44 protein-coding genes and 4 pseudogenes (1 of these 48 running past the window's edge) are annotated in these 57,671 nt (G+C 62.5%); 24 read left to right on the top strand and 24 right to left on the bottom strand.

The genetic code is table 11. The features are described from left to right. Nucleotides 1–89, top strand: partial view of a DUF6708 domain-containing protein gene (locus KY379_RS16415; RefSeq protein WP_261240871.1) — the 3' portion only. The gene continues 775 nt to the left of window position 1, outside the view; the window shows 89 of its 864 coding nt (coding positions 776–864); its start codon lies off the left edge, out of view; its stop codon occupies nt 87–89. A 95-nt stretch (nt 90–184) separates the two neighbouring features. Here KY379_RS16415 and KY379_RS16410 read toward each other — a convergent pair whose 3' ends face one another. Next, complete coding sequence (locus KY379_RS16410; RefSeq protein ID WP_261240872.1) at nt 185–7,969, bottom strand: retention module-containing protein; 7,785 nt, start codon at nt 7,967–7,969, stop codon at nt 185–187. A gap of 480 nt (nt 7,970–8,449) precedes the next feature. Between KY379_RS16410 and KY379_RS16405 the strand changes: the two genes are divergently transcribed. The 3 genes from KY379_RS16405 (at nt 8,450) to KY379_RS16395 (ending at nt 13,437) form a co-directional block, all read left to right on the top strand. Further along, nucleotides 8,450–9,823: a TolC family outer membrane protein gene (locus tag KY379_RS16405; protein ID WP_133328164.1), complete on the top strand. Its 1,374-nt coding sequence runs from the start codon at nt 8,450–8,452 to the stop codon at nt 9,821–9,823. A gap of 64 nt (nt 9,824–9,887) precedes the next feature. Next, complete coding sequence (locus tag KY379_RS16400) at nt 9,888–12,023, top strand: type I secretion system permease/ATPase (RefSeq protein WP_261240908.1); 2,136 nt, start codon at nt 9,888–9,890, stop codon at nt 12,021–12,023. Nucleotides 12,024–12,084: 61 nt separating this feature from the next. Beyond that, nucleotides 12,085–13,437 (top strand): HlyD family type I secretion periplasmic adaptor subunit, encoded by a 1,353-nt coding sequence (locus KY379_RS16395; RefSeq protein ID WP_261240877.1) that lies wholly within the window; start codon nt 12,085–12,087, stop codon nt 13,435–13,437. Between the two features lie 37 nt (nt 13,438–13,474). Here KY379_RS16395 and KY379_RS16390 read toward each other — a convergent pair whose 3' ends face one another. The 4 genes and pseudogenes from KY379_RS16390 to KY379_RS16380 form a co-directional block, all read right to left on the bottom strand. Continuing rightward, the gene (locus KY379_RS16390) at nt 13,475–14,074 is read right to left on the bottom strand and encodes a tRNA-uridine aminocarboxypropyltransferase (RefSeq protein WP_261240879.1); all 600 of its coding nucleotides are present in this window, start codon (nt 14,072–14,074) and stop codon (nt 13,475–13,477) included. A 57-nt stretch (nt 14,075–14,131) separates the two neighbouring features. Continuing rightward, complete coding sequence (locus KY379_RS16385) at nt 14,132–15,163, bottom strand: methyl-accepting chemotaxis protein (RefSeq protein WP_409977280.1); 1,032 nt, start codon at nt 15,161–15,163, stop codon at nt 14,132–14,134. Nucleotides 15,164–15,415: 252 nt separating this feature from the next. Beyond that, nucleotides 15,416–15,691, bottom strand: a pseudogene (locus tag KY379_RS27425) (PAS domain-containing protein); the annotation flags it as partial. A 145-nt stretch (nt 15,692–15,836) separates the two neighbouring features. Beyond that, nucleotides 15,837–16,730 (bottom strand): LysR family transcriptional regulator, encoded by an 894-nt coding sequence (locus KY379_RS16380; RefSeq protein WP_133328156.1) that lies wholly within the window; start codon nt 16,728–16,730, stop codon nt 15,837–15,839. Between the two features lie 223 nt (nt 16,731–16,953). Here KY379_RS16380 and speB point away from each other — a divergent pair, with 223 nt between their 5' ends. Continuing rightward, nucleotides 16,954–17,904 carry an agmatinase gene (gene speB, locus KY379_RS16375; protein ID WP_261240883.1) on the top strand — a complete coding sequence of 317 codons (951 nt, stop codon included), beginning with the start codon at nt 16,954–16,956 and terminating at the stop codon, nt 17,902–17,904. A 108-nt stretch (nt 17,905–18,012) separates the two neighbouring features. Then, the gene (locus KY379_RS16370) at nt 18,013–19,392 is read left to right on the top strand and encodes a sodium:solute symporter (RefSeq protein WP_133328152.1); all 1,380 of its coding nucleotides are present in this window, start codon (nt 18,013–18,015) and stop codon (nt 19,390–19,392) included. Nucleotides 19,393–19,455: 63 nt separating this feature from the next. Here the strand turns inward: KY379_RS16370 and KY379_RS27275 are convergent, their stop codons facing one another. Both KY379_RS27275 and ptrR read right to left on the bottom strand, forming a co-directional pair. Then, nucleotides 19,456–19,584 (bottom strand): PA1414 family protein, encoded by a 129-nt coding sequence (locus KY379_RS27275; protein WP_306466571.1) that lies wholly within the window; start codon nt 19,582–19,584, stop codon nt 19,456–19,458. Between the two features lie 124 nt (nt 19,585–19,708). Continuing rightward, nucleotides 19,709–20,602 carry a putrescine utilization regulator PtrR gene (ptrR, locus tag KY379_RS16365; RefSeq protein WP_133328150.1) on the bottom strand — a complete coding sequence of 298 codons (894 nt, stop codon included), beginning with the start codon at nt 20,600–20,602 and terminating at the stop codon, nt 19,709–19,711. Nucleotides 20,603–20,707: 105 nt separating this feature from the next. Between ptrR and KY379_RS16360 the strand changes: the two genes are divergently transcribed. After that, nucleotides 20,708–21,871 carry an MFS transporter gene (locus KY379_RS16360; protein WP_261240887.1) on the top strand — a complete coding sequence of 388 codons (1,164 nt, stop codon included), beginning with the start codon at nt 20,708–20,710 and terminating at the stop codon, nt 21,869–21,871. 51 nt (nt 21,872–21,922) lie between these two features. Here KY379_RS16360 and KY379_RS16355 read toward each other — a convergent pair whose 3' ends face one another. Both KY379_RS16355 and KY379_RS16350 read right to left on the bottom strand, forming a co-directional pair. After that, complete coding sequence (locus KY379_RS16355; protein ID WP_261240888.1) at nt 21,923–22,849, bottom strand: DMT family transporter; 927 nt, start codon at nt 22,847–22,849, stop codon at nt 21,923–21,925. A gap of 95 nt (nt 22,850–22,944) precedes the next feature. Then, entirely contained in the window at nt 22,945–23,352 is a 408-nt protein-coding gene (locus tag KY379_RS16350) for a transcriptional regulator (RefSeq protein WP_133328144.1), read from the bottom strand. A 151-nt stretch (nt 23,353–23,503) separates the two neighbouring features. Between KY379_RS16350 and KY379_RS16345 the strand changes: the two genes are divergently transcribed. From KY379_RS16345 to KY379_RS16335, 3 genes are all read left to right on the top strand, one after another. Beyond that, the gene (locus KY379_RS16345; RefSeq protein WP_261240889.1) at nt 23,504–23,776 is read left to right on the top strand and encodes a hypothetical protein; all 273 of its coding nucleotides are present in this window, start codon (nt 23,504–23,506) and stop codon (nt 23,774–23,776) included. A gap of 122 nt (nt 23,777–23,898) precedes the next feature. After that, nucleotides 23,899–24,069, top strand: a complete 171-nt coding sequence (locus tag KY379_RS16340; protein ID WP_261240890.1) for a YhfG family protein — start codon at nt 23,899–23,901, stop codon at nt 24,067–24,069. Continuing rightward, nucleotides 24,066–24,680 carry a Fic/DOC family protein gene (locus tag KY379_RS16335; protein ID WP_261240891.1) on the top strand — a complete coding sequence of 205 codons (615 nt, stop codon included), beginning with the start codon at nt 24,066–24,068 and terminating at the stop codon, nt 24,678–24,680. Before KY379_RS16340 ends, KY379_RS16335 begins: the two co-directional genes overlap by 4 nt. A 53-nt stretch (nt 24,681–24,733) precedes the next feature. Here the strand turns inward: KY379_RS16335 and KY379_RS16330 are convergent, their stop codons facing one another. Beyond that, nucleotides 24,734–26,056, bottom strand: a complete 1,323-nt coding sequence (locus KY379_RS16330; RefSeq protein WP_133328140.1) for a DEAD/DEAH box helicase — start codon at nt 26,054–26,056, stop codon at nt 24,734–24,736. Between the two features lie 142 nt (nt 26,057–26,198). Between KY379_RS16330 and KY379_RS16325 the strand changes: the two genes are divergently transcribed. The 3 genes from KY379_RS16325 to KY379_RS16315 all read left to right on the top strand — a co-directional run bounded on the left by KY379_RS16325 (nt 26,199) and on the right by KY379_RS16315 (nt 29,496). Further along, complete coding sequence (locus KY379_RS16325; RefSeq protein WP_196171839.1) at nt 26,199–27,500, top strand: mechanosensitive ion channel family protein; 1,302 nt, start codon at nt 26,199–26,201, stop codon at nt 27,498–27,500. Nucleotides 27,501–28,782: 1,282 nt separating this feature from the next. Continuing rightward, a complete protein-coding gene (locus KY379_RS16320; protein ID WP_261240892.1) occupies nt 28,783–29,064 on the top strand; it encodes a DUF3077 domain-containing protein in 282 nt (93 codons plus the stop codon). Between the two features lie 117 nt (nt 29,065–29,181). Next, on the top strand, nt 29,182–29,496 hold the full coding sequence (locus KY379_RS16315; RefSeq protein ID WP_261240893.1) for a DUF3077 domain-containing protein: 315 nt from the start codon (nt 29,182–29,184) through the stop codon (nt 29,494–29,496). Nucleotides 29,497–29,557: 61 nt separating this feature from the next. Here KY379_RS16315 and KY379_RS16310 read toward each other — a convergent pair. From KY379_RS16310 to KY379_RS16295, 4 genes and pseudogenes are all read right to left on the bottom strand, one after another. After that, a pseudogene (locus tag KY379_RS16310) lies at nt 29,558–30,496 on the bottom strand (AEC family transporter). A gap of 1 nt (nt 30,497) precedes the next feature. Then, a complete protein-coding gene (locus tag KY379_RS16305; protein ID WP_133328132.1) occupies nt 30,498–31,373 on the bottom strand; it encodes a carboxylate/amino acid/amine transporter in 876 nt (291 codons plus the stop codon). Between the two features lie 162 nt (nt 31,374–31,535). Next, complete coding sequence (locus KY379_RS16300) at nt 31,536–32,135, bottom strand: FMN-dependent NADH-azoreductase (RefSeq protein ID WP_133328130.1); 600 nt, start codon at nt 32,133–32,135, stop codon at nt 31,536–31,538. Nucleotides 32,136–32,244: 109 nt separating this feature from the next. Next, on the bottom strand, nt 32,245–32,559 hold the full coding sequence (locus tag KY379_RS16295; RefSeq protein WP_133328128.1) for a 3-phosphoglycerate kinase: 315 nt from the start codon (nt 32,557–32,559) through the stop codon (nt 32,245–32,247). A gap of 48 nt (nt 32,560–32,607) precedes the next feature. On the opposite strand from KY379_RS16295, the gene KY379_RS16290 reads away from it, so the two are divergent. The 6 genes and pseudogenes from KY379_RS16290 to KY379_RS27415 all read left to right on the top strand — a co-directional run. Further along, nucleotides 32,608–33,531: a LysR family transcriptional regulator gene (locus tag KY379_RS16290; RefSeq protein ID WP_133328126.1), complete on the top strand. Its 924-nt coding sequence runs from the start codon at nt 32,608–32,610 to the stop codon at nt 33,529–33,531. 12 nt (nt 33,532–33,543) lie between these two features. Further along, complete coding sequence (locus KY379_RS16285; RefSeq protein WP_133328124.1) at nt 33,544–34,356, top strand: alpha/beta fold hydrolase; 813 nt, start codon at nt 33,544–33,546, stop codon at nt 34,354–34,356. Then, on the top strand, nt 34,350–34,907 hold the full coding sequence (locus tag KY379_RS16280) for a peptidylprolyl isomerase (protein WP_133328122.1): 558 nt from the start codon (nt 34,350–34,352) through the stop codon (nt 34,905–34,907). Before KY379_RS16285 ends, KY379_RS16280 begins: the two co-directional genes overlap by 7 nt. Before the next feature lie 62 nt (nt 34,908–34,969). Beyond that, nucleotides 34,970–36,802: an ABC transporter ATP-binding protein gene (locus tag KY379_RS16275; RefSeq protein WP_133328120.1), complete on the top strand. Its 1,833-nt coding sequence runs from the start codon at nt 34,970–34,972 to the stop codon at nt 36,800–36,802. Beyond that, a pseudogene (locus KY379_RS27420) lies at nt 36,723–37,394 on the top strand (MCP four helix bundle domain-containing protein); the annotation flags it as partial. The gene KY379_RS16275 and the pseudogene KY379_RS27420, both read left to right, overlap by 80 nt. Before the next feature lie 138 nt (nt 37,395–37,532). Beyond that, nucleotides 37,533–37,901: pseudogene (locus KY379_RS27415) on the top strand (methyl-accepting chemotaxis protein); the annotation flags it as partial. Nucleotides 37,902–38,130: 229 nt separating this feature from the next. Here KY379_RS27415 and KY379_RS16260 read toward each other — a convergent pair. Continuing rightward, nucleotides 38,131–39,258 carry a GNAT family N-acetyltransferase gene (locus tag KY379_RS16260; RefSeq protein WP_261240896.1) on the bottom strand — a complete coding sequence of 376 codons (1,128 nt, stop codon included), beginning with the start codon at nt 39,256–39,258 and terminating at the stop codon, nt 38,131–38,133. Between the two features lie 264 nt (nt 39,259–39,522). Here KY379_RS16260 and KY379_RS16255 point away from each other — a divergent pair, with 264 nt between their 5' ends. Next, nucleotides 39,523–40,767, top strand: coding sequence for a putative porin (locus tag KY379_RS16255; protein WP_133328114.1), 1,245 nt, complete (start codon nt 39,523–39,525; stop codon nt 40,765–40,767). Nucleotides 40,768–41,011: 244 nt separating this feature from the next. On the opposite strand, the gene KY379_RS16250 is transcribed toward KY379_RS16255, so the two are convergent. After that, nucleotides 41,012–42,133 carry a beta-ketoacyl-ACP synthase III gene (locus KY379_RS16250; RefSeq protein ID WP_261240897.1) on the bottom strand — a complete coding sequence of 374 codons (1,122 nt, stop codon included), beginning with the start codon at nt 42,131–42,133 and terminating at the stop codon, nt 41,012–41,014. A 185-nt stretch (nt 42,134–42,318) separates the two neighbouring features. After that, nucleotides 42,319–46,224 carry an ATP-dependent RNA helicase HrpA gene (hrpA, locus tag KY379_RS16245; protein ID WP_261240898.1) on the bottom strand — a complete coding sequence of 1,302 codons (3,906 nt, stop codon included), beginning with the start codon at nt 46,222–46,224 and terminating at the stop codon, nt 42,319–42,321. 502 nt (nt 46,225–46,726) lie between these two features. Between hrpA and KY379_RS16240 the strand changes: the two genes are divergently transcribed. Together KY379_RS16240 and KY379_RS16235 are read left to right on the top strand one after the other, a co-directional pair. Continuing rightward, nucleotides 46,727–48,091, top strand: a complete 1,365-nt coding sequence (locus tag KY379_RS16240; protein ID WP_261240899.1) for a glutamine synthetase family protein — start codon at nt 46,727–46,729, stop codon at nt 48,089–48,091. Between the two features lie 30 nt (nt 48,092–48,121). Next, the gene (locus KY379_RS16235) at nt 48,122–49,429 is read left to right on the top strand and encodes an NAD(P)/FAD-dependent oxidoreductase (protein ID WP_133328106.1); all 1,308 of its coding nucleotides are present in this window, start codon (nt 48,122–48,124) and stop codon (nt 49,427–49,429) included. Between the two features lie 47 nt (nt 49,430–49,476). Here KY379_RS16235 and fadD1 read toward each other — a convergent pair whose 3' ends face one another. Both fadD1 and fadD2 read right to left on the bottom strand, forming a co-directional pair. Next, nucleotides 49,477–51,174: a long-chain-fatty-acid--CoA ligase FadD1 gene (gene fadD1, locus KY379_RS16230; RefSeq protein ID WP_133328104.1), complete on the bottom strand. Its 1,698-nt coding sequence runs from the start codon at nt 51,172–51,174 to the stop codon at nt 49,477–49,479. Nucleotides 51,175–51,441: 267 nt separating this feature from the next. After that, nucleotides 51,442–53,130, bottom strand: coding sequence for a long-chain-fatty-acid--CoA ligase FadD2 (gene fadD2 / locus KY379_RS16225; RefSeq protein ID WP_261240900.1), 1,689 nt, complete (start codon nt 53,128–53,130; stop codon nt 51,442–51,444). Between the two features lie 205 nt (nt 53,131–53,335). Between fadD2 and KY379_RS16220 the strand changes: the two genes are divergently transcribed. After that, on the top strand, nt 53,336–54,280 hold the full coding sequence (locus KY379_RS16220; protein ID WP_133328100.1) for an alpha/beta hydrolase: 945 nt from the start codon (nt 53,336–53,338) through the stop codon (nt 54,278–54,280). 33 nt (nt 54,281–54,313) lie between these two features. Further along, nucleotides 54,314–54,784 carry a MaoC family dehydratase gene (locus KY379_RS16215; protein WP_133328098.1) on the top strand — a complete coding sequence of 157 codons (471 nt, stop codon included), beginning with the start codon at nt 54,314–54,316 and terminating at the stop codon, nt 54,782–54,784. 48 nt (nt 54,785–54,832) lie between these two features. Here the strand turns inward: KY379_RS16215 and KY379_RS16210 are convergent, their stop codons facing one another. The 5 genes from KY379_RS16210 to KY379_RS16190 form a co-directional block, all read right to left on the bottom strand. Beyond that, nucleotides 54,833–56,080 carry an RNA polymerase sigma factor gene (locus KY379_RS16210; RefSeq protein ID WP_261240902.1) on the bottom strand — a complete coding sequence of 416 codons (1,248 nt, stop codon included), beginning with the start codon at nt 56,078–56,080 and terminating at the stop codon, nt 54,833–54,835. After that, nucleotides 56,080–56,562 (bottom strand): SRPBCC family protein, encoded by a 483-nt coding sequence (locus tag KY379_RS16205; protein WP_261240904.1) that lies wholly within the window; start codon nt 56,560–56,562, stop codon nt 56,080–56,082. The genes KY379_RS16210 and KY379_RS16205 overlap by 1 nt, the downstream gene beginning before the upstream one ends. Nucleotides 56,563–56,583: 21 nt before the next feature. Further along, a complete protein-coding gene (locus KY379_RS16200) occupies nt 56,584–56,928 on the bottom strand; it encodes a YciI family protein (protein WP_261240905.1) in 345 nt (114 codons plus the stop codon). Between the two features lie 44 nt (nt 56,929–56,972). Then, nucleotides 56,973–57,398, bottom strand: a complete 426-nt coding sequence (locus KY379_RS16195; protein ID WP_133328090.1) for a YybH family protein — start codon at nt 57,396–57,398, stop codon at nt 56,973–56,975. A 52-nt stretch (nt 57,399–57,450) separates the two neighbouring features. Further along, nucleotides 57,451–57,671, bottom strand: a 221-nt coding sequence (locus KY379_RS16190; protein WP_261240907.1) for a hypothetical protein, incomplete at its 5' end; no start/stop codon positions are given.

Genomic DNA, 57,671 nt, shown 5'->3' with positions numbered 1-57,671 from the left:
TCCCCGTCTCTGTCTGTTGGTACATCATCTGTAAAGTGTTCAATGTCAAAGCTGCACCGGTCCCACCTGAAGCGTTTGCATTGAAATGAGCGGTTCGGGCTCGAGCCTCGGGAGCAACCGTGCAGCCAGTCGCGGTACAAGGCCGCTCCAGAAGCGGCCTATGTGACAATCCGAGGACAGAGCCTTACACCGTATCCACCTTCAACGAATGATCATTAAGCATCCCCGTAATGATCGTCGCCGTATCCTGCCCCGCCGATATCACCCCTCCTGCCCCCGCCGTCACCCCATAATGCTGAGCAAGGTCGACACCCGCCAGATCGATCGTCTGCGTCGCATTCGCGCCCGCCACGCTGCTGACCTCGATGGTCGAGACCGCCTGGGTACCGGTGCCGCTGACCTTGAAGTGCAGGTAGTCATCCAGCGATGCCGATGTGGCATTCTCGCCCTGCAACAGTTGCGACAGGTCAAGGTGGTCGTTGCCCAGGCTGAAGTCGGTGATGGTGTCGTGTCCGGTATCGCCCTTGTGCCAGATGAATGTATCGTTGCCCCCTCCCCCGGTCAGCATGTCGTTACCCAGACCACCGGTAAGCTGATTGTCAGCCCCGTTTCCGATCAACGTGTCGTTGTAGTCCGAGCCGATCAGGTTCTCGATGCCGGACAATGTATCGAGCCCAGCGCCTACCGTGTTCTGTTGCGCTCCCACACCCAGGTTGACGGTAACCGCCGAAGTGGCCGAGGCGTAGCTGGCGGTGTCGTTGCCAGGGCCACCGTCGAGCAGATCGTTGCCAGGGCCGCCGATCAACAGATCGTCGCCAGCGCCGCCGTAGAGCTTGTCGTTGCCCTCGCCGCCGACCAGCACATCGTGCCCATTGCCGCCATGGAGCGTGTCATCGCCATTGCCGGCGAGCAGCACATCGTCATTGTCGGTGCCGGTAAGGGTCGTGCCCGCTTGGTACGTGATGTCCACCGCACCCGTGGCGCTGCTACCGTGACCATCGCTGAGCGTGTAGGTATCGTGGTGCACCTCGTTCTCGGCCTGGGCGTAGTTGACCAGCAAACTCAGCTTGTAGTCCTCGGAGCCTGACTTGCTGCTGCCGCCAGGGTTGATCTCGTTGATCACATGGATGCTGTACGTGCCGTCATGGCTGGCAGTAAAGCTTTGGCCACTGGCGATCGTCTGGTAGCTGCCGTTTTCATCCCTCCACTCCAAAGTGATGTTGCCGGCGGGGCGATCGTGGTCGAGTTGCAAGGATTCGCCCTTGCGCAGTTGCACCGTGATCACGTCTTCATCATTCGTCCCGCTGCTACCACTCACCGAGCCCAGGTAGCCAAGCACGACCAGGGCCGCGGTCATGTCGCTGGCATTGAGCGCGAATGCACTGCGGTCCAGCGCCTTGAACTGGTTCTCGGTCTTGTTGCCATGGTCGTTGAAGGAAAGGGTCTTGATCGGTCCCGTGCCGAAGCCTGCCCCCTTGTCGGCGAACCCAGTGGCGAAGGTGTTCGGCGACGCGCTCAGCCGATCGCTATCGGCATCGCTGTCATTGTGCAGCAGCGCCTCGGCTGGCACCGTGATGGTCGCCCCGGTGATGTTGGTGATGATGTGGTCGGCACCCGCTACCGGAGCGCTGTTGCCGTTGACCCGCACCGTCAGGATCGCGCTGCTGGTGTCGCCGTCGTTGTCGCTGGCGGTGAAGCCGAAGCGTTCCACGGCATTGCCGCCACTGCCCTTGGCCGAGGTGTAGGTGTAATCACCGGTGTCCATGTCCACCACCAGCGTGCCACCCAGGGCCGTCTTGATGCTGAGCGAGTGGGTCTGCGCGTCGAAAGCGGCCTTGTCCACCCCGCCGGCGACTGTGTAACCACCTTGGCCGTTGGCGGCTTTGGGGTCGAAGGTATAGGTGACGCCATCCACCAACAGGGCCTTGATGAATCCACCGTCGGCACCAAAGCCGCCGCCGCTCATCAGGCTGCCAGTGATCGGGAAGCCTTGCACGGTCCCCGACAGTACCGAACCCAGTTGATTGAGATCGGTGACCACCACCGAGTTGGTGTCGGTATGGCTGTCGCCATCGTAGGCCAATGGGTCGAGCTTGCTGGCGTTGGCGCCATCTCCCATACCGATGGCGTAGGACTTGACCCCGTTACTGTCGAGGAAGGACTCCCAGTTGCCCTCGCGGCTGGCGTCGATGGCATGACCTGAAGTCGGCGCACCGTCCGAGAAGAAATAGCTGACGTTTTGCGCCCCGACCAGCTTGCCAGTCTTGTCGAAGGCGATCTGCGCGGAGTCGACGGCGTCATCGTAGTAGGTAGAGCCGCCTGCCTTTAGATTGGCGACCAGTGCCTTGGCTTGATCGATGCTTACCCACTGGTCGGCCAACACCTTGGCACCCGTGCCGAAGGTGACGATCTGCACTTTGATGTCACCCATGTCGTCGTACTTGTCGAGCAGTGCACTGATCGCTTGCTTGGTCAGCTCCAGGCGGCTCAGACCCGAGACGCCCGAGCTCTGGGCCATGCTGCTGGATACATCGATCACCAGCAGGATATTGGAGTCGATCTGGCTTGGCGTGACCGAACGCTCGGCACATGCAACGCTGGGCACATCATCCACGACGTTGACGGTGATCTTGCTAGTGATGCTGTTACCCAACGAGTCGGTCGCTTTGTAGAGGAATTGGTCCGATGCCGAATTGGCCCCCGGCGTATTGGCCGGAGCGGTCAGCGTGTAGGTGTAGGAGCCATCAGGGTTGATCTGAACCTGGCCATACTGCCCTGTGGCATTTCCGAGCAAGGTGTAGGTAATCGGGCCGATGCCACCGTTGACAGAGCCGGCCAGGCTTCCGGAGGCGGTCTCAGCAGTCGAGGACGGATCGCTACCGATAACGGTGCCAGGCGCCAGATCCTTGCCATCCTGGTTCAGGTCCAGCGCCTTTTCGTACACCTTGACGCTGGCATCGTCGCACACCGACATCGAGACGTCGTGCACCTTGATGGCGATCGTGGTGGTGCTCTCATCCCCGTCAGCATCGCGGATGGTGTAAACGAAGGTGTCGGTAGCCCCCGCCGGCGCGACACTGTTCGGGTTGGCGTGGTACACCGCGTTACCTTGAGCATCGAGGGTCAGGTAACCGTACTGGCCCTGGACGTTGGTATCGAGCTGGCCAATGGCGGAGGACGCGGTATTGCTACCGGCGCGCACCCCCACCACGTAGGCGCCATCGGCGCGCACATCGGCACCGATCACATCATTGACCAGCACGTTGCCGCCGACCGTACCGCCTTCGTAAACATTGACCAAGTCGCTGTCCGCCTTGGGCACATCGTCGACGATGCTGATCACGATAGTGCTGGTGGTGCTGTTGCCGAGGGAGTCCTTCACCTCGTAGGTGAAGGTTTCCGTCACACTGTTCGCGCCGTCGTTCTGATGCACAGGCGAGTCGGCGGGCGACGTCAGCGTGTAGGTGTACGTGCCATTGGAATTCAGCTGGAGCTGGCCGTATTTCCCCACCGCGTCGTCGATCAAGGTGAAGGTCAGCGCGCCTATACCACCATTGACCGAGCCGGCCAGAGCTCCGGAAGCCGTCTCGCCGGTCGAACCCGGCTGACTACCCACCACGGTGCCGGGTGCCAGGTCCTGGCCATCCTGATTCAAATCGAGGGCTTTTTCGTACACCGTCACGCCCGTGTTATCACATACCGACAGCGAGATGTCGTGCACCTTCAGGGTGATGGTCGTGGTGCTTTCATCGCCATCGGCATCACGGATGGTGTACACGAATGTGTCGGTGGCACCAGCCGGCGCCACACTGTTCGGGTTGGCGTGGTACACCGCGTTGCCTTGGGCATCCAGAGTCAGGTAGCCGTACTGGCCTTGCACTTGGGTGTTCAGTTGGCCGATCGCCGAGGTGGAAGTGTTCGAGCCTGCACGCACCCCCACTACATAGGCGCCATCGCCGCGCACGTCGGCACCGGTCACGTCATTGACCAAAACGTTGTCGCTAACCGTACCGCCTTCGTAGACATTGGCGAAGTCGCTGTAGGCCTTGGGCACATCGTCGACGATGGTGATCACGATGGTGCTGGTGGTGCTGTTGCCGAGCGAGTCCTTCACCTCGTAGGTGAAGGATTCCGTCACGCTGTTCGCGCCGTCGTTCTGATGCACGGGCGAATCGGCGGGCGACGTCAGGGTGTAGGTGTAGGTGCCATTGGAATTCAGCTGGAGCTGACCATACTTGCCGAGCGCATTGTCGACGAGGGTGTAGGTCAAGGCTCCTACACCACCGCTGACAGATCCCACCAAGGAGCCGGAAGCCGTCTCGCCGGTCGAACCTGGTTGGCTACCGATCACCGTACCAGGTGCCAGGTCATTGCCATCCTGGTTCAGGTCCAGAGCCTTCTCATACACCGTCACCTCGGTGTCGTCGCAAGCGACCATCGACGAATCATGTACCTTGATGGTGATGGTGGTGGTGCTTTCATCCCCATCGGCATCACGGATGGTGTAGACGAACGTGTCGGTCGCCCCGGCCGGGGCCACGCTGTTCGGGTTGGCGTGATAGACCGCATTGCCCTGGGCATCGAGGGTCAGGTAGCCGTACTGGCCTTGCACTTGGGTGTTCAACTGGCCGATGGCGGAAGATGCGGTATTGCTACCAGCGCGCACACCCACCACATAGGCGCCGTCGGCGCGCACATCGGCGCCGATCACATCATTGACCAGCACATTGCCGCTGACCGTACCGCCTTCGTACACATTGACGAAATCGCTGTCTGCCTTTGGCACGTCATCGACGATGGTGATCACGATAGTGCTGGTAGTGCTGTTGCCGAGCGAGTCCTTCACCTCGTAGGTGAAGGTTTCCGTCACGCTGTTCGCGCCATCGTTCTGGTGCACAGGCGAATCGGCTGGCGAGGTCAGCGTGTAGGTGTAGGAACCATCCGGGTTGAGCTTGATCTGGCCATACTGGCCTTCGGCATTGCCGACCAAGGTGAAGGTCAATCCACCGACACCCCCGCTGACACCTCCGGCCAGATTGCCAGAGGCCGTTTCACCGGTGGCGTTCGGTTGACTGCCATTCACCTGGCCGGGGGCCAGGTCATTGCCATCCTGGAGCATGTCCAGTGCTTTTTCGTACACCGTCACGCCACTTGGCCCTGCTACCGTTAGCGAGCAATCCGTGACGTTGATGGTGATGGTCGTGGTGCTTTCATCGCCATCCGTGTCACGAATGGTGTAGACGAAGACATCCGTCGCACCGGCGGGCGCCACGCTGTCCGGGTTGGCGTGGTAAACCGCGTTACCCGCGGCATCGATGGTCAAAGTGCCGTACTGGCCGATGATCTGGGTATTGAGGTTACCGATGGCCGAGGTCGAGGTGTCCGACCCGGCTCGCGCGCCGACCACGACATTGCTCAAGCCTGCCTGGTCCGCACCCATCTTGTCGTTGAGCAAGACATTGCCCGATACCGTACCGCCCTCCACCACGCTGGCGGAGTCCGGCGCGGCCTGAGGCACATCATCGACGATAGTGACGTCCAGGCTGCCGGTGCTGGTGTCGCCATCCACATCCTTGGCGATGACCGTGAACTGCTCGCTGATGCTGTTGGCCCCGCCACCGTTGGGGTGACTTTCGTTGTCCAGCAAGGTGTAGCTGTAGCTGACCACCCCGGTGCTCGAGTTATAGCCGGTCACCGTCAGGGTATTGCCTTCGGGCGTGGTGATCGACTGCGGGAAACCTGCCGCCACGCCATTGCTGACCACCGTGATGCCTCCGACACTCAGGCTCTGCAGCCCATCCGGAGCACTGACCTTGAACGTGCCTTGCTGGGTCAGGGCCGCTTCGTTCGGGGCGCTGCCGTCGGCGAGGTTCTGTTCGTACACGGTCAGCTCGCCGCCCTGCACGTTCAGGCCGTCGAGGGTCACCGGGTCGTCGAGGTTGGTCACGTTCAAGGTCAGCGTCGCGCTGCTGGTGTCGCCGTCGGCGTCCTTGATGGTGTAGGTGAAGGTCTCGACACCGTTGCCGCCGCCACCGAGATTCTTGAAGTCAGGGTCGCTGGTGTTGAGGGTGTAGGTGTAGGAACCGTCGGCTGCCAGCACCAGGGTGCCGTAGGTGCCGGTGAAGGTACCGGCGACCACCGGCCCGCCCGCCACGCGGTCGGCGCCCTGGATATCGTTGGTCAGGACGTTGCCGGTCAGCTCGGTGTGCTGCTCGGTGGCGGTCACGGCATTGGTGTCGTTCAGCGCCTTGGGCTGGTCGTCGACGATATTGACGTCCAGCGTGCCGGTGCTGGTGTCGCCATCCGCATCCTTGGCGATGACCGTGAACTGCTCGCTGATGCTGTTGGCCCCGCCACCGTTGGGGTGACTTTCGTTGTCCAGCAAGGTGTAGCTGTAGCTGACCACCCCGGTGCTCGGGTTGTAGCCGGTCACCGTCAGGGTATTGCCCTCGGGCGTGGTGATCGACTGCGGAAAACCTGCCGCCACGCCATTGCTGACCACCGTGATGCCTCCGACACTCAGGCTCTGCAGCCCATCCGGGGCGCTGACCTTGAACGTGCCCTGCTGGGTCAGGGCCGCTTCGTTCGGGGCGCTGCCGTCGGCGAGGTGCTTCTCATACACCGTCAGCTCGCCGCCCTGCACGTTCAGGCCATTGAGGGTCACCGGGTCGTCGAGGTTGGTCACATTCAAGGTCAGCGTTGCGCTACTGGTGTCGCCGTCGGCGTCCTGGATGGTGTAGGTGAAGGTCTCGACACCGTTGCCGCCGCCACCGAGATTCTTGAAGTCAGGGTCGCTGGTGTTGAGGGTGTAGGTGTAGGAACCGTCGGCTGCCAGCACCAGGGTGCCGTAGGTGCCGGTGAAGGTACCGGCGACCACCGGCCCGCCCGCCACGCGGTCGGCGCCCTGGATATCGTTGGTCAGAACGTTGCCGGTCAGCTCGGTGTGCTGCTCGGTGGCGGTCACGGCATTGGTGTCGTTCAGCGCTTTGGGCACGTCGTCTCGGATGTTCACATCCAGCGAGCCTTGGGCAACGTCACCATCGCGGTCGCTGACCAGCACCGGGAAATGCTCACCCAGCGTATTGGCGCCGCCCCCGTTGGCATGCTGCTCGGCACCATTGAGGGTATAGCTGTAGCTCACCACGCCCGTGGCCGGGTTGTAGCCGGTGATGGTCAGGGTATTGCCCAGTGCCGTGGTGATGGACTGGCCGACACCGGTCACCACGCCTGCAGTGACCACGTTGATGCCACCCACGTTGAGATTGAACACCCCGTCCTCGGCCACCACGGTGAAACTGCCTTGTTGGGTGAGCGCCGCCGGGCTACTGGCCGAACCCTGCGGCAGGTTGGCCTCGTCGAGGGTCAGTTCGCTCGGACTCAGGTCCAGCCCTAGCAATGTCACAGGATGATCGGTGCCGGGTTCAGGAGGGGTGGGTGGTTGCACCTCGTCGTCATTGCTGGGGTCCAGTCCACCGATTTCGCGACTGGCGAGCTCCGGGAGGCCATTGAAGCCGGCGGTGGGGAAGCCCACTTCCGGGTCCACGCGACCGCCCACCTCGCTCAGCAACACGAAGCTGTGGCCACCGCCCTGGGCACCCGGAGCGCTGTTGCCGGTCGGGCCGGCGGCAGTGGCCTCGGCGACCTCAGTGGGGTCCTGGCCCGCCGCGATGGCCTGCTGGATTCGCTCGACATCGCTGAGCTGCGCGTCGGTAGGCGTCAGATCGGGCGTTTGTACATGGGGTGCCTGGTTGGCCAATAGGTCGCTGCTCATCTCCAGGCGGCTGTCGCGACCCAGTGTCAGCTCGGCGCCATTGTCCAAGTGGACAGCAATGGCCCCGGCAGCACCGGTCTCGACCTGCTCGCCGGCATACAGCCGGTCACCTTCCATCAGGGGGCGACGGCTGCCATCGCGGCCGACTGCGAACACCTCACCTATCACCTTGCCAACCACACCGATCAGTTTAGCCATGACTTGACGCCTCCCCTTGCCAATGGGTTCTTCACAGCGCTGACAGGGGCGGAAATGGAGGCGTGGCGCGGTATGCAAGGGTCTCGCAAACGAAACACCGACAGACCGAAATATCTACCTTGGCAATAGAGAGCGGCGATGTCTACCGCTCGTCACTGCCAATTTTTTGTCGCCAAAAACCGCTTTTGACTGCCTATCCCTGTCCCTAGCTGTAAAGATTCTGGAACTTTCCAAGATCCTTGCAACACGCCTGCTGCAGCGGGTTTTCACATTACTTGTGAGAAACAATGTCCTGCTTTCCATAGTCCGCATAAGTTTTTTTTCGCATAACTTTTATGAAAAACTCTTCTTAGCTCGCGCCAGAAATGTTCTTAGCTCCTTGTTACAAACCTGAAACGGTTTTGATGATAAATATCGCCAATTTTTTGGCGAAACAAGGCGGAACGCTGACACTTTTTGCTGATCAGGGAGATGTACCCCATGCGCGCGCTAACCCCTCTCACCCTTGCGATTCTGGCCGCGGCGCTTTGCGCCAACGCCCAGGCCATGTCGATCACCGAGGCGGTGCAGAGCGCCGTGGACTATCACCCCCAGGTCAGTTCCAACCGCAACAGCACCCTGTCGGCCAATGAGGATGTGAAATTCGCCCGCGGCGGCTACTACCCCACCGTCGATCTGGTCGCAGGTTATGGCCGCCAGCGTTCGGACAACCTCAACACCCGGGGCCTGAACGCCGATGGCACGCGCAATCACAACAAGGAAACTCTCAATTACACCCAATCCGAGCTGCGCTTGCGGCAGATGATCTTCGATGGTTTCAACACTGCCAACGAAGTCGGCCGCACCGAAGCGGTGGCCACCTCTCGCGCCTATTACACCCAGGCCATCGCCCAGGACGTGGCCCTGCGCGCCGTTGAGGTGTACCTGGAGGTGCTCAAGCGCCGCGAGCTGGTGACCCTGGCCAAGAACAACCTGCAGGCACACCTGCGGGTCAACGACCAGATCGGCCTGCGCAGCGAGCGCGGGGTGGGCAGCACCGCCGACCTCGACCAATCCACCGCCCGCCGGGCGTTGGCAGAAAACAACCTGGACACCGCAGAAGTCGACCTGGCCGATGCCGAAGCCAACTTCTACAGCGTGATCGGCCGGGTTCCGGACGAGCTGGAAACGCCGCAGTCGATCCAGCCGCAGATGCCCGCCACCCTGGATGAAGCACGCCAGGGCATGCGCGAGAACAACCCCTATCTGAAGTCGGCCCAGGCCGACGTCAATGCGGCCGAGCAGCAGTACGAAGTGGCCAAGTCCCCCTTCTACCCGCGTCTGGATGCGGTGCTGGCGACCGGCGCCAACAACAACATCGGCGGCGAGCGCGGACATGCCAACAACGATTGGCAGGCGGGCGTCGAACTCAGCTACAACCTGTTCCGCGGCGGCAGCGACAAGGCGCGCCTGCAGTCCGATGCGCACAAGATCAACCAGGCCATGGACATCCGTAACAACGCCCTGCGCGAGCTGACCGAAAACCTCAGCCTGGCTTGGAACGCCATGAACAATGCGCGTAAGCAAACACCCACCGCCCGGGAGTACGCCGAGACCACCCTGCGGGTGCGTGGCGCCTACCAGGACCAGTTCGGCCTGGGCCAACGCACCCTGCTCGATGTGCTCGACAGCGAGAACGAGCTGTACAACGCCAACCGTCGCTATACCGAAGTGCGCTACACCGAAGAGTTTTCGATGTACCGGGTACTGGCCACCATGGGCGAGCTGCTGAGCAAGCAGCGGATTTCCCTGCCGCCCGAAGCCATCGCCAAGACGGATGTGCGAACCGAGGCGCAGTTGCCCGAGATGCGCTGAAGCGCTGCCCCTGGCACCCCTAGCAGTCCTCCTCAACGTGGCGGAGTAGGCCATCGTGACCAGTATGCAAAGCGGGCAATTGCGCCCGGATGTCGACGACCCGTTGCTCGATGGCTTGCTGATCCTGTGTCACCTGCATGGCCGTCCGGCCAGCAGGGCAGGCCTGTGCAGCGGCCTGCCACTGGCCCAGCAGCGTCTGGGAGCCGACCTGCTGCCGCGGGCTGCGGCCCGTGCAGGTTTACAGGGCCGGGTGCTACAAAGGGCGCTGAGTGACATTTCGCCGCTCAATCTACCCGTACTGCTGTTGCTCAACGATGGCCGCAGCGCCGTGCTGCAGCGCTGGGGAGAAGACGGCCGGGCGCAGATCCTGCCGTGCGAGGCCGATGGTGGCGAGCAATGGGTCGAGCGCGACACGCTGGAGCAAGCCTACACCGGCCGGGCGTTGTTCGCCCGGCCCCGGCATACCCTGGAAGACCTGCGCTCGCCACTGGTGCCCCGGGTCGAGGCCTGGTTCCGCGACACCTTGCGCCATTCGCGCTGGCTGTATGGCGACGCCCTGCTGGCCAGCTTGCTGATCAACCTGTTGGGCCTGATGGTGCCACTGTTCGTGATGCAGACCTACGACCGCGTCGTGCCCAACCAGGCGTTGTCGACGCTGTGGGTGCTGGTGGCTGGGTTGTTCATCGGTACCGCCTTCGAACTGGTGCTGCGCATGGTCCGAGCGCACCTGTTGGACCAGGCCGGCAAGAAAACCGATCTGATTCTGTCGGCGACCCTGTTCGAACGCATCACCGGCATGTCGATGAAAGCCCGCCCCGCCACCGTCGGCGGCTTCGCCCAAAGCATCCACGACTTCCAAGGCCTGCGTGAATTTCTCACCGCAGTGACCCTCACCAGCATCATCGACCTGCCGTTCGTCGCGCTCATGCTGCTGGTGATCGGTCTGCTGGGCGGCTGGCTGGTGCTGATACCGCTGATCGCCTTCCCCTTGGCAGTGGGTTTCGCGTTGTTCATCCAGGCCCGCCTGCGCGATACCGTGCAGAAGAGCCTGAGCCTGGGCGCGGTGCGCCAGGCGCTGCTGATAGAGACCCTCGGAGGCCTGGAAACCCTCAAGGCCTGCGGCGCCGAAAGCGAACGCCAATACCAGTGGGAGCACACCAACGGCGCCATCGCCCGCCTCGATGCCCATGCCCGCAATCTGTCGTCACTGGCCAGCAACGGCACGCTGTTCATCCAGCAGTTCTGCGGCATGGCCACCATCGTCGCCGGGGTATACAGCATCATCGCCGGCAACCTCAGTGTCGGCGCCCTGGTCGCCAGCTACATGCTCGGCAGCCGGGTGCTGGCCCCGCTGGGCCAGATCGCCGGGTTGATCACCCGCTATCAACAAGCCCAGTTGACCATGCACAGCACCGATGCGCTGATGGCTTTGCCACAAGAGCGTCTGGCCGAGCAGCAAGCCTTGGAGCACACCACGCTCAAGGGTGGCCTGGCCTTGAGCCACGTGACCTTCCGCTACCCTGGTCAGGCGTCGGCTGCGTTGCAGGATATCAACCTGTCGATCCAGCCTGGCGAACGCATCGGCATCATTGGCCGCAGTGGCTCGGGCAAGAGCACCCTGGCGCGCATGCTGATGGGGTTCCACCATCCCGATGAAGGCCAGGTGCTGCTGGACAACCTCGACTTACGTCAATTGGACATCGCCGACCTGCGCAGTCAGATCGGTTATGTCGCCCACGACCTGCCACTGCTGGCCGGCAGCCTGCGCGACAACCTCACCCTCGGCGCTCGGCACGTCAGCGATGCGCGCATGCTCGAAGTGGCCGAGCTGACCGGCGTCACCGAACTGGCCCGGCAACACCCGAACGGCTTCGACCGCCCGGTGGGCGAGCGCGGCCAGCTGTTGTCGGGCGGCCAACGCCAGGCCGTGCTGCTGGCGCGCGCCTTGCTGCTCGAGCCGACCCTTCTGATTCTCGACGAACCCACCAGCCACATGGACAACAGCGGCGAGGAACAACTGCGCCAACGCCTGTTGGCCTGGGTGCCGGGCAAGACCCTGTTACTGGTGACTCACCGCACCTCGATGCTCAGCCTGGTGGATCGGCTGTTGGTGCTGGACAACGGCAAGATCGTCGCCGATGGACCGAAGGATGCGGTCATCGATGCCTTGCGCAAAGGCCGCGTTGGCGCAGCGCTGTAGACGCGTGCCTAAGCGCGATGAAAGCAACGCGACTCACGCCCCGCGGCAAGAGAGGTAGTCCATGACAATCGGCCACAGCGTTCGCAGCTCCCACAGCGCCGACAAGAACGCCGAGCGCGACTACATGCCGGAGCTGGCCGGCGCCACGTTGCAGGATTCCCCGCGCCTGTCGCGCCTGACCGTGTGGCTGGCGGCGTTACTGCTGCTGGTTGCGCTGGTCTGGGCCAGCCTGGCGGTGCTCGATGAAGTGACCGTGGGCGAAGGCAAGGCGATCCCGTCGAGCAAAATACAGGTGGTACAGAATCTCGAGGGCGGAATCGTCACCGAACTGTTCGTGCGCGAAGGGCAAATGGTCGAAAAAGGCGCGACGCTGTTGCGTCTGGACGACACCCGTTTCCGCTCGAACAAGGGTGAGAGCGAGGCCGATCGCTACGCACTCATGGCCCAGGTCGAACGTTTATCAGCCGAGTCCGAAGGCCGACCTTTCGTGTTGTCGGAGGAAGTTCGCGCCAAGGCACCCCAGGTCGCCGAGGACGAGCAAGCCTTGTACGACTCGCGTCAGCTGCGTCTGGCCAGCGAAAAACAGACCCTCGCCGAGCAATTGCGGCAAAAGACCCAGGAACTGGCCGAGTTCCGCTCCAAGGTCGATCAATACCGCTCGGCCTTGGGCCTGTTGCAGCAAGAGTTGAACATGTCGACACCACTGGTGGGCACCGGCGCCATCTCGCCCGTGGAAATCCTGCGCCTCAAGCAACGCACGGTCGAAGCCCGCGGACAGCTCAACGCCACCAGCCTGGCCATCCCACGTGCCGAAGCGGCGGTGGCGGAGATCAAGAGCAAGGTGCAGGAGTCCGATGCGACGTTCCGCTCCGAGGCGGCCAAGGAGCTCAATGACAAGCGCACCGAGTTGTCGAAGATCACCGCCACCAGCATCGCCATCGATGACCGGGTCAAACGCACCACGGTGGTGTCGCCGGTACGTGGCATCATCAAGCTGCTCAAGGTCAACACCATCGGCGGGGTGGTGCAGCCCGGCAGCGATTTGGTGGAAATCGTGCCGATCGAAGACAACCTGCTGATCGAGGCCAAGGTCCGGCCACAGGACGTTGCTTTCCTGCATCCCGGTCAACAGGCGATGGTCAAGTTCAGTGCCTACGATTACACCATCTATGGCGGGTTGAAGGCCAAGCTGGAGATGATCAGCGCCGACACCGTCACCGACGACAAGGGCAATGCGTTCTATCTGATCCAGGTGCGGACCGACAAGAACCACCTGGGTGGCGATAACAAGCCGCTGCTGATCATTCCGGGGATGATTGCCACGGTGGATATCATCACCGGGCAGAAAAGCGTGCTGGATTATCTGCTCAAGCCGGTGCTCAAGGCGCGGACCGAGGCGTTACGCGAGCATTGATGTTCTCACCAACACCGAAAACCTCACGACAAGCGCTTCAATCCCCCCCATGATTACGCGCAAACACCTCGGCCCCCATCGCTTCGATCTGCCCCTCGATCAACGCCTCGAACGGCCTTAGCAACTCATCGAAACTCGCCGGTTGCTCCAGCACGTTCAGCGCCTGCACCACCGCCTCGATGGTCGAAACCGCCCCGGGCTCCGGTGCCTTGCGCAGGCGATATCGCGACGGTGCCACCTGAGACAGCGTGACCCTGGGCAGCGCGTCGAGCAGCGGGTTCAGGTACAGCAGCTTGCGCGCCTTGCGCCAGGTACCGTCGGGGACCACCAACAACAGCGGCGTATCGTCGGCCTCGGCACAAGCCTCCAGCACCTGGGCCTCGTCACCAGGAAACAGCAGCACTGGCCGGTAACCCGGCGTCGACAACAGCTGGTCGAGGTCGTCGAACACCTCACCGACGCGCAGTTCGGCATTGACCAGGCCAAGCGCCGCGAAGCGCGCAGTGTTGAGCGCGTGGTCGGTTTCACTGGGATGCTGCAGCAGGACCACACGGGTGCGGCTGGCAAGCGACGGGATCAACGCACAGAGGCAGTGATCGAGCGGGCGCTGGCAGCGCCCGCAACGGGGTCTGGGCATGGGGTTCTCCTTACCCGGCACAGTGTGCCACAGGAGCGCCGGCCACGCCCTCGATCATCAGCGGTTGAAGCGCTCCGCCAGATCATGCAGGTACTCGGCCATGCGCTCCAGGTCCTGGCTGATCTCGGCGCCCTGCTTGGCCTGCCCCGCCGTCTCGTCGCACAGATGGCTGATGCGCACGATCTGTTGGTTGATGTCTTCGGCAACGTGGCTCTGCTGCTCCGAAGCTGTCGCCATTTGCTGGCTCATCCCGGTAATCCGACTGACCGCCTGGGCGATACCGGTCAGCGCTGCCTGCACAGCTTCGACGCTCTGTACGCTGTCGCGGGAAATCTGCTCGCCACGGCTGGCGGTGCTCACGGCCCGTTCGGCACTGGCGCGCAAGCTGGCGATGATCTGGTGGATTTCCTCGGTGGACGAGCGGGTACGACGGGCCAGCGATCGTACTTCATCGGCAACCACCGCAAATCCACGCCCCTGCTCACCGGCCCGCGCCGCCTCGATCGCGGCATTGAGCGCCAGCAGGTTGGTCTGCTCGGCAATCGAGGTGATCACATCGACCACGCTACCGATCGACTGGGTCTGCTCGGCCAGGGCATTGACCGCCTGGCCGATGTCATCGACCGCATCGCTCATGCTGCCCATCGCCTTCAGGCTCTGCTGCGCCAGCTCACTGCCCTGCTGAGCCAGTTGGTCGGCATCACCGGCAGCATGGGCGGTACTCTGCACGTTGTGCGCGACCTCCTGGATGGTCGCCGCCATCTGCGAGATCGCCGTCGCCGACTGATCGGTTTCGCTGCGCTGGCGGTCGAGCATCTGCGCCTGGGCCTCGGACAGGTCGGCAGATTGCGCCGCGCGCGCCTTGACCCCGACCCCAGCATCCACCAAACGGGTCAACGCGGTCTGCAGGCGGGCCTCCTCGCTGAACATCGCCAGGTCCAGCTGCGCTTGCAGTCCAGGGTTGTCACTGTAGGTCAGGGCCACCAACGGGCTGGTGAACGCCTTGGGATGCTCGCCCAAGGTGCGGCGTATCGCTCGGTTGTGCTGATGCTCGAGCAGTACCCAGCTCCCCAGCAGGCTGGCCGCCAAAACCCCTAGTGCCACAGGTGTCGGCAACCACAGGAAACCGGCAGCTGACGCCAAACCGGCACCGAGCAAGGGCCAGCCACGCACCAAAACCTGCCCCAGGCGGGCGATCGCCGGCACCGGTGAGCGCCCAGCGCGCAGACGTGCATAGAGCGCCTCGGCCCGACGGATCTGATCCCGCGTGGGCACCGAGCGCACCGATTCATAGCCGCTGATGCGGCCGTTCTCGTAGATGGCCGTCACATAGGCACTCACCCAGTAATAGTCGCCGTTCTTAGCGCGGTTCTTGACCACCCCCATCCACGGCTTGCCTTGCTTGATGGTCTCCCACATGTGACCGAACACCGCTGCCGGCATGTCCGGATGGCGCACCAGATTGTGCGGCTGACCGACCAGCTCATCGTAGGTAAAGCCGCTGATCGCTACGAACGCATCGTTGCAGTAGGTGATCCGGCTATCGAGGTCGGTCGTGGAAATCAGCCGTTGCTCGCCGGAGAAGGTTCTTTCGTGCTCGGTCAAAGGCAAGTTCATGCGCATCTTTGGTTGGTCCTTCTAGGTAATACAATGGAGACACCAACAACGCATATTGATGTTTAGCAGAAAGCTAGAGAGGTTAGCGGTCAGTTTCTGTAGGACATTAGGACGATCCAACAAAAAACTTACCCACAGCATTCCATCAGCCGACGTTGAGCTGACTCTTGAGCAGATCGCGGAAGGTCTGGATCAAAGGTTCGCGACTGCGGCCACGACGGATGATCAGCGAGAAAGGCGCCTGATAGCCAAAAGTGGCCGGCGACAGGACCCGCAAATCCCCTTTGTCGACCCACGCCTGGGCATAGTGCTCCGGTAGGTAGCCGATATAGGCTCCAGACAGGATCAGGATCAACTGCGCTTCCATGCTGTCGACGGTTGCCGCACTGTGCTTGAAGCCATGACGGGCCAACTCGGCCTGGCTCCAGTAGCCACGGCCGACCATGCGTTGCTGGGTCACGACCTGCTCGGGAATGCGCCGCTCGGCATACAGCGGGTGACGACTGCTGCAGTACAGCCAGTGCTGCTCGCGGTACAACGGCTGGTAGACCAGCCCACTCATGCGCGAGGAGAAGGCGCCGATGGCCAGGTCCAGGCGGTTGTCCTGCACACCGAGCTGCAGCTCGTAGGGGCTGGACACCGACAGGTGCAAGTGCACCGCCGGATGCTCCTGGCTGTAGGCGCCGATGGCCTCGGCCAGCGGCAGTGCGCGGTCACCGACAGTGGAGTCGATCACGCCCAGGTTGAGAGTGCCACGCAGTTCGCCCTTGAGCGCTGCCGCGTACTGCTCGAAACCGTCCAGTTCGGCCAGCAGGCGCAGGGTTTCCTGGTGGAACAGCTCACCCTTGCTGGTCAGGCTGAAACCACCACGGCCACGGTGGCAGAGCACGATACCGAGGGCGCCCTCCAGCTGGCTCATGTAGGTGCTGATGGCCGACGTCGACAGGTTGAGCTCGCGCTGGGCGTTGGCGAAGCCTTGGTGGCGCACCACGCTGACGAAGATACGCAGCAGTTTCAGATCGGGCAGTGTCGAGGCCATGGTGCAGAGGTTCGGCGGCGTGTATTGCAGGCAGTCTACCCCCTCTCACCGCCTTTAGTTCAGAAAAATCTGAAGTAAGTTTTTGCCGGTAGCGATTCTTCCGAGCCACTACCTTGCGCAGACTGCGCCGAAACATCCCTACCCGCCGGGCTTCTTCCGATCGAGACGCGCGGCGGTACAGGTTCGAACAAACAGAACAATCGACCGACTGATGAGGCCCACCGTGGACAAGATTCTCCACCAACCACTGGGCGGCAACGAAATGCCGCGTTTCGGCGGCATCGCCACCATGCTGCGTCTTCCCCACCTGCGAAGCGCCGCCGGCCTCGATGCCGCGTTCATCGGCGTACCGCTGGACATCGGCACCTCGCTGCGCTCGGGCACCCGCTTCGGACCGCGGCAAATTCGCGCCGAGTCGGTGATGATCCGCCCTTACAACATGGCGACTGGCGCCGCGCCGTTCGACTCGCTGTCGGTGGCCGACATCGGCGATGTGGCGATCAACACCTTCAACCTGCTCGACGCCGTACGCATCATCGAGGAGGCCTATGACGAAATCCTCGAGCACGACATCATCCCGTTGACCCTTGGCGGCGACCACACCATCACCCTGCCGATCCTGCGCGCCCTGCACAAGAAACACGGCAAGATCGGCCTGGTGCACATCGACGCTCACGCCGACGTCAACGACCATATGTTCGGTGAGAAGATCGCCCACGGCACCACCTTCCGTCGCGCCGTCGAAGAAGGCCTGCTCGACTGCGACCGCGTGGTCCAGATCGGCCTGCGCGCCCAGGGCTACACCGCCGACGACTTCAACTGGAGCCGCCGCCAGGGCTTTCGCGTGGTGCAGGCCGAAGAGTGCTGGCACAAGTCGCTGCAACCGCTGATGGCCGAAGTCCGCGAAAAAGTCGGCGGTGGCCCGGTGTACCTGTCGTTCGACATCGACGGCATCGACCCGGCCTGGGCTCCAGGCACCGGCACCCCGGAAATCGGCGGCTTGACCACCATCCAGGCGATGGAGATCATTCGTGGCTGCCAAGGCCTGGACCTGATCGGCTGCGACCTGGTGGAAGTTTCTCCGCCCTACGACACCACCGGCAACACCTCGTTGCTGGGTGCCAACCTGCTGTTCGAGATGCTCTGCGTACTGCCGGGCGTCGTCCACCGCTGATCCGGCCCAGGCGGCCCTGATGGCCGCCGATACCCCACGAGAACGCCGGGCGCCGTCGCCGCCCGCGTGCTCGACCGCGCCATAATAAAGACAATCGGGAGACCCCCAATGGCCTTGGACATCATCGTTGTAATGCTCTACGCCGCCGCCATGCTCGGACTTGGCTGGTACGGCATGCGCCGGGCAAAGAGCCACGAGGACTATCTGGTGGCAGGACGCAACCTGGGCCCGACGCTGTACATGGGCACCATGGCCACCACCGTACTCGGCGGCGCATCCACCGTCGGTACCGTACGCCTGGGCTACGTCCATGGCATCTCCGGCTTCTGGCTCTGCGCCGCGCTAGGCATGGGCATCATCGCCATCAACCTGTTCCTCGCCAAACCTCTGCTGCGCCTGCGCATCTTCACCGTCACCCAGGTGCTGGAGCGACGCTACAACCCCCTCGCCCGCCAGGCCAGTGCCGCCATCATGCTCGCCTACGCGCTGATGCTCGGGGTGACTTCCGTACTGGCGATGACCACCGTGCTGCAGGTGCTGCTCGATCTGCCATTCTGGGCGTCGCTGCTGCTGGGCGGCGGAGTCGTGGTGATCTACTCGACCATCGGCGGCATGTGGTCGCTGACCCTGACCGACATCGTGCAGTTCGTGATCAAGACCGTGGGCCTGATGTTCATCCTGCTGCCGGTATGCCTGTACAAGGCCGGTGGCTGGGACGAGCTGGTGGCCAAACTGCCGGCTGCCAGCTTCCAGTTGACCACCATCGGCTGGGACACCATCGTCACTTACTTCCTGATCTACTTCTTCGGCATCCTCATCGGCCAGGACATCTGGCAGCGGGTGTTCACCGCCCGTGACGAGAAGGTCTGCCAGCGGGCCGGTACCGCCGCCGGGATCTACTGCGTGCTCTACGGCCTGGCCTGCGCCCTGATCGGCATGGCCGCCCATGTGCTGCTGCCGGATCTGGCCAACCCCAACAATGCCTTCGCCGAAATGATCAAGAGTGCACTGCCCGACGGCATTCGCGGGCTGCTGCTGGCCGCTGCCCTGGCCGCCATGATGTCCACGGCCAGCGCCGCACTGCTGGCGGCCTCCACCACCCTGACCGAAGACATGCTGCCCAAGCTGCGCGGCGGCAAGCAGTCGAGCCTGGGTATCAACCGCCTGTTCACCCTCCTCACGGGACTGGTGGTACTGGGCATCGCCTTGGTGGTAAGCGATGTGATCAGTGCCCTGACACTGGCCTACAACCTGCTGGTCGGTGGCATGCTGGTGCCACTGATCGGGGCGATCTTCTGGAAACGTGCCACCACCGCAGGGGCGATCACCAGCATGTCGCTGGGCTTCGTCACCGCGTTGGTATTCATGTTCAAGGATGGGCTCGATGCCAATACGCCGATCTACTACAGCCTGGCAGCCGGCCTGGTGAGCTTCGTGGTGGTCAGCCTCGTGTCGCCCAAGGCGGTGGCTGACGTGAAACTGGCCTGACAGACGACAAAAAGGCCGCTGCATCCCCCGGACGCAGCGGCCTTGTCGTGTCTGATCAGCTGGTCAGCGACGGCGTGGTTGGCGCTTGCGCTGCTCTTCATCAGTCGGGATCGGTACCGGCTGCAAGGGTGGTGGAATCAGCCCGAGCGCGACACCCAGGTCGTGGAGCCAGTTGAACATTTGGTTTTTCATAGTGCCCCCTTGACGGGTCAGCCTCACGGCAAATCAATCCTGCGATGTTTCATACAGATCATAGTCCCATGTGCTGTATTACGCATGCCCTTATGCTTACAGATATGGTCGAATTTGATACAAATCAAGCGGAAACGGCTGCTTCCGACGGTTGGTTATTCGTTTCGGTTTGTTGCAGATCGATCCAGGCCTGCAAATTCGCCCCGCACATGCCCTGACGCCACATCAGCCAAGTGACGGCGTGATCGAAGGGCGCCTGCAGGCGGTGCGCCCGAACCTGATCACGCCCAGGCAGGCTGTCGAGCATCGATTCAGCCATCAGCGCCACCCCCGCCCCAGCAATCACGCAGGCCAGCATGCTCTGGTACGACTCGATCTCCATCACCCTGCCCATCGGGGTGTGGGCATCGGCATACCAGGCCTCCAGGCGCATTCGGTACGAGCAGCCCTGACGGAAGGTGAACACCGCCTTGCCCGCCACATCCCGCGCACTGCGTACCGGCGGATGCTGCGCACAGGTGATGAGCAGCAAGGTCTCGTCACACAGCGGCACGCCGTCGAGCCCGGCCAGACTGGGCGGGCCATCCACCAAGGCAGCATCGAGCCGATGGTTGAGCAGGCCTTCGAGGAGTTCGCCGCTGGGCGCGGCCTGCACCTGCAGGTTCACCTGGGGGTAAGCCTGGTGATACCGCGCCAGCAGTCCAGGGAGGTGAATGGCCGCCGTGCTGTACATGGTCCCCAGCACGAAGTCACCGGCCGGTTCTCCCCCTTGCACCGCCGCGACTGCTTGGTCATGCAGGGCCGACAGACGGTGGGCGTAGTCGAGCAGCACCTTCCCAGCGGGGGACAACTGCATCCGCTGGCGCTCACGCAGGAACAACTCGACACCCAGTTGCTCCTCCAGCTGGCGCAGCCGCGTCGACAGGTTCGACGGCACCCGATGCAGGCGCTCGGCAGCGCGGGTCACAGAACCTTCCTCGGCCACGGCCTGGAAGATGCGCAGTTGGCTGAACTCCATTGCGTTCTCCAAAAAAGAACAACTTGATCATCATTATTCAATTTAACTGAAAGTACAGGCGCCGTAACCTGCCATGCATCGTTTACTTGTCTGAGGGTTCAGCCAATGTCGCCATTCGTACAACTGCTGGCCAGCGCCGTGGCCCTGATGATGGCCATGGGCATCGGCCGCTTCGCCTTGACCCCGCAGATGCCCCAGTTGATCGCTGAGGGGCAACTTGACCTCACCGCGGCGGGTCTGGTGGCGGCAGCCAATTACCTGGGCTACTTCCTCGGCGCGGTGGATGCCATGTTCGCCCGCAAGCCCACCCAGGTCCGCCTGCGCTTGCTGGGCGGCCTGTGGTTGTGCGTGCTGCTGACCCTTGCCTCCTGGGCCGCCCACGGCTTCTGGAGCCATGCGCTGCTGCGTTTCGGCACCGGCGTTGCCAGCGCCTGGGTGCTGGTGATGATCACCAGCCTCAGCCAGCAGGTGGCCAATGCCAGTGGACGTCAGCGCCTGGGGGCGCTGGTTTTTGCCGGCCCTGGACTTGGGATCGCCCTGACCGGCCTGCTGGCACTGGGCGGGCATTTGCTGGGGATCGACTCGGCTGGTCTGTGGCTGGTGTACGCGATGGCGGCGCTGATCATGCTGGTGGCCGTACAAACGGCCTTGCCCCGCGCTTTGGAACCTGGCCCTAGCAACACCCGCCAAGGTTCGAGCCGTAGCCCAGGGATAGTACGACTGGGGCTGGTTTACGCTTTGTACGGCGTCGGCTACATCCTGCCAGCCACGTTCCTGTCGCAAATGGCCAATCAACAATTTCGCGGCAGCTGGATGGCCGACCTGTTCTGGCCAGCCTTCGGCATAGCGGCGGCACTGGGGGTGGTGCTGGTCAGCGCACGCCGACCGGGCCGCACATCGGTCTGGTTGAGCGCTACCTTGTGGCTGCAAGGCTTGGGAGTGCTGGCTTGCCTGCTAGGCGGCGGCTTCGGCCTATCGCTTGGGGTGGTGCTGTGCGGCACACCGTTCCTGGCCTGCATGCAGTTGGTCATGCAGCGCTCGCGGGAACTGGCCCCCCACGCCACACAGCGTAATGCCGGTCTGCTGACCGCCTGCTTCGCCCTTGGCCAACTGAGCGGGCCGTTGCTGGCGGCGCTGAGCAACCATTACAGCGGGGACCTGCAGCCTGCGCTATTGCTGGCGGCAAGCGGTTTGGGAATCGCGGGTGTGCTGGTGCAAGTCAGTGGGCGTGGGCTGCAGGGATGCCCGAATCCCGGCAGGATAGCCTGACAGTTCGGCAATGTCCGTACTGACCCGTGAAGGGGCCGGGATGCGCGACTGTCAACCCACCAACTTGCGCAGTTGCTGCTTCACCCACGGTTCGGCACTGACCAGCAGCACTCCGGCCAACACCATCATGGCACCCAGTACGAAATTCACGCTCAGGGGCTCATCGAGCAACAGCACGCCAAAGGTCACTCCGAACAACGGCGTGATGAACGAGAACACCGCCAGGTTCGAAGCCAGGTACTTGCGCAGCAACCAGAACCAGGTGAGGTAGCTGATGAACGAGACCACGACCGCCTGAAACAACACACTGCCCACCGCCAGAGGCGTCAGCGCTACTGCGCCAATCTGCCCGCTCAGCAAGGCGATCAGCAGCAAGCCGGCAAAGCCGATCGCCAGCTGGTAGAACAAGGTCAGGCTCGCCGGCGCTTCGGATAGACGGGAGCAACGAATCACCACGGTTGTCGCTCCCCACGCCAAGCCCGCCAGCACGCCCAGGGCATCGCCCAACAGCATGCGATGATCGATCTGCTCGAACGACATGCCCCCGGCGAAGGCCACGACGATTCCGCCGAAGGCCAACAGGATGCCAAACCATTGCAGCAAGCGCAGGCGCTCGCTGGGCAGGATGAAATGCAGACCGAGCGCGGTGAACATGGGGGCGGTGTAGAGGAACACCGACATGTGCGCCGCCGAGGTCAGTTTCAGCCCTTCGGCGATGAACAGAAACTCCAGACCGAACAGACCGCCAGCCAGCAGACCCGCTTTCCACGTATGGCCGGCTTGCTTGAAGTCGCCTCGCCACACCACCAAGCTGCCGACCAGCAGGGCGGCGATGCAGTTGCGCAGTGCCGCCTGCATCACCGGGGCGATATCGACGGCAGCCCATTTGATCAGCACCTGCTGGCAGCCCCAGATCAGGCACAGCCCCAGCATGATCTGGAAAGCGAAGGCGTCGGGGCTCTTGCGGGCCCCGTTCATGGACGGACCACTTGGAGGGATAAAGACATGGGACAGACTCGGCAGTCGATAAGGGATGACCGATTATCGGGTTTCCGGGGCCGCCCTCGCCACCCTCAAATTGCGCCACCGGCGATCTCAGCTTTTTTTGAAACCTGTTCGAATGTGCTCTCGTCCAAGGCATCCTCTTGTTCGTCGAGCACCTGGCGTGGATGCTCGGGGTCCGGAATACTGCTGTCGATCAGGCTCAACAGGCGTGAGCCTCGCTCGGTCAACACGAAGTTCTCACCGTTGCCGCCCTCCTCCTCAGGCCGGCTTTCGATGAACCCGCGCTCGAACAACAACTTTTCATACTCGCAGGCGCGGGTTTTCAGGTGATCCAGATCACCCACGGGTTGGCCTTTGGCGGCCAGGTCGGCTGCGTGCTGCTCGGCATAAGGGCGTGGGGTGAAACTGTGATCGGCACCGTTCTGCACCTCGTGCAGCAAGCGTTCGATCAGGTCCCAATCGTAGGATTTGCGCATGGCCATGGCCTCCAGTTGTAGGTGAAGGGGTACATAGCGTGGGACCGATGACCGACAGCGGGCGTTCAGAAAGTATCGGCGCTCGGAAATTTTCTGAACTTCCCCGCCCTGAAAAGCTCCACCGCGTACACCACTGATGGAGGTGATCAGGATGAAACTGCTGCCAAGCCTGGCCTGCGCGGTCGGTTTGCTGTGCACCGTGCCGGCCTGGGCGTGCACGCCCGAAGAGGCCACTCAGAAGCGTGAGGAATTGGCCGGACTGGTGACCCAGTTGACCGAGCAGAATCCGCAGAAGGCCAAGGAGATCAATGACGAACTCCAGGGGATGGAGCTGGGGACTGCCAGCAAGGACCTGCCGGACAAGTGTCAGTTGATCGACAAGCGGATCAGTGAACTCAAGACCGCAGAGCGCAAAGCCGATTAGTTGTAGGCCGAATCCAGACTCGCCTTTGGGATTGCGCGGATTGCTCTGGGGGCACAGACGGTATCCCGGTAGTGCGATCAGATCAGCTACAATCCCTGTACACGCATCCTAAAGGTATAGACATGGAAAAGCTCAGTTTGGAAGCCAAGAAAGCGTGGTTCGCCAAGCACCGCAACGCCAACTATGCGGCGAGCCTGCGCCTTGAGGGTATATGGGTGCAGAGAGGCGAGGACGGAATCAAGCTGCCAACCCGTGCCGCAGCTCTCAAGGCTGTGCGGCTGATCAAGGCTTGAGGCGGGACAAGTACGGTTCTGGTCAAGATGCGGACTGCTATCCGGGCACGGATGTTCTCATCAACTTGCTCGATTTGCGCAACGCCGATGACCTCGAAGACGCCGAGCGCTACCTCAGCGCGGTCGCGGCGTCTCGCCTGGAGTTCACGCCCCCACCCTATAATCTGGACTCCCTCAAACGGATACACCGCGCTCTGTTTTCCAACGTCTATAGCTGGGCCGGTGAAGTCCGTTTCAGTGCGATCAGCAAAGACAAAACCCGCTTCTGTAGCCCTGAGCGTATAGAACCAGAAGCGGCAAGGGAGTTCGGGAAGATGGCCGAGGCGGGGTGGTTTGAAGGCTACTCGCGAGACCAATTGGTAGTTGCGGTAGCGGAGTCGTTTGGCACTCTGAACGTCGCGCACCCTTTTCGGGAAGGTAATGGTCGTACCCAGCGCATCCTGTTTGAATGGATCATCATCAATGCCGGGCTCCCAGTAAACTGGGAGTTGGTCGATAGAGAAGAGTGGGTCAATGCCAATATCCGCTCATATCTAGGTGACGATGGGTGGCTGATTCACATATTCGACCGCTGCATCGGGCAACCCATCATGGAGAGCGATGCACTGTAGGCGCCATCCCTGGCGCCGCGCATGTGCACATCAAACATCCCCGCGGCCAGGCCTTACTCAGCCGCTGGCTTGCGCTTCTTCAGCGGGGCGAGACCATCGGCGCTCGACAGTGGCGCATTGGCCTTTGGTTTGGCGGTCGGCTTGCGTTTGGCCGCAGCTTTCTTCTCGCCGGTCTTCTTCTCGATCTTTTTCTTCTTGGTACCGGCGGCCTTGCCCGATGCCTTGACCTTCTTCGGCCCGTTGTAGGTGCCCTTCACTTCCTTGATGACCCGGCGTTCGAACTGCTGCTTGAGGTAGCGCTCGATGCTGGACATCAGGTTCCAGTCATTGTGGGTGATCAACGAGATCGCCAGGCCTTCGCCGCCGGCGCGGCCGGTCCGACCCACACGGTGCACGTACTCATCGCCGCTGCGCGGCATGTCGAAGTTGATCACCAGGTCCAGGCCGTCGATATCCAGGCCACGGGCCGCCACGTCGGTGGCCACCAGCACCTTGGAGCTGCCTTGCTTGAAACGCTCGATGGCCAGCTTGCGGTCCTTCTGATCCTTCTCGCCGTGCAGCACGAAAGCTTTCACGTCCTTGGCTACCAAGTGGCCATAGATACGGTCGGCCAGGGCGCGGGTGTTGGTGAAGATGATCGCCTTGTCGAAGGTCTCGTTGGCCAGCAGCCACTGGACGATCTGCTCTTTGTGCTGGTCGTGGTCGGCAGTGATGATCTGCTGACGGGTGCCTTCGGCCAACTGCGAGACACTGTTGAGCATCAGGTGCTCAGGGTCTTTCAGGACCTTGCCGATGATGTCGCGCAGTGCCGCGCCACCGGTGGTGGCGGAGAACAGCAGGGTCTGCTCGCGGTTCTCGCACTCCTTGCACAGGCGCTCCATGTCTTCGGCGAAGCCCATGTCGAGCATGCGGTCGGCTTCGTCGAGGATCAGCACCTGCACGTGGGACAGGTCGAGGTTGCCGGCGTTGAGCTGCTCGAGCAGGCGACCTGGAGTGCCGATCAGCACATCCGGCACCTTGCGCAGCATGGCGGCCTGTTCCTTGAAGTCCTCACCGCCGGTCACCAGGCCCGACTTGATGTAGGTGAACTGCGAGAACAGCTGCACCTGCTTGAGGGTCTGCTGGGCCAGTTCGCGGGTCGGCAGCAGGATCAGCGCGCGAATCTCTACGCGGCGCTCGCGCAGATCGACCAGGCGGTTGAGCAATGGCAACACGAACGCGGCGGTCTTGCCACTGCCCGTCTGCGCGGTCACGCGCAGGTCACGCCCTTGCAGGGCCAAGGGGATGGCCGCGGCCTGCACCGGAGTTGGCTCGACAAATTTAAGCTCGGCCACGGCTTTAAGCAGGCGTTCGTGCAGGGCGAATTGGGAGAACACGGAGGTAACCTCAGGCAAGTGCGGGAAATTCGTCGCATAGGGTAACGTTTTCTGCAGCCGGAGCCGAATTTCTTTTGGCCTTCGGCATGTCATCCACGGTCTAATAGCCGCTCTTTTCGCTACACAGATGTTGTAAAAGCCAATGGATATTCAAGGAATCTGGCGTGACTCCCTCGATTTGTGGGGCACCCTCGACCAACATCCCATGCTCCATGCCGCCCTCGGCCTGGCTGTTCTATTGCTGATATCGCTGGTGCTCGGCCGCCTGGCGCGCTTTCTGATATTGCACGCAGCGCGCTTGCTGGCACGTCAACCGGCACTGCACTGGGTCGACGACCTGCGCCACGACAAGGTCCTGCATCGCCTGGCGCAAACCGTCCCCTCGCTGGTCATCCAGTTCGGCTTGAAACTGGTGCCGGCGCTGTCCGATACCGCCCAGCACTTCCTCGGCAACGTGGCCCTGGCCTTCACCCTGCTGTTCATGACCATGGCGCTGTCCTGCCTGCTCGATGCGTTGTTGCGCATCTACGCACGCACCGAGCACGCCCGCACCCGCTCGATCAAGGGTTATGTGCAACTGGCCAAGATGATGCTGTGGATCTTCGCCTCGATCGTCATCGTCGCCACCCTGATCGATCGCTCCCCGTTGCTGTTGCTGTCGGGTCTGGGTGCGATGTCGGCGGTGCTGCTGTTGGTGTACAAGGACACGCTGCTGTCATTCGTCGCCAGCGTGCAGCTGACCAGCAACGACATGCTGCACGTTGGCGACTGGATCGAAATGCCCCAGGTCGGCGCCGACGGCGACGTGGTGGATATCACCTTGCACACGGTCAAGGTGCAGAACTTCGACAAGACCATCGTTTCTATCCCCACCTGGCGCCTGATGAGCGAGTCGTTCCGTAACTACCGCGGCATGCAGCAGTCCGGTGGCCGACGCATCAAACGCAGCCTGTTCATCGACATGGCCAGCGTGCGTTTCCTCAGTGCCGAGGAAGAACAGCGACTTGAGCAGGTGCAGTTGCTCACCGAGTACCTGGCCGGCAAGCGCCAGGAGCTCAAGGACTGGAACCAGGCCAAGGGCCGGCTTGCCGGGCACTCGGCCAACCGTCGGCGGCTGACCAACATCGGCACCTTCCGCGCCTTCACCCTCGCCTACCTGCAGAACCACCCCATGGTGCACCCGCACATGACCTGCATGGTCCGCCAGATGCAGACCAGCGCCGAAGGTGTACCGCTGGAAATCTACTGCTTCACCACCACCACGGTGTGGGCCGAGTACGAGCGGATCCAGGGGGATATCTTCGATTACCTGCTGGCGGTGCTGCCGGAATTCGGCCTGAGCGTTTATCAGCAACCCAGCGGCAATGATATGCGGGTTGGCTTGGCCGCACGGGGCCGGGAGTCGATCGAGCCGCGGCGGCTGGAAGAGATGAACGAGGCTTGAGATTGACGGGGCCGCTCGGCGGCCCCTAGAAATCCCGTTGCGGGCAACTGTGCGAAGTAATCAGATGAAACCTGACATAACCTTTTACCTCAGCCTTTTAGGCTTCGCTTCGGCCTGAGGTTGATAAAATAGCGTCCACCTTATTAGCCGTGCGTCTGGAAGACTCTCTCCAGCTGTTCCAGTCAATTAGCGCAGCAGGCAGCCGGTCATGGGCTTTGAGCCATTCACACAAACCAGGATCAATCCACTTCACGATTTCCGTGATGTCACGATGCAGGTTGTAGATCGGCTTCCATAAAAGCGGTTCGTGGTGGAAACACCGATTGCGCAGAGCCAGCTCCCTTTAATGCCGTGAATACCCACACGCGGCTGCAATGGTACCGGCAGGACTCTGTAGCGAAAAGCGAAACGCCCCTGAAAAATCTTCCCGTGTATGCCTGCGGGGCCAGCATCAACGGCTATTTCGATGGATCGTTCTGGTGACCGCGTGATCAAGTTCTTCGTTTCCCAGATTGGGATTCGGACGTTCATTTCCCAGCTTGGGGGTTGACGTGCGTATCGAGACTGGTAACCTGACCTCGCAGCCCTAGGAACCTCCACTCCCGCGCTACACGAAGCGGTGAAGAGACTAGGTTATGTGACGGCCCCGCTTTGCGGGGCCTCCTCTTTTCTGGCGTTTGAATTTTTTCGTCCGCCTGCATCGCCGTCTTGCTTCTCCCCACGCCTAAGGCGCGTTAGCCAAAACGCTTAGCCGAAATCAGATTTAGGCTCTTCTCTGTAGGACGTTTCCCAAAGATACTATTGCCGCCTTTTTTCCGTTGCGGCCTTCCCTCGATGCGTTCTAGTCTCGGGGTGTCGTTGCACATCAACGACCGGCTTTGACAGGCCGCTACGGTTAAATCGGTATAGCCTGCCTTTATGGCAGCTGTATGTGGGGCACGCTTGCGTGCGCCGGGCTTACGATTTCCACCGGTCTGTCAACCCGCGTACAGCTGCCACCCTCTGTTTGACAGCAGACGGTGGCCGCCCCAGAAAGGAAATCGTATATGCTCAAGATCGTTCCCGACCCACCGCACACCCCTTACTCCCTCGAAGATACCTAGCCTTCGCCCAGGCCGCGTTACCAGTCACATCACGTCATGCCTGGCCTGGCCTGATTGCGAGCAACCTTGCCTTACACTTCCACCACTCCCTTCCCCTGGTCTGCCAGGTGGGCGTGTAGGAACCGGCTTGCCGGCGATAAGGCCAGCCCAGGCACCCAACGCTTCAGGGAGATAACACCATGCCCATGGACGACACCAGCCGCAGGTTCACAGTCGGCAAAACCAAGTTCTACCAAGGTGAAAACCAGACCCAACCCTTGTTCTGCATCGAGCCTGGCATCCCCTGCCAATACGCGCGCGAACAAGCCTCCGAATTGATGGGCTACGCCCGCGACATGAGTATCGCCGGCGCGATGGACAACAACCCGCAATGCGTCTGGGCCGCCCACTACCTGAGCGCCCTGGCCAAGGCCCTGTTGGATGATGCCGAGTTGGGCATGCAGCGCGCAGATCCGCGCTGACTCAACCGGCCTCTGCGCGCAGTTGTAGGATTCGACGCTGTACCTGTGGGAGCGGGCTTGCCCGCGAACACGGGCGCAGCCCGTGCCATCCCCTAGCAATCCCAAGGACAAATCACCATGCCACCCTGCAAACCATCCCGCATCCCGCCACCCGAAGACCCAACGCCACAGACCCTGTTTCGCCCTTCCCAGCCGATCTTCTGCGTGACCTCGACCACATCACTCTCCTATGCCCAGGCAGAGGCGCAGAAGTTGATGGCGTGCGCCCGTTACCTGAACCAAACCGGGGTATTGATGGGCGATCGTCGAATGACAGAGGCGTCGTACCACATCAGCGCCATGGTCAAGACGCTGGTGGATGAGATCGAACAGGGAATGCTCCCTTCACGGCTTCGGGGCAGTTTTATTCGTAACCCTGTGGGTCTCGGGTGACTGGCAAGGGCCTGCCTCTGGACCTAAGCTGTGGCGCTCGATCTATCAAACGCTGAAGCTCTCAAGCCGAGCCCATCCCCAACAGATACAACAACCCCGTCAACGTCACCAACGACACCACGGTCGACAACAGGATCGTCCGCGAAATCAGCCCCGCCTCGCGGTTGTAGTACTCCGCCAGCATGAACGGCCCGGTCCCGGTCGGCAGCGCTGCCAGCAACACCGCCGAGGTCGCCCACATGGTCGGCAGGCTGAATACCTTGAACGCCAGCACCCAGGTCAGCGCCGGTTGCCCGACCAGCTTCAGCCACACCAACGGCCACGGGCTGGCCTAGGTCCCGGTGCGCTTCTCGGCCAGGAACGCGCCGAGGGAAATCAACGCACAAGGCGTGGTGGCCAACGCCAGCATGTCGAGAAAATGCAGCACCGGCTCCGCCAGGCCCAGTCCGGACATGGCCCAGGCAGCACCGACCACCGGCGAGAAGACCAGAGGGTTCTTCGCCAGGGCCTTGGCCACGACCAGGATCGCCCGACCGATCTGCCGCTCTTCCTGCAGGCCGATCTCGATCAATGTCAGCGAGATGGCGAACACCAGGCACACCACGATCAGCGACGAAATCAGCGCCGGTTGCAGGCCGGCCTGGCCGAACAGCAGTACGCACAGGGGAATGCCGATATAGCCAGTATTGGCGTATCCCGCACTCAACCCGTCGATGCTCGATGCCACCAGCCCATGGCCGCTGTACAGGCGCCAACCCAGGGTGATGACGAACATCGCCAGCGCCCCCGCCCCGAACGCCAGGATGAACCCAGGGTGCCAGATCTCGCTCCAGGTCGCCGTAGCGGTGACCTTGAACAGCAGCGCCGGCAGGCACAGCCAGACCACCATCTTGTTGATTTCGGCAGCGGCCTTGTCACCCAGCTTGTTGGTCTTGCGGCACAGGTAACCGACCAGGATCAGGGCAAAGATCGGCGCGACGATGACGAAGATGGTGTGCATGTCAGGCCTTCTGGCTCTGCACTGCGCGCGCCCTACCGCCCAGGCGGGCCAGCCACACGGACGCCAGGATGATCGCGCCGCCGACGAACAGCCGTCCAAGGGGCTCGTCGCGGTTCCAGATCAGCAGGTTGAGCAGCAGGCCCACCGGTACGTGCAGGTTGTTCATCACTGCCAGCGTACCGCCGGAGACTAGGCACGCGCCTTTGTTCCACCAGTACAAGCCCAGCGCCGTCGGGCACAGGCCAAGGAACAACAGCACCAGCCACTGCACGTCGGTGCTTGGCAGATGCTGGGCATTGCCAAATAGCAGGAACGCCGGCAATGCGATCAGCAACGCGCCCAGATAGAAGTAGCCGAAACGCTTGTAGTGCGGCAGGTCGCTGGGATGGCGGGCGACGAGGTGGCGGTACAGCACCTGGCCTGCGGCGTAGGTGAAGTTGGCCAGTTGCAGCAGCAGGAAGCCGATGAAGAAGTCGCCGGTGATGCTGTCGAAACGGATCACCGCCGCCCCCGCCACGGCCACCAGGGCGGCGATCAAGGCCCAAGGATTGAAGCGCCGGTTCAGGGCATCTTCGATCAAGGTCACATGCAGTGGTGTGAGGATGGTGAACAGCAGCACCTCCGGCACCGTCAGCACACGGAAGCTCAGGTACAGGCAGACGTAGGTGATGCCGTACTGCAAGGCGCCGATCAGCAGCATCGAGCGCATGAAGCGCGGCTCGACCTGGCGCCAACGGGTCAGCGGCAGGAACACCAGGCCCGCCAGCACCACCCGGGCGAGCACGGCGAAGTAACTGTCGACGTGCCCAGCTAGGTACTCGCCGATCAAGCTGAAGGAAAACGCCTGGATCAGCGCGACGATAATCAGGTAGCCCATGGTGCTCTCTCTTGAATCAAGGCCGCGACCTTAGCGGGTTGCAGCGCTGCAGTTCAACCATGGGGAATGTGGGGACAGAGACAAAAAAGCCCGGCCATCAGGCCGGGCAGGTACACCCAAAGGAGCAAAAACCAGGTGTCAGGGTTGGGAATTCGTTACCGATCAGGCCACCGCGGCCAGTTTCGCCTTGGCCTGGTTGAGGCCCTTCTCATGGAACTCGCCACTCATGTTCAGGCCTTCGGCGTGGATGAAATTGACATCGTGGATGCCGATGAACGCCATGACCTGCCGCAGATAGGGTTCCTGGTGGTCGCTGGCGGCGCCGGCATGGATGCCGCCACGGGCGGTGAGCACGATGGCACGCTTGCCGGTGAGCAGGCCTTGGGGGCCGGTCGGGGTGTACTTGAAGGTGATGCCGGCACGCAGCACGTGGTCCAGCCAGGCCTTCAAGGTACTGGGGATGGTGAAGTTGTACATCGGTGCGGCCATCACCAGCACATCGGCTTCCAACAGTTCATCGGTCAACGCGTTGGAGCGGGCCAGAGCTTGCAGCTCGCTGGCACTGCGCTGGTCTTCGGGCTTCATCCAGCCGCCGAGCAGGTCGGCGTCCAGGTGCGGTACCGGGGTCGCGGCCAGGTCGCGTACGGTGATCTGATCGGCCGGGTGCGCCGCTTGCCACTGGGCGATGAAGTCGCGGGTCAGTTGGCGGGACACGGAATCCTGTTGGCGGGCGCTGCTTTCGATGATCAGTACGCGGGACATGGCTGCCTCCATCGGCAATAAAGGGTGCGATTCGATGGAGAAGAGATTAAGGCTTGACCTATCGATAAAAAAGCGTAAAAAGTGGGTTCAATCTATCGATTAATCCGTTTTATTGCGCTTTGCAGTCCAGGTCTACCCGCAGCCTGATGATCTGTCGGTTGAATTTGGCTGTGACATCCACGCTTTTGCCGGCCGGCACATTCACCCGGCGCACCCGTGGCGCCTCTGGGCCATTACGGAAGGTGACCTTGCACTGGGCCGGCACCTGCCCATAGTTGTTCAGACTGATGCTGCCGAGGTCGTAGGCCGTGTCGTAGGTGGTGTAGTCGAGTTGAACACCGGAGGTCTGCTTTTCGACCTCGATCGGGTAAGCCATCGCCCCCACGGGCAGGCACAGCAGCAATACCGCACAACATTTCTTCATGGGCGCTCTCCTTGAGAAGAGCGCAGCTTAGGACAACAGGAGCCGAAGATGAAAGCGCCGCGCGTAACCCTGGATCAGTGGCGAACCCTGCAGGCGGTGGTCGACCACGGTGGGTTTGCCCAGGCCGCCGAGGCCCTGCACCGCTCGCAATCATCGGTGAGCTATACCGTGGCGCGCATGCAGGAGCAGCTGGGCGTGCCCTTGCTGCGCATCGACGGGCGCAAGGCGGTGCTGACCGAGGCCGGCAACGTGTTGCTGCGCCGTTCGCGGCACCTGGTCAAGCAAGCCAGCCAACTCGAAGACCTGGCCCACCACATGGAACAAGGCTGGGAAGCCGAGGTGCGCGTGGTGGTCGACGCCGCCTATCCCAGCGCCCGCCTGGTGCGCGCCCTCAGTGCATTCATGCCGCAAAGCCGGGGTTGCCGCGTACGCTTGCGTGAGGAAGTGCTGTCAGGGGTCGAGGAGGTGCTGCACGAAGGCATCGCCGACCTCGCCATCAGCAGCTTCAGCATCGGCGGCTACCTGGGCACCGAGCTGAGTTCGGTGGAGTTCGTCGCCGTCGCCCACCCTGAGCACAGCCTGCACCGTCTGGGCCGGGAGATCACCTTCCAGGATCTGGAAAGCCAACTGCAAGTGGTGATCCGCGACTCGGGCCGGGCGCAGCCACGCGATGTCGGTTGGCTGGGCGCCGAACAACGCTGGACGGTCGGCAGCCTCGGCACCGCTGCCACCTTTGTCAGTAGCGGCCTGGGCTTCGCCTGGCTACCGCGGCACATGATCGAACGCGAACTGCGCGACGGCGTGCTCAAACCGCTGCCGCTGGATCAGGGTGGCAGCCGCCATCCGCTGTTCTACCTTTATTCGAGCAAAGAGAAGACCTTGGGCCCGGCCACGCAGATTCTCATCGACCTGCTGCGCAATTTCGACACCGCGCCCCTGGACGTGCCCTTCGCAGCCCCCCCACAAGCCTGAGAGGACCGCGCCTTGGCCTATTTCGAACATGAAGGATGCTCTTTGCATTATCAGGAATACGGCCACGGCGACCCCGTGGTGCTGTTGCACGGGCTCGGTTCCAGCAGCCAGGACTGGGAGCTGCAGGTGCCGTTGCTGAGCCAGCACTACCGGGTGATCCTCATGGACATCCGTGGCCACGGGCGCTCCGACAAACCCCGCGACGGTTACCAGATCGCCACCTTCAGCGCCGACCTGCTGGCCTTGCTCGAACACCTGCAAACCGGACCGGTGCACTTCGTCGGGCTTTCGATGGGCGGCATGGTCGGCTTCCAGTTCGCCGTCGACCACCCGCAATGGCTACGCAGCCTGTGTATCGTCAACAGCGCCCCGGCGGTCAAGCGGCGCACCGCTTCCGACTGGCTATGGTGGGCCAAGCGCTGGAGCCTGGCGCGCCTGCTCAGCGTCGAGACGGTGGGCAAGGGTTTGGCCGAACGGCTGTTCCCCAAGCCCGAACAGGCCGATTTACGCCAGACCATGGCTCAACGCTGGGCCCGCAACGACAAACGCGCCTACCTCGCCAGTTTCGACGCCATCGTCGACTGGGGCGTAGAAGAACGCATCGGACAGATACGCTGCCCGACGCTGATCATCGCCGCCGACCACGATTACACCCCGATACACCTCAAGGAGCGCTACGTGGCCAAAATACCCAAGGCCAGGCTGGCGATCATCGACGATTCCCGGCACGCTACGCCCCTCGATCAACCTGACGTCTTCAACCAGACCCTGCTGCAGTTTCTGACCGCCGCTTCCACCTCTCAAGGATCTTTGAGCCCATGCTGAAAAACCTTTTGCTCACCGCCTGCTCGTTCGCTTTTGCCGCCAGCGTGATGGCCTCGGACAAAACCCCGCACGTACTGCTCGACACCAGCTTCGGCCAGGTCGAAATCGAACTCAATGCCGAGAAGGCGCCGATCAGTACGAAGAACTTCCTCGAATACGTCGACAGCGGCTTCTACAACAACACCATCTTCCACCGCGTGATCCCGGGCTTCATGGTCCAGGGCGGCGGCTTCACCGACCAGATGGTGCAGAAAGACACCCGCGATCCGATCAAGAACGAAGCCGGTAATGGCCTGATGAACACCCGTGGCACCCTGTCCATGGCGCGTACCTCCAACCCGAATTCGGCCACCAGCCAGTTCTTCATCAACGTCGCCGACAATGACTTCCTCAACCCCGGTCGCGACGCCGGCTATGCAGTGTTCGGCAAGGTCACCAAGGGCATGCAGGTAGTCGACCAGATCGTCAACTCGCCCACCACCATCAAGAAAGGCATGCGCGATGTACCGGCTGACCCGGTCTACATCAAGTCGGCCAAACGCATCGACTGATTGCCGGTCTCACAAGGATGTGAGCCACCTGCCGGTCGGTTGGAAAAGGAGTTGCACTGCCCATGCTGTATCGTCGTTTCGAGCAACTGATCGACATCTTCCGCGACGCGCCCAGCGAGTCGCCGCCCAGCCAGGTCTGGCCGTTCTACCTCTACTACCTGCGCCAGGTATGGCCCAGCTTTCTCGCCCTGCTGGTGGTCGGTCTGGTCGCCTCGGTGATCGAGGTGGCGATGTTCAGCTACCTCAGCCGCATCATCGATCTGGCCCAAGGCACGCCCAACGTCAGCTTCTTCAGCGAGCACAGCGGCGAGCTGATCTGGATGCTGGTGGTGATCCTGGTGCTGCGTCCGCTGTTCTTCGGCCTGCATGACCTGCTGGTGCATCAGACCATCAACCCGGGCATGACCAGCCTGATCCGCTGGCAGAATCATACCTACGTGCTCAAGCAGAGCCTGAATTTCTTCCAGAGCGACTTCGCCGGGCGCATCGCCCAGCGCATCATGCAGACCGGCAACTCGCTGCGCGATTCAGCCGTGCAGGCGGTGGACGCCCTGTGGCATGTGCTGATCTACGCCATCAGCTCGCTGGTGCTGTTCGCCGAGGCCGATTGGCGCCTGATGCTGCCGCTGCTGGCGTGGATTGCCGGCTACGTCGCTGCCCTCTTCTACTTCGTGCCACGGGTCAAGGCACGTTCGGTGATCTCATCCGACGCCCGCTCCAAGCTCATGGGGCGCATCGTCGACGGCTATACCAACATCGCGACATTGAAACTGTTCGCCCATACCGACTACGAACAACAGTACGCGCGCGAGGCAATTCGCGAACAGACCGAGAAGACCCAGCTGGCTTCGCGGGTCATCACCAGCATGGACGTGGTCATCACCACCCTCAATGGCCTGCTGGTGGTGGTCACCACGGGGATGGCCCTGTGGTTGTGGAGCCAGTCACTGATCACCGTGGGCGCCATCGCCCTGGCCACCGGACTGGTGATCCGCATCGTCAACATGTCAGGCTGGATCATGTGGGTGGTCAACGGCATCTTCGAGAACATCGGCATGGTCCAGGACGGTCTGCAGACCATCGCCCAACCGGTCACCGTGCGTGACAAACCCGACGCTCCGCCCCTCAAGGTCAGCCGAGGGAACGTGCGTTTCGACGATGTCGACTTCCACTATGGCAAGGGCGCCAAGGTCATCGAGGGGCTGAACCTGGATATCCGTCCCGGCGAGAAAATCGGCCTGATCGGCCCCTCGGGTGCGGGCAAGTCGACCCTGGTGAACCTGTTGTTGCGCCTTTACGACGTACAGGGCGGGCGCATCCTGATCGATGGTCAGGACATCGCCGAGGTCAGCCAGACCAGTCTGCGCGCGCAGATCGGCATGATTACCCAGGACACCTCGCTGCTGCACCGCTCGATCCGCGACAACCTGCTCTACGGCCGTCCCGACGCCAGCGAGGCGCAGTTGCTCGAGGCGGTACGGCGGGCACGGGCCGATGGCTTCATCCCGCAGTTGTCCGACGCCCAGGGCCGTACCGGCTTCGATGCCCATGTCGGTGAACGCGGGGTCAAGCTGTCCGGCGGCCAGCGCCAGCGCATCGCCATTGCCCGAGTGCTGTTGAAGAATGCACCGATCCTGATCATGGACGAAGCCACCTCGGCCCTGGACTCGGAGGTAGAAGCCGCGATCCAGGAAAGCCTGGAAACCCTGATGCAGGGCAAGACGGTGATCGCCATCGCCCACCGCCTGTCGACCATCGCCCGCATGGACCGCCTGGTGGTGCTCGACCAGGGCCACGTGGTAGAAACCGGCACCCATGCCGAACTGCTGGCCCAGCAGGGCTTGTATGCCCGCCTCTGGCACCACCAGACCGGGGGTTTCGTCGGCGTCGATTGACCCCTGCCCGCCCCTCAAGCGTCCGCCCACCTCGCCGATAGAAGTTGTCGTACGACTCAACAACTACAGGCCCTGGTGGGCCGGCGAAGTGATAATGCTGTTACGCAGATGGAGTGTCGCGCCAAGGGCTGCTTCGGGCTTTGCCTGTATTGCACTGATGGTTGCGTTTCTTGGGGTGTTTTCGCTGGCCAAGATGTCGACCATTCGTGATTCGGCCACGGCGATGGAAAAGGACTGGGTGCCAAGCATTCGCACCGTGGACGCCATCCGCGAAAACATGCTGCGCATCCGCACCATCTCGCTGCGCGTGGCGCTCGACCCCAACCCGGCCAACGTCGACACCTATGTCAGCCAGTACGAGGCGCGCAATACGGTGCTGATGCAAAACATCCAGGCCTACGAGGCGCTCGTCGACACGCCGGAGGAAACCCGCCTGTACCAGCTGTTCAGGCGCGACTTCGCGGTGTACCAGAAGGGCATGGCCGACTCCTTCGCCCTGGCCCGGCGCGGCGACAGCGCCGCCCTGCAGAAGCTCGTGCTGGTGGACATGAAGCCGATGGTCGATGGCACCGGTGCGCAACTGGCCGAACTGGGCGATCTGTATGGCAAGGGCATCGAGCGCGAGGGTACCCTCTCAGCCGAGCGCTATGGGCAATCGCGCACGGTGGTGATCGCGGTGATCGTGCTGGCGGCGCTGGTGACCATCGTCCTGGCCTGGCTGCTGACCCGGGCGCTGAACGCCGCCATCGAGGCCGCCCGGGCTGGGGAGTCCGGGCGTGGTTTTGCCGTGGTGGCCGACGAAGTAAGGGCCCTGGCGCACCGCACGCAGAACTCGACCCAGGAACTGGCGCAGAGTGCCGGGCAGGCGTTACATGAGATCACCTCAGGGATCAGCGAGATGTACGAGCGCAACCTGGTGATCGCCAGTGCAGCCGAGGAGCAGGCGCAGGTGGCGCGGGAGGTCGATCGCAATCTCACCAACATCCGCGACCTGTCGGTGCAGAGCGCCTCCGGTTCGCAACAGACCAATGCCTCGAGCCAGGAACTGTCGCGCCTGGCCACCGGGCTCAATGGCTTGGTGAAGCGCTTTACCCTTTGATGGCGGCGGTGGATGGCACGGGCTGCGCCCGTGTTCGCGGGACAAGCCCGCTCCCACAGGTGTGGAGTTGCCTGCAAGGAGAGTGTTCACTCTGTGGGAGGTGGGGGGTTGCCTGCTAGGAGGGTGTTCACTCTGTGGGAGGTGGGGGGTTGCCTGCTAGGAGGGTGTTCACTCTGTGGGAGCGGGCTTGTCCCGCGAACACAGGCGCAGCCTGTGCCACACGGCGCGATCAATCGCGCCGGTAGGGCAACATCTCCCGGGCCTGCTCGGCGTAGGCCCGCACGCCCTCACGCTCCTGCTGCAGAAACTCATCCACCGCACGTCGCAATCCGGGGTGCAACAGGTAGTGCCACGACCGCGTCAGCACCGGTTCGAAACCGCGAATCAACTTGTGTTCGCCTTGGGCGCCGGCATCGAAACGCTGGATGCCCTCGGCTATGGCGAAGTCCATGCCTTGATAGAAACAGGTCTCGAAATGCAGCCGGTCGAATTCGTCCAGGCAGCCCCAATAACGGCCATACAGGTTGTCACCACCGACCAGGCTCAGGGCCATGGCCACGTCGCGGCCACCCTGCCGAGCCATCACCACGCGCAGCGCCTCGGGCATACGCTCGGCCCATAGGCTGAAGCACTCACGGGTCAGGTAAGGCGCGCGGCGGCGTACCGCATAGGTATTGGCATAACAGCGGTAGACGAAATCCCATTGCGCCTCGCTCAGCTCGTGCCCCTGGTACCAGCGAAATTCGATGCCCTGCCCAGCTACCTGCTCACGCTCCTTGCGCATCTGCTTGCGCTTGCGCGAACTCAAGGTGTCGAGGAAGTCCTGGAAATCCCCATAGCTGCGGTTGCGCCAGTGAAACTGGCAACCCAGGCGCTCGAGCCAACCGGGCTGTCCAGCCAGGTGCTGGTCCAGCCCAGGATCGGTGAAGTTGATGTGCGCTCCGGAAAGTCCGCCCTTGCCCAGGTATTCGGGCAACGCCTGCAACAGCAGCAAGCCATCGGCGGGATCGGTCACCAACAGGCGCGGACCGGCGACAGGACTGAACGGCACCGCACCGAGCAACTTGGGGTAATAGGCGATGCCGGCACGCTCGCAGGCGTCGGCCCAACCATGGTCGAACACGTATTCGCCGAACGAATGCCATTTACGGTAGGCCGGCAGTATCGCGCGGACCTCGCCATCGCGCTCCAGCAGCAGGTGTTCGGCAGCCCAACCCGTGGCCGGTGCAACACTGCCACTGTCCTCCAGCGCAGTGAGGAAAGCGTGGCGCAAAAACGGTTGGCCGGCAGGCACCAAGGCGTCCCAGGTCGCTGCCGGTAGATCACGCAAGTGGGCAAGGCTGTAGAGGCTGGTCACGTTTTCGACTCGCAGTGGAAGGCTACCAGTATCCGGGAGAAGGCCGTTTCACTCAAATGAGCGGATGTTTTCCTCAAACCTTTCAATCTCAAACACTTAACCGCAACGCCATCAATTAGACATCAATCTGTCATTCCCCGCCGCAATACTTGCGCCTGTTTTCCGGAACCCCAGAAACCTGTCTAGCCAGGCCTTTTCCGAAGACATGCCAACTTGGGGGCGGGCGCAAAAGCCTCCCCACTTATTTCCAACAGGGAGAACCTTATGCGTCTTGTTTCTACACTTACCGGAGTGAGCCTCACCGGCATGATGCTGGCTCTGAGTACTCCGGCCAGTGCTGCAGTCGACGCCAAGCTGCTCGAAATGCTCCGCGCCAACGGTTCCATCAACCAGGCGCAGTACAACGAACTGCAGGCCGACCTGGCCACGGAAACCAAGGAAAAGGCGGATCAGAAAGCTCAGGCAGAGCGTATGAGTTCCTTCGAGCAGAAAGTTGCCTGGGCCGCCAAAACCCAGATCAAGGGTGATGTACGCCTGCGCTACGAAGACGTCAACGTCGACGACCCGAACAGCAGCAGTGGCAACCAGGACCGTCAGCGCGTGCGTGCCCGCGTCGGCTTCTATAGCGAAATCAACCCGCAGGTCGACGCTGGCGTGCGTATCGCCACCGGCAGCAGCTCCGACCGTCGCTCGACCAACCAGAGCCTGGACAACTATTTCGACAAGAAGAACCTGTGGGTCGACCTGGCGTACCTGGATTGGCACCCCACCGCACTGCCGGGCTTGCACCTGATCGGCGGCAAGATGCAACAGCCCTGGGTCAGCATGGGCGACATCATCTGGGACGGCGACATCAACCCCGAAGGCGTGGCAGCCACCTACAAGACCGACCTGGGTGGCGCCGAAGTATTCGCCAGTGCCGGTCAGTACACCCTCAAAGACAACGTCGACGGTGACGGCGTCCAGTACAAGCACGACGCGCAGCTCTACCACGGCCAGTTGGGTGCCAAGTTCGCACCGGCCGACGTCCTCAAGCTGACCGTGGGCGCGAGCATCTACGGCTATGACAATGACAAAGCCTCGGCGCTGCTGGCTTCGCTGGGCAATACCACCAACGAGTTCAATCTGGTCGAAGGCTTCGGTCAGCTCGACTTCACTGGCTTCGCCATCCCGTTGTCCGCGTACGGCCAATACGTCAAGAACACCGAGAGCACCGACGGTGCTGACGTGGGCTGGTTGGCAGGTTTGAAGACCAAGGTCGGCGCCTGGAGCCTGGATTACAACTACCGCGATGTCCAGCGTAACGCGGTGGTCAGCCTGTTCACCGACTCGGACTTCGGCAACGGCTTCACGGGTTCGCGTGGTCACAAGTTCAAGGTCGGCTACGAGATCGACAAGAACTTCTCGCTCGGTGCTGCTTACCTGATGGCCAAGACCGACCTGTCGCAATTGCCCAACAGCAATGCTGATGTCGACACCCTGCAGGTCGACCTGGAAGCCAAGTTCTAAGCGACACCCTGCTCCGTTTCACTCTGAGGCGGGAAATGCCGACCCCATCCGGCGTTTCCTGCCTTTTTTGCCTGTTGGAAATGCATCGCCCTCTTGGCGGGCAAGCCCCACGAAAGCTGTGCGGTACTTGTGGGAGATCACCCAGCCCTTCTGCGCTGTCGCGCAGAGAACTGTGGCCACTGTGGGAGCGGCGGTTCGGCGCCCCGACTTGCCCGCGAAGAGGGCTGAACAGGCGCGACAGAACTCAGCGCTTGCGCAGGATCACGCTCCCGATCGAATACCCCGCCCCAAACGAACTCAGTACACCCAGCGCACCCGGAGCCAGATCATCCTGGTACAGGTGGAAGGCAATCACCGACCCCGCCGAACTGGTATTGGCATAGCGATCGAGGATCACTGGCGCTTCCTGCTCATCCACCTCACGCCCCAACAGCTTCTTGACGATCAGGTGGTTCATGCTCAGGTTCGCCTGGTGCAGCCAGAAGCGCTTCACGTCGGATGGTTGCAGGTCGTTCTCCTCCAGGTGCTGACCAACCAGCTCGGCGACCTTCGGGCACACCTCGCGGAAGACTTTGCGCCCCTCCTGGATGAACAGCTTGTCGGGCGCACCGATGCCCTCTTCGGCTGCGCGGTTGAGGAAGCCGAAGTTGTTGCGAATGTTGTTGGAGAATTCGGTCCACAGCTTGCTGCTGACGATATCGAACTGATGCTCCGAGGTGGCCAGGTCGGCGCGCTCGATCAGCACGGCGGTGGCGGCGTCCCCGAAGATGAAATGGCTGTCGCGGTCACGGAAGTTGAGGTGGCCGGTGCACACCTCCGGGTTGACCATCAGCACCGCACGGGCCTGGCCCAGTTGCACGCTGTTGGCGGCGGTCTGAATGCCGAAGGTGGCCGACGAGCAGGCCACGTTCATGTCGAAGGCAAAGCCCTGGATGCCCAACGCCTGCTGCACTTCGATGGCAATGGCGGGGTACGGACGCTGCAGGTTGGAACAGGCGACGATCACTCCGTCGACATCCGCGGCGGTACGCCCGGCACGCTGCAAGGCCTGGCGGGCAGCGGCCACAGCCATCTCGCAGAGAATCGACGGCTCGTCGTTGGAGCGCTCCGGCAGGCGCGGCTTCATGCGCTGCGGGTCGAGAATGCCGTCCTTGTCCATGACGAAGCGGCTCTTGATGCCCGAGGCCTTCTCGATGAACGCGGCGCTGGATTCGGGCGCGGCTTCGAGTTCGCCGCGCTCGATGGCGGCGGCGTTGTCCTGGTTGTACTGCTGCGCCCAGGTGTTGAAGGACTGCACCAGTTCTTCGTTGGAAATGCTCTGGGCCGGGGTATACAGGCCGGTGCCGCTGATCACGACGTTATGCACGGTCGTTCCTCTGGTCAAAGGCCATCGCCACGGGGCGCTGGCAGAAAACATGACTGAATAATGGCACTTTAGTACCAACTCAATGACGAGGGCAGTGCCCTCCTACGCGGGTTCCTCGACTCTGCCCCCGCGAAAGGGCCGCAACGCGGCCCAAATTGCCTCAATATTGCCACATCTGCGGAAGTTTAGCCTTCCACCTGACTCCACTGCTTGCTCAGTCGCTTGTCCGAAATAGGCACCTTGGTCCCCAACTGCTGGGCGAACAACGACACCCGGTATTCCTCCAACCACCAGCGGTACAGGGTCAACTGCTCGTCACGCTTGCCTTCCTGGGCATGCTTGTCGGCACGGGCCTTGTACTGGGCCCAGAGGTTGCCCAGTTCGCCGCTCCACACCCGGTCCTTCTGCACCTGCGCACCGAGTTTTTCCAGGCGCAGTTCCACCGCCTTGAGGTAGCGCGGCAACTCCTTGAACCAGGCATTCGGCGTCTCGCGCACGAAGCCCGGATACACCAGGTTGGCCAATTGCTGCTTGATGTCGTTGAGCGCAACTGCCTGGCTCAGGTCGATCTTGCCCTTGAAGCGCTTCTGCAGGCCATGCCACAGCTTGAGGACCTCCAGGGTCTGGCGCGCCAGGCGCTCGGCATGCTCTGCCCAGTTGCCGCGCTTGCGTTCGGCGAGTCCGGCCAGCGCGGCACCATCGCGGGGCAACGGTGACTCGCCTTCGAGGATGCAGGTGTCCAGGCTCGCCAGCAGGATGTCCTCCACCAGCGCTTCGATACGGCCCAGCTCCCGGTACAAAAGGCCCAACTCGGTCAGGCCCGGCAGCTTGCCGCGCAGGAACTTGGCCGGCTCCGCCAGCTGTTGCAGCAACAGACGCTGCAGGGCGCGGCGGTGCTGGAATTCGGCCTCGGCCTGGGTCGAGAAACGCCCTTCGCGAACCGTGCCGTTTTCCTCGACCAGTGCTGGGTAAACCGTCATCGACAGCCCGGCGATCTTCTGCTGAGCCGTCTGCGCAACTTCGCTGAAAGCCTTGGCCTGCACCGGTTGTTCGGCCTTGTCGTTACGCGGAACGGCCAAGGCCGCCTGGCTGGCGGCAGCGAAGCGCGCGGTCAGTTCAGCCAGATCACGGCCCTCGCCAAGGAACTTGCCCTGGCCATCGAGAACTTCGATGTTCATCCGCAGATGCCCTTCGACCAGGCTCACCGACTCCTCCCAAGCTTCGTCCGGCACACGGGCACCGGTCATGCGCAGCAGTTCCTGGCCCAGCGCCTGAGGCAACGCGCCCTGGCCGAAACTCATGCGCGCCAGCGCCGCCTTGACGAAGTCAGGCACCGGCACGAAGTTCTTGCGCAGGGCCTTGGGCAGGTTGCGTACCAGTGCCACGCACTTGGCTTCGATCAGCCCTGGCACCAGCCATTCCAGGCGCTCGCCCGGCAGGCTCGGCAGCAATGGGGCTGGCACGCGCACCGTTACGCCGTCCCGGGGGTGCCCAGGTTCGAAGTGGTAGCTCAGCGGCAGGCGCAGATCGCCCAACTGTAGGGTGTCCGGGTATTGCGCCGCAGTGACCTCGCTGGCCTCACGGGCCAGAACGTCTTCCTCGCGCATGATCAGCAGGTTGGCGTCCTTCTGGCTGTTCATCCGATACCAGCTGTCGAAGGTCGCGGTCTGGTGGATCTCCGCGGGCAGGCGCGCCTCGTAGAAGGCGTAGAGGGTTTCCTCGTCGGCCAGGATGTCACGCCGGCGGGCCTTGGCCTCCAGCTCGTCGAGCTGTTCGAGCAGGCGCTTGTTGGCCGCCAGGCATTTGGCCCGTGACTGGATTTCCCCCCCCACCAAGCCTTCACGAATGAACAGCTCCCGCGAGATGACCGGATCGATCGGGCCGAAGTGCACGGGGCGGCGACCGACCAGGATCAAGCCGTACAAGGTGATCTGTTCGTAGGCCACCACCTGCCCGCGCTTCTTCTCCCAATGCGGTTCGAAGTGGTTCTTCTTGACCAGGTGGCCGGCCAACGGCTCGATCCAGTCGGGCTCGATCTTGGCCACCATCCGCGCATACAGTTTGGTGGTTTCGACCAGTTCGGCTGCCATCACCCACTGCGGGCGCTTGCGCCCGATGCCTGACGATGGATGGACCCAGAAGCGCCGTTGACGAGCACCTTGGTAGTCGCCTTCATCGGTCTTGTGGCCGATCTGGCTGAGCAGTCCACTGAGGATCGCCTTGTGCAGCTTCTGGTAATCGCACGGTTCCTTGTTCACCGCCAGTTGCAGGTCGCGGCAGATCAGCGCCAGCTGGCGGTGGGCGTCTCGCCATTCACGAAGCCGCAGGTAATTGAGGAAGTGCTTGCGGCACCAGTTGCGCAGCGGACTGGCGGTCAAAGCCTGACGCTGCTCCTCGAAGCCACGCCACAGATTCACCAACGCGGCGAAGTCGGAATCGACATCCTTCCACTGGGCATGCGCCTGGTCGGCGGCCTGCTGGCGCTCGGGTGGGCGCTCGCGGGGGTCTTGTACCGACAAGGCACTGGCCACGATCAACACCTCCTGCAGGCTGCCCTGGCGGGCGCCTTCGAGGAGCATGCGACCCAGCCGAGGATCGATCGGCAAACGCGCCAATTGGCGCCCGAGCGGGGTCAGCTGGTTCTCGCGGTTGACCGCCGACAGCTCCTGCAACAAATTGAAGCCATCGCTGATGGCCTTGCCATCCGGCGGCTCGATGAAGGGGAAAGCGTCGATGGCGCCTAGGCGCAGGTGCAACATCTGCAGGATCACCGCCGCCAGGTTGGTGCGCAGGATCTCTGGATCGGTGAAGGCAGGCCGGCCGTTGAAGTCCTCCTCGCTGTACAGCCGTACGCAAATACCAGGCTCGACCCGTCCACAACGCCCCTTGCGCTGATTGGCGCTGGCCTGGGACACCGCCTCGATCGGCAGGCGCTGGACCTTGGCGCGGTAGCTGTAGCGGCTGATGCGGGCAGTACCGGTATCGATCACGTAACGAATGCCGGGTACGGTCAGCGAGGTTTCCGCCACGTTGGTGGCAAGCACCACCCGACGTCCGGTGTGCGGCTGGAAAATGCGTTGCTGCTCGGCCGGCGACAAGCGTGCGTAAAGCGGCAGGATCTCGGTGTGGCGCAGCTGCGCCTTGCGCAGAATCTCGGCGGCATCGCGGATCTCACGCTCGCCAGGCAGGAACACCAGCACATCGCCCGGCCCCTTGCCGTTGCTGCGCTCGTGGTGGGCGATCTCGTCGAGGGTGGCGAGGATCGCCTGGTCGACCGTGAGGTCCTCCTCGACCTGATTGCCTTCCTCGTCCTGTTCGCTGGTCAATGGCCGGTACCAGGTTTCGACGGGGTAGGTACGGCCGGACACCTCGATGATCGGCGCGCCATCGAAGTGCTTGGAGAAGCGCTCAGGGTCGATGGTCGCCGAGGTGATGATCAGTTTCAGGTCAGGCCGGCGGTGCAGCAGGGTCTTGAGGTAGCCGAGCAGAAAATCGATGTTCAGACTGCGCTCGTGGGCTTCGTCGACGATGATCGTGTCGTAGCGCTCGAGGAAGCGATCGTGCTGGGTCTCGGCCAACAGGATGCCGTCGGTCATCAGCTTGACCAGGGTGTTGGCATCGCTCTGGTCCTCGAAGCGCACCTGATAGCCGACCAGCGCGCCCAGCGGCGTGCCGAGTTCTTCGGCGACCCGGGCCGCCACGCTGCGTGCCGCGATCCGGCGGGGCTGGGTATGGGCGATCAGACCATGGCTACCCCGGCCCAACTCCAGACAGATCTTCGGCAACTGGGTAGTCTTGCCCGATCCGGTTTCGCCGGCGATCACCAACACCTGATGCTCGGCCAGGGCCTTCTTGATTTCGTCGCGCTTGGCGGCGATCGGCAGGCTGTCGTCGTAGCGAATCTGCGGCACGCTGTTCTGCCGTGCGGTGACCTGGGCGCAGGACGCCTGGACCTTCTCCACCCACTGCGCGAGCTTCGCCTCATCGGGGCGCTTGCGCAGCTCATGCAATTGCCGGCGCAGACGGTGGCGGTCGGCGATCATGGCGTGGTCGAGGTTTTGCAGCAGTTTGTCGATGGCGTGGTCAGTCATGGGGCTTTTTAGTGATGCAGGTGAGCCTGCTTTTTCATGATCGGCATTCGTGAGGATGCGCGATTGTCGCAGATTTGTGGGTTCTTTGCTTTCTGTGCAGGCCCTTTCGCGGGTAAACCCGCTCCTACAGGATTGCGTCGAGTCTGAAAGCGAAAGGGCCCGCCCTAACGCCCCAAATGTTTAGCCAACCCCAACGTAAAGGTTGCCATTCACTGCTTTAATCAACCTTAAGCCCCATGTGAGTATCCAAGGCATGATCCCCGTCCCGACCATCGCGCCCCCGCTGCCCCGCCCTTCGCTACCGAAGGCCAGGACCTGCGCCGGTGAAAATCCGCTGGTCCACGTCATCCTCGCCTTCTGGGCCCTGTGGCACTGCCGGCACGCCCGCCCACCGGATACCTCGCTCTCGCCCCTGTGACCGAACGCGGCCGTTCTCTGGCCGCTCGACCCAGCTGGACCGCCCGCAAACGTGGCGGCCCGGTGTGCCCACGAGCGAAAAAACATGCACTTTGCACCTGTAGAGCAGGCCAGCCAGTTTCTGGCTGCCAACCCCGATGTCGAACTGTTCGAACTGTTCATCCTCGACGCCAATGGCGTGCCCCGCGGCAAGCTGCTGCACCGCGACGAATTGCTGGCGGTGTACCAGAGCGGTCGACCGCTGCCGAGTACCATCCTCGGCCTGACCGTCAATGGCGACGACGTGGAAAACTCAGGCCTGGTCTGGGACGTCGGCGATATCGACTGCCGCGCCTACCCTCTGGAAGGCAGCTTGGTACGGCTGCCCTGGCGGCGAGTGCCGACGGCTGCAGTGCAGGTCAGCATGCACCCGACCGAGGGCCTGCCCGCCAGTGTCGCCGACCCTCGCCATGTACTGTTGCGTACCATCGAAGCACTCAAGGCCGACGGCTACCACCCGGTGATGGCCTGCGAGCTGGAGTTCTACCTGCTCGACCAGCAACGCGATGCCCAGGGCCGCCCGCAGCCGGCCCTGGACAGCGATGGCGGTCGTCCACGATCGACCCAGGTGTACGGCTTGCGTGAACTGGAGCAGATCGAGCCGTTCCTCGCCGACCTCTATGCCGCCTGCAAGGCCCAAGGGATTCCCGCACGCACGGCGATCTCCGAATACGCGCCCGGCCAGGTGGAAATCACCCTGGAGCACGGCGACGCGTTGGCTGCGATGGATCAGGCTGTGCGCTACAAGCGCCTGGTAAAAGGCGTGGCGCACGCCCATGGCATGCAGGCGTGCTTCATGGCCAAGCCCTTCGCGCACCTGGCCGGCACCGGCATGCACATGCACCTGAGCTTGGCCGACAGCGCTGGCAACAACCTGTTCGCCAGTGACGACAAGGCCGGCACTCCATTGTTGCGTCAGGCTGTGGCCGGCATGTTGCGCCACCTGCGCGACTCGCTGTTGCTGTTCTGCCCCAACGCCAACTCGTTCCGCCGCTTCCAGGCCAACAGCTATGCACCGCTGGCGCCGACCTGGGGCGTCGACAACCGCACGGTCAGCCTGCGGGTGCCCGGTGGCCCAGCGGCCAGCCGGCATATCGAACACCGCATCTGTGGTGCCGACGCCAACCCCTATCTGGCCGCTGCAGCCATCCTGGCGGCCACCCACAGCGGTATCCGCGAGCAGCTCGATCCCGGCGCGCCGGTCGAAGGCAACGGCTATGCCCAGGCCAACGAGCACCTGCCCACCGACTGGCTCAGCGTGCTCGAGACCCTGGAGCGATCGACCTGGGCCCGCGAAGCGCTTGGCGAGGCGTTTCTCGGCGTATACCTGAAGGTCAAGCGTGCCGAGTACCGCCAGTTCATGGCCGAAGTCAGCGAGCAGGACTGGCGCTGGTACCTGCACCAGGCCTGAGCCCTACCCCATTCAGAACAAGGAACACCCATGAACGCAGCAGCGAACCACGGCCCGGCCCAGCGCGCGCCGTCCTACTACAGTGCCAGCCTCAACGACCACACCGAATACCCGCAGCTCGAAGGCACGGTACAGGTCGACGTCGCCATCATCGGCGGCGGCTTCACCGGCGTTGCCACCGCCGTGGAACTGGCCGAACGTGGCCTGAAAGTGGCCATCGTCGAAACCAACCGCATCGGCTGGGGGGCCAGTGGCCGCAATGGCGGTCAGGTGACCGGCAGTCTCTCGGGTGACGAGGCCATGCGTGCACAGATGCGTAACCGTCTGGGCACCGAAGTGGATGACTTCATCTGGCACCTGCGCTGGCGCGGGCACCAGGTGATCGAGCAGCGCGTGGCGCGCTACGGCATCGAGTGCGATCTCAAGCGAGGTCACCTGCATGCCGCGATGAAACCTTCGCACATGAATGAACTACGCAGCTTCGAGGCCGAAGCCCACCGCCGCGGCATGGGCGAGCAGGTGCAGTTGCTCGACCGCGAAGGTGTCGCCCGCCACCTGCAGAGCCCGCTGTACCTGGGTGCACTGAAGAATCAGCGCAACCTGCACCTGCACCCGCTCAACCTGTGCCTGGGCGAGGCCCGCGCAGCCCATGGCCTGGGCGCGCTGATCTTCGAGAACTCCGAAGTGCTGGACATCGTCCACGGCCCGCGCCCTGCCGTGGTCACCGCCAAGGGGCGGATCGAAGCGCGCCAGGTGATGCTGGCCGGCGACGTCTACCACAAGCTGGAAAAACGCCAGCTCAAGGGCAAGATCTTTCCCGCCATGGGCGGCATCGTCACCACCGCACCGCTGGGTGACCTGGCCGAGCAGATCAACCCGCAGGATCTGGCGGTGTACGACTGCCGCTTCGTCCTCGACTACTACCGTCTCACCGCCGACAAGCGACTGCTGTTCGGCGGTGGCGCCAACTATTCGGGCCGGGACTCACGCGATATCGAAGGCGAACTGCGCCCCTGCATCGAACGCACCTTTCCGGCACTCAAAGGCGTGCCGATCGAGTTCCAGTGGAGCTGCGCCATGGGTATCGTGGTCAATCGCATCCCACAGCTGGGCAAGCTGTCGGACAACGTCTGGTACTGCCAGGGCTACTCTGGGCACGGTATCGCCACCAGCCACATCATGGGCGAGATCATGGCCGAGGCGCTCACGGGCACATTGGAGAAGTTCGACACCTTCGCCGCGTGCAAGCACGTGCGCGTGCCGATGGGAGATCTGCTGGGCAATCCGCTGTTGGCGGCGGGGATGTGGTACTACCAGATGCTCGAAAAGCTGCGCTGATTTCAGCAGCCTCATCGCCGGCAAGCCGGCGATGAGGCCTGCGCAGATCAGGCGATCTTCTTCAGACCTTGCTTCTTCAACTCTTCATCACGCAGTTCACGGCGCAGGATCTTGCCGACGTTGGTGGTCGGCAGCGAATCGCGAAACTCGATGTAGCGCGGCACCTTGTAACCGGTGACGTTGGCACGCATGTGCTGCATGACCTGCTCCTTGGTCAAGGTCATGCCCGGCTTGACCACGATGAACACCTTGATCACTTCACCGGATTTCTCATCCGGCACACCAATGGCGGCGCACTGCAGCACCCCCGGCAGGCTGGCGAGCACATCTTCGAGCTCGTTGGGATACACGTTGAAACCGGAAACCAGGATCATGTCCTTCTTGCGGTCGACGATGCGCATGTAGCCATCGGGCTGGATCAGCGCGATGTCACCGGTCTTGAGCCAGCCCTCGCCGTCGAGGATCTCCGCGGTAGCCTCCTCGCGCTGCCAGTAGCCTTTCATCACCTGCGGCCCCTTGATGCACAACTCGCCAATCTCGCCCAGCGGCAACTCGTTACCGCTGTCGTCGATGACCTTGCACAGGGTCGACGGCACCGGAATGCCGATGGTGCCGACCTGGTTGGCTTCGGCCGGGTTGACCGTGGCCACCGGACTGGTCTCGGTCATGCCGTAGCCTTCGCAGATGGCGCAGCCGGTAACGGCATTCCAGCGCTCGGCCACGCTCAGTTGCAGGGCCATGCCGCCGGAGAGGGTGATCTTCAGCGCGGAGAAGTCCAGCGCGCGGAATGCCTCGTTGTTGCACAGGGCGACGAACAAGGTGTTGAGGCCGACGAAGCCGCTGAACTTCCACTTGCCCAGTTCCTTGACCATCGCCGACAAGTCGCGCGGATTGCTGATCAGCACGTTGTGGTTACCGATCAGCATCATCGCCATGCAATGGAAGGTGAAGGCATAGATGTGGTACAGCGGCAGCGGAGTGATGAGGATCTCGCAGCCCTCCTGCAGATTGGCTCCCATCAATGCCCGGCATTGCAGCATGTTGGCCACCAGGTTGCGATGGGTGAGCATCGCCCCCTTGGCTACGCCCGTGGTGCCCCCGGTGTATTGCAACACCGCCACGTCATTGGCCTGAGGATTGGCCTCGGTAACCGGCTGGCCCTTGCCCAGCGCCAATGCGTCGTTGAAGCGCACCGCCTGGGGCAGGCGGTAGGCCGGCACCATCTTCTTCACGTACTTGATCACGCTGTTGATCAGCAGGCGCTTGAGTGGCGGCAACAGGTCAGCCACTTCGGTGACGATGACGTGCTTGACCTGGGTCTTGGGCACCACCTTCTCGGCGAGGTGGGCCATGTTCGCCAGACACACCAGGGCCTTGGCCCCCGAGTCATTGAACTGGTGCTCCATCTCCCGCGCCGTGTACAACGGGTTGGTGTTGACCACGATCAAGCCCGCGCGCATTGCCCCGAACACCGCCACCGGGTATTGCAGGACGTTTGGCAGTTGCACGGCGATACGGTCGCCAGGCTTGAGGTCGGTGTGCTGTTGCAGCCAGGCCGCGAACGCCCCGGACAAGGTATACAGCTCGCCGTAGGTGATAGTCTTGCCCAGGTTGCTAAAGGCCGGTTTGTCGGCAAAGCGTTGGCAGGATTGCTTGAGTACTGCCTGGATATTGGGAAATTCGTCAGGATTGATTTCCGCCGTAATCCCGGCTGGGTACTTATCCTTCCAAAAATGTTCGATCATGGAAGCCCACTCCTTCAGCAACAGCGAAGTTCGATTCACGCGTCGATGCGTTTATTATTGATATGAATGACGCTTCGTTGGAGAGCGAAACGTCTGAAAGCGCGCCGAGCGTAACAGCTTTGCCTAGGGCCGCCTAGAGCCAAAGTGAGGCCTTACGGTCACCAAAATGACTCAATGAACTATCTGAGTCATTTTTAGAGTAATTATCCAAAATGTCGCAAAACAGGCCAAAAGCGGCCTGTTAGAGCGGCTTGATCGCGACGGCCGTCAGGCGATATCACGCAACTCGCGGCGCAGAATCTTGCCCACCGGTGTCATCGGCAACGCATCCCTCAAAACGATGTGCTTTGGCACCTTGTAGCCGGTGAAGTTGGCCTTGCAATAATCCTTGAGCTCCTCGACCGTCACGCCGCCGGCACGTGGCACGACGAACAGTTTCACCGCCTCCCCCGAACGCTCGTCCGGCACGCCGATGACCGCGCAATTGGCCACCTGCGGGTGCCCCATGATCACGTCCTCGATTTCGTTGGGGTACACGTTGAAGCCCGAGACGATGATCATGTCCTTCTTGCGGTCGACGATTCGGGTGAAACCGTCCGGGTCGATCACCGCAATGTCACCGGTCTTGAACCAGCCCTCGGCATCCAGGGCCTGGGCGGTGGCTTCCGGTTGCTGCCAGTAGCCCTTCATCACCTGCGGACCCTTGATGCACAACTCGCCCCGCTCGCCCAGCGGCAACTCGTTGCCGTCGTCATCGATCACCTTGAAGGCCGTGCCGGCCACCGGAATGCCGACCGTGCCGATGCGTGCCAACTGGCCGTAGGGGTTGGTGCTGGCTACTGGTGAGGTTTCGGTCAGTCCGTAGCCCTCGACGATACGGCAGCCGGTAAGGCTCTCCCAGCGCTCGGCAGTCGCCTTGACCAGGGCCGTGCCGCCGGAATTGGTGATCTTCAGTGCCGAAAAGTCCAGCTGGCGGAAGCCTGGGTGATCCATCAGCGCCACGAACAGGGTATTGAGCCCCAGCAGCGCTGAAAACCGCCATTTGCCCAGTTCCTTGATGAATCCTGGGATATCCCGCGGATTGGTGATCAGCACGTTGTGATTGCCGCTGACCATCATGCACATGCAGTTCGCGGTGAAGGCATAGATGTGATAGAGCGGCAATGGCGCGATCATCACCTCCTGCCCCTCCTTGAGCAGCTTTTGTCCGTCCGGCCCCTGTTGCGACAGGCAGGCCAGCACCTGCAGCATGTTGGCGACCAGGTTGGCATGGGTCAGCATGGCGCCCTTGGCCAGGCCCGTGGTGCCGCCGGTGTACTGCAGTACGGCGATATCCTCCAGCCCCAGCGGTACGGGCTTGCAGACCAGCCCTTGGCCTTGGCGCAGCGCCTGCTTGAACGGCACGGCCTGGGGCAGGCTGTAGGCCGGGACCATTTTCTTGAGTTTGTCGACCACGGTGTTGACCAGCCAACCCTTGGCCGCGGGCAGCATGTCGCCCATCTTCGCCTCGATCAGGTATTCGATGGCGGTATCGCCGACCACCTCCTGCACCCGCTTGCCGAACATATTCAGGTACACCAGCGCCCGAGCCCCGGAGTCCTTGAACTGGTGGCGCATCTCGCGCTCGGTGTACAGCGGATTGGTATTGACCACGATGAGTCCGGCGCGCAGGGCGCCAAAAACCGCAATCGGGTGTTGCAGGACGTTGGGCATCTGCACTGCGATGCGATCGCCTGGCGCGAGGTCGGTGTTGTGCTGCAGCCAGGCGGCGAAGGCCGCGGAGTGGCGATCGAGATCGGCATAGCTCAGGGTCACCCCGAGATTGCTGTAGGCCGGCCGGTCGGCGAAGCGCTTGCAAGAGCGCTCGAATACCTCGACCACCGAGGCGTAGGCATGGATATCGATGGTGGAAGGAACCCCCGCGGGGCGCTTGTCGTTCCAGAAATCGGCTTGCATTTATTGTTCTTCCTCTACCTGGGCGAGTTTCCCTGATCTGATCGCCACGCGACGAAAAGGCACACCCTCGACGTTAGCAGTTAAGCCCCAGGTGGCCTATGCGCAACCTGCCGCCATTAACATCGTGAATCTTATTTGTGCCATTCCTGCAATTGCGTGGGTTGCGCGTACACTGAGCGGATGAGCCTTGTGCCAGGGAACCACCATGCCCTACGACGCCTTCTGGCTACCTGCCAGCGAGCATTGCAGCCTTTATGTACACCAGTGGCTGCCGGCCACCCCGGTCAAGGCCGTGGTCCTGCTCGTGCACGGCATGGCCGAGCATGCCGGGCGCTATGACCACTTCGGCCGCATCCTGAGCAATGCTGGCTACGCCTTGCTGGCGGCTGACCTGCGCGGTCACGGGCGCACCGCCGAGCTCGGCAGCCTGGGCCTGTTCGCCCGCAAACAGGGTTGGGAAGCCGTGGTCGACGACCTGGGACTGTTGGCGCAACACATCGGTCAGCAGTTCCCCGGTACGCCTTTGTTTCTGTTCGGCCACAGCATGGGCAGTTACATCGCCCAGGCCTACCTGATGCACCACAGCGCGAGCCTGCAAGGGGCGATTCTCAGCGGTTCCAACTATCAACCCGCTGCTCTGTACCGCCTGGCCCGGCTGATCGCGCGCGCAGAAACCTGGCGCCAGGGGCCGCTGGGCCGCAGTGCATTGCTCGAGTGGTTGTCGTTCGGTAGCTTCAACAAGGCCCTGCGCCCGACCCGTACCGCTTTCGACTGGTTGAGCCGCGACCCTGCGCAGGTGGACAAGTACATTCACGACCCCCTGTGCGGCTTTCGCTGCAGCAACCAATTGTGGCTCGATCTGCTGCACGGACTGGCGCACATCAGTCAGGCGAAGAACCTCGCCCAGATCGACCCGAACCTGCCGCTGCTGGTCATCGGCGGCGAATGTGATCCGGTGAGTGCCGGCAAGCGTCTGAAGAAACTGGCCGACGCCCTGAGCGCGACCGGAAACCTTCATGTACAGTTGCGGGTTTACCCCGGCGCTCGCCATGAAGTGCTCAACGAAACCAACCGTGACGAGGTCACAGCCGATATCCTCGGCTGGCTGGAGCAGGCACTGGCCCTTTGCCGCCCTGCCCGCAGTGAATGATCGCGGCCTCGTCCGCCCATTAAGGAAGCCCCGATGACCCAGGTCACCAACACGCCTTACGAAGCCCTCGAAGTCGGCCAGAAGGCCAGCTACGAGAAGTCCGTGGAAGAACGCGACATCCAGCTGTTCGCCGCGATGTCCGGTGACCACAACCCGGTCCACCTGGATGCCGAGTTTGCTGCCAAGAGCATGTTCCGCGAGCGTATTGCCCATGGCATGTTCAGCGGTGCACTGATCAGTGCCGCGGTGGCCTGCACCCTGCCGGGACCCGGCACCATCTATCTGGGCCAGCAGATGAGCTTCCAGAAGCCGGTGAAGATCGGCGACACCCTGACCGTGCGCCTGGAAATCCTCGAAAAACTGCCGAAATTCAAGGTGCGCATCGCCACCAACGTGTACAACCAGAACGACGAGCTGGTGGTCGAAGGCGTCGCCGAGATCCTGGCGCCACGCAAGCAGCAGACCGTCGAACTGGTATCGCCGCCGAATTTCGTGGCCAGCTGACAGCGCCGCCGAATGCTTCGCAGGCCTAACCGCCAATAGGCGAGGCGGTCACCGCCTGTGTGCCAAGGCCTGCAGACGCTGCTCGATATGGCGCCGCTCCGGCGCCTGCCGGGTAAGCGTCAATGCCTGACGCCAGGCCGATCGCGCTGCGTCGACATTGCCCAATTGTTGATGCAGTTCCGCTCGCGCCGCATGCGCCAGGTGATAATCGCGCAATTCCCCCGCGGCCAGAATCGTCTCGACCGCCTGCAACCCGGCCTGCGGCCCGTCCCGCTTGGCCAACGCCACTGCCCTGTTCAGCGCCACCACCGGCGACGGCCAGTGCCGTTGCAGTACATCGTAGAGCCCAACGATCTCCGCCCAATCGGTGGCCTCGGCATTCGGCGCTTCGGCATGCAGGGCGGCGATCGCTGCCTGCACGGTGTAGGCGCCGAATGCACGACTGGTCAACGCCTGACGCACCAACGCGCAGCCTTCCTCGATCTGCTCTCGGTCCCACAGGCTACGGTCCTGTTGGTCGAGCAGCACCAGGTTGCCCTCAGCATCGCTGCGCGCCCGCTGGCGTGAGGCTTGCAGCAGCATCAACGCTAGCAGGCCGGTGGCCTCGGCGTCCGGCAGCAAGCCCACCAGCAGACGGCCGAGCCGGATCGCTTCATCGCTCAACTCCCGCTGCAACAAGGCCTCGCCCGACGATGCCGAGTAGCCTTCGTTGAATACCAGGTAGATCACCCGCAGCACGCTGTCCAAACGCTCCGGCAGCTCATGCAGCTCGGGTACCTGGTAGGGAATACCCGCATCGCGAATCTTGGCCTTGGCCCGGACGATGCGCTGGGCAATGGTTGCCGGACTCAACAGGAACGCCCGGGCAATCTGCTCGGTGGTCAGGTCACAGACCTCGCGCAACGTCAGTGGCACCTGGGCGTCGGCCGCCAACGCTGGGTGGCAGCAGGTGAAGATCAACCGCAGGCGGTCGTCGTCAAGCAGCTCGTCTTCGCTCGGATCGCCGCCATGGCCTTCGATGAGCATCATCAGGTCCGCCTGGGAGCGGTCGAAACGGGCGCGCCGACGCAGCGCATCGATGGCCTTGAAACGCCCGGTGGAGACCAGCCAGGCCCGCGGATTGGCAGGAACCCCATCACGTTGCCAGCGCTCGACCGCGACGAAGAAGGCTTCATGCAAGGCCTCCTCGGCCAAGTCGAAATCACCCAGCAGACGAATCAGCGTCGCCAGGATTCGCCTGGATTCCTGGCGGTACACCGCCTCGACCTCGGCACGAACCTGGTCCTGCGGCGCCATCAGTCTGGCATCCGCTGGACCACAGCCTCCAAGCGATCGAGGCTTTCCCCCCAGCCCTGGTAGAAGCCCATTTCTTCATGGGCGCGGCAGTCGGCGGCGCTCCAGTGTAGGGCACGCGCGGTGTAGCGGGTCTTGCCGTGCTCGTCGTCGAAGGTGATCACTGCGGTCATGAAGGCTTTGTTCGACGGCACCCAGCCTGGACTGAACGCATCGGTGAACACCAGGCGGTGAGGTGCGGAAATGTCCAGGAACACACCCTGGGTCGGGTACTCGGCGCCATCGGGAGCACGCATGAGCGTGCGGAACAGCCCGCCGACCCACAACTGCATTTCGCACTCGGGGGTGGTCATGCCGTGCGGCCCCCACCACTGACTCAACCAGTGGGGATCGGTCCAGGCACGAAAGACCTTGGCCGCAGGTGCATCGAGCAATCGGCTGATGGCCAACTCATGCTGCGCTGGCGCCGGTTGTGCAAGGCTCATTATTGTTGTTCTCCATCGCTGTCAGGGTTGCAGTTCGCGCACCGGCCGTACTTCGACGCTGCCGACCCGCGCCGCCGGGATGCCCCTGGCGATGTTCAATGCCTCGTTGAGGTCGCGGGCATCGACCAGGTAGAACCCGGCCAACTGCTCCTTGGTTTCGGCGAACGGCCCATCGGTGAGGCTCATGCGCCCACCGCGCACGCGCACCGTGGTGGCAGTCTGCACCGGCTTGAGCGCCTCGGCGGCGAGCATACGCCCGGAGCCGTGCAGGCTTTCGGCGTAGGCCAGGCATTCGGCATCTTCGGGACTGTCCGGCAGGCTGTGCAGCAGCCCTTCGTCACAATAGACCAGGCACAGGTATTTCATCGTCGTCTCCAGGACATTGGCAACGTGCGTTTGGCGATAGCGGATCACGGTTTGAGATCGAAACGTGCTTTTTGCGTTTCCATGTCGAACGGCGCCGACCAGTGTTCGTGGATCACCTGCCACTGCCCTGCCGTGCGGCGGTAGGCCACCGTGGCGCGCATGAAGCCGCATTGGTTCTCGTCGTCGGCGGGACCACAGCGATTGAGCCAATGGGCCAGGCCCAGGTCACCGTCGGCATGCACGGTCAGTTGTGTCTGCTCGAACACCATAGGCCCGGTGCAGAAGCCCATGCACATTTCCCAGTGTTTCTGGTAGACGTCCTTGCCCTTGAATTGCAAGGCGGCAATCGCATCGAAGGCAACGATATCGTCGGCATAGGGTGCAACGATGGCCGCAATGTCACGGTCACGTACGGCCTGCATCCAACGCTCGATCAGTTCTCGGATCTGGGTTTCGGCTGCGCTGTTCATGGGGCGTTCTCCGCTCGGCGATGAGGTAGGGGCGCAGGCACTGCATGCGCTTTCATCTCATAGTCGAACGGTAGTCGGCAGAATCGACAGCTTCGGCTTTTTTTGGTTCTTTACGGGTTGTCGGGGCTTGGCTTGGCGGCTTGGCGGCTTGGCGGCTTGGCGGCTTGGCATTTAGATCGTGAGCTGATCCATTGTTTGTAGCGGCGCTACTGGCCCCTTCCGCCTTTACGGCGGGCAACTTTTTTCTTGGAAAAAGTTGCACAAAACCGCTTG

Origin of the sequence: Pseudomonas sp. HD6422, assembly GCF_025377065.1 — a bacterium.
GTDB classification, from domain to species: domain Bacteria; phylum Pseudomonadota; class Gammaproteobacteria; order Pseudomonadales; family Pseudomonadaceae; genus Aquipseudomonas; species Aquipseudomonas putida_U.
This window is presented reverse-complemented; position numbering and strand designations above follow the sequence as displayed.

What these genes read in the sequence shown, in the direction of transcription:
- KY379_RS16410 (WP_261240872.1), bottom strand. Translation starts at nt 7,969, where the DNA reads ATGGCTAAACTGATCGGTGTGGTTGGCAAGGTGATAGGTGAGGTGTTC.
- KY379_RS16405 (WP_133328164.1), top strand. Translation starts at nt 8,450, where the DNA reads ATGCGCGCGCTAACCCCTCTCACCCTTGCGATTCTGGCCGCGGCGCTT.
- KY379_RS16400 (WP_261240908.1), top strand. Translation starts at nt 9,888, where the DNA reads ATGCAAAGCGGGCAATTGCGCCCGGATGTCGACGACCCGTTGCTCGAT.
- KY379_RS16395 (WP_261240877.1), top strand. Translation starts at nt 12,085, where the DNA reads ATGACAATCGGCCACAGCGTTCGCAGCTCCCACAGCGCCGACAAGAAC.
- KY379_RS16390 (WP_261240879.1), bottom strand. Translation starts at nt 14,074, where the DNA reads ATGCCCAGACCCCGTTGCGGGCGCTGCCAGCGCCCGCTCGATCACTGC.
- KY379_RS16380 (WP_133328156.1), bottom strand. Translation starts at nt 16,730, where the DNA reads ATGGCCTCGACACTGCCCGATCTGAAACTGCTGCGTATCTTCGTCAGC.
- KY379_RS16370 (WP_133328152.1), top strand. Translation starts at nt 18,013, where the DNA reads ATGGCCTTGGACATCATCGTTGTAATGCTCTACGCCGCCGCCATGCTC.
- KY379_RS27275 (WP_306466571.1), bottom strand. Translation starts at nt 19,584, where the DNA reads ATGAAAAACCAAATGTTCAACTGGCTCCACGACCTGGGTGTCGCGCTC.
- ptrR (WP_133328150.1), bottom strand. Translation starts at nt 20,602, where the DNA reads ATGGAGTTCAGCCAACTGCGCATCTTCCAGGCCGTGGCCGAGGAAGGT.
- KY379_RS16360 (WP_261240887.1), top strand. Translation starts at nt 20,708, where the DNA reads ATGTCGCCATTCGTACAACTGCTGGCCAGCGCCGTGGCCCTGATGATG.
- KY379_RS16355 (WP_261240888.1), bottom strand. Translation starts at nt 22,849, where the DNA reads ATGAACGGGGCCCGCAAGAGCCCCGACGCCTTCGCTTTCCAGATCATG.
- KY379_RS16350 (WP_133328144.1), bottom strand. Translation starts at nt 23,352, where the DNA reads ATGCGCAAATCCTACGATTGGGACCTGATCGAACGCTTGCTGCACGAG.
- KY379_RS16345 (WP_261240889.1), top strand. Translation starts at nt 23,504, where the DNA reads ATGAAACTGCTGCCAAGCCTGGCCTGCGCGGTCGGTTTGCTGTGCACC.
- KY379_RS16340 (WP_261240890.1), top strand. Translation starts at nt 23,899, where the DNA reads ATGGAAAAGCTCAGTTTGGAAGCCAAGAAAGCGTGGTTCGCCAAGCAC.
- KY379_RS16325 (WP_196171839.1), top strand. Translation starts at nt 26,199, where the DNA reads ATGGATATTCAAGGAATCTGGCGTGACTCCCTCGATTTGTGGGGCACC.
- KY379_RS16320 (WP_261240892.1), top strand. Translation starts at nt 28,783, where the DNA reads ATGCCCATGGACGACACCAGCCGCAGGTTCACAGTCGGCAAAACCAAG.
- KY379_RS16315 (WP_261240893.1), top strand. Translation starts at nt 29,182, where the DNA reads ATGCCACCCTGCAAACCATCCCGCATCCCGCCACCCGAAGACCCAACG.
- KY379_RS16305 (WP_133328132.1), bottom strand. Translation starts at nt 31,373, where the DNA reads ATGGGCTACCTGATTATCGTCGCGCTGATCCAGGCGTTTTCCTTCAGC.
- KY379_RS16300 (WP_133328130.1), bottom strand. Translation starts at nt 32,135, where the DNA reads ATGTCCCGCGTACTGATCATCGAAAGCAGCGCCCGCCAACAGGATTCC.
- KY379_RS16295 (WP_133328128.1), bottom strand. Translation starts at nt 32,559, where the DNA reads ATGAAGAAATGTTGTGCGGTATTGCTGCTGTGCCTGCCCGTGGGGGCG.
- KY379_RS16290 (WP_133328126.1), top strand. Translation starts at nt 32,608, where the DNA reads ATGAAAGCGCCGCGCGTAACCCTGGATCAGTGGCGAACCCTGCAGGCG.
- KY379_RS16280 (WP_133328122.1), top strand. Translation starts at nt 34,350, where the DNA reads ATGCTGAAAAACCTTTTGCTCACCGCCTGCTCGTTCGCTTTTGCCGCC.
- KY379_RS16275 (WP_133328120.1), top strand. Translation starts at nt 34,970, where the DNA reads ATGCTGTATCGTCGTTTCGAGCAACTGATCGACATCTTCCGCGACGCG.
- KY379_RS16255 (WP_133328114.1), top strand. Translation starts at nt 39,523, where the DNA reads ATGCGTCTTGTTTCTACACTTACCGGAGTGAGCCTCACCGGCATGATG.
- hrpA (WP_261240898.1), bottom strand. Translation starts at nt 46,224, where the DNA reads ATGACTGACCACGCCATCGACAAACTGCTGCAAAACCTCGACCACGCC.
- KY379_RS16240 (WP_261240899.1), top strand. Translation starts at nt 46,727, where the DNA reads ATGCACTTTGCACCTGTAGAGCAGGCCAGCCAGTTTCTGGCTGCCAAC.
- KY379_RS16235 (WP_133328106.1), top strand. Translation starts at nt 48,122, where the DNA reads ATGAACGCAGCAGCGAACCACGGCCCGGCCCAGCGCGCGCCGTCCTAC.
- fadD1 (WP_133328104.1), bottom strand. Translation starts at nt 51,174, where the DNA reads ATGATCGAACATTTTTGGAAGGATAAGTACCCAGCCGGGATTACGGCG.
- fadD2 (WP_261240900.1), bottom strand. Translation starts at nt 53,130, where the DNA reads ATGCAAGCCGATTTCTGGAACGACAAGCGCCCCGCGGGGGTTCCTTCC.
- KY379_RS16220 (WP_133328100.1), top strand. Translation starts at nt 53,336, where the DNA reads ATGCCCTACGACGCCTTCTGGCTACCTGCCAGCGAGCATTGCAGCCTT.
- KY379_RS16215 (WP_133328098.1), top strand. Translation starts at nt 54,314, where the DNA reads ATGACCCAGGTCACCAACACGCCTTACGAAGCCCTCGAAGTCGGCCAG.
- KY379_RS16210 (WP_261240902.1), bottom strand. Translation starts at nt 56,080, where the DNA reads ATGGCGCCGCAGGACCAGGTTCGTGCCGAGGTCGAGGCGGTGTACCGC.
- KY379_RS16205 (WP_261240904.1), bottom strand. Translation starts at nt 56,562, where the DNA reads ATGAGCCTTGCACAACCGGCGCCAGCGCAGCATGAGTTGGCCATCAGC.
- KY379_RS16200 (WP_261240905.1), bottom strand. Translation starts at nt 56,928, where the DNA reads ATGAAATACCTGTGCCTGGTCTATTGTGACGAAGGGCTGCTGCACAGC.
- KY379_RS16195 (WP_133328090.1), bottom strand. Translation starts at nt 57,398, where the DNA reads ATGAACAGCGCAGCCGAAACCCAGATCCGAGAACTGATCGAGCGTTGG.